The 57,671-nt window shown below is 36.9% G+C and carries 49 protein-coding genes, 1 pseudogene and 1 other annotated feature (2 of these 51 running past the window's edge); of the genes and pseudogenes, 19 read left to right on the plus strand and 31 right to left on the minus strand.

Annotation, left to right across the window (positions count from 1 at the left end; all coding sequences use genetic code 11):
- From rnc to DK880_RS02850, 14 genes are all read right to left on the minus strand, one after another.
- Nucleotides 1–608, minus strand: the 5' portion of a protein-coding gene (rnc, locus tag DK880_RS02785; RefSeq protein ID WP_239302502.1) for a ribonuclease III. It extends 94 nt beyond the left edge of the window; the window shows 608 of its 702 coding nt (coding positions 1–608); its start codon is at nucleotides 606–608; its stop codon lies off the left edge, out of view.
- A 20-nt stretch (nucleotides 609–628) separates the two neighbouring features.
- Nucleotides 629–1,879, minus strand: coding sequence for a beta-ketoacyl-ACP synthase II (gene fabF, locus DK880_RS02790; RefSeq protein ID WP_109997298.1), 1,251 nt, complete (start codon nucleotides 1,877–1,879; stop codon nucleotides 629–631).
- An 18-nt stretch (nucleotides 1,880–1,897) separates the two neighbouring features.
- Nucleotides 1,898–2,161 carry an acyl carrier protein gene (locus DK880_RS02795; RefSeq protein ID WP_109997299.1) on the minus strand — a complete coding sequence of 88 codons (264 nt, stop codon included), beginning with the start codon at nucleotides 2,159–2,161 and terminating at the stop codon, nucleotides 1,898–1,900.
- 37 nt (nucleotides 2,162–2,198) lie between these two features.
- Nucleotides 2,199–2,576, minus strand: coding sequence for a 30S ribosomal protein S16 (gene rpsP / locus DK880_RS02800; RefSeq protein WP_276527171.1), 378 nt, complete (start codon nucleotides 2,574–2,576; stop codon nucleotides 2,199–2,201).
- A 136-nt stretch (nucleotides 2,577–2,712) separates the two neighbouring features.
- Nucleotides 2,713–2,967 (minus strand): 50S ribosomal protein L27, encoded by a 255-nt coding sequence (gene rpmA / locus DK880_RS02805; RefSeq protein WP_109997300.1) that lies wholly within the window; start codon nucleotides 2,965–2,967, stop codon nucleotides 2,713–2,715.
- 9 nt (nucleotides 2,968–2,976) lie between these two features.
- A complete protein-coding gene (rplU, locus tag DK880_RS02810; RefSeq protein ID WP_109997301.1) occupies nucleotides 2,977–3,291 on the minus strand; it encodes a 50S ribosomal protein L21 in 315 nt (104 codons plus the stop codon).
- Between the two features lie 126 nt (nucleotides 3,292–3,417).
- Complete coding sequence (accC, locus tag DK880_RS02815; protein ID WP_109997302.1) at nucleotides 3,418–4,773, minus strand: acetyl-CoA carboxylase biotin carboxylase subunit; 1,356 nt, start codon at nucleotides 4,771–4,773, stop codon at nucleotides 3,418–3,420.
- Between the two features lie 42 nt (nucleotides 4,774–4,815).
- Entirely contained in the window at nucleotides 4,816–5,304 is a 489-nt protein-coding gene (gene accB / locus DK880_RS02820; protein WP_109997303.1) for an acetyl-CoA carboxylase biotin carboxyl carrier protein, read from the minus strand.
- 2 nt (nucleotides 5,305–5,306) lie between these two features.
- Complete coding sequence (gene efp / locus DK880_RS02825; protein ID WP_109997304.1) at nucleotides 5,307–5,882, minus strand: elongation factor P; 576 nt, start codon at nucleotides 5,880–5,882, stop codon at nucleotides 5,307–5,309.
- Nucleotides 5,883–5,893: 11 nt separating this feature from the next.
- The gene (locus DK880_RS02830) at nucleotides 5,894–6,898 is read right to left on the minus strand and encodes a beta-ketoacyl-ACP synthase III (protein ID WP_109997305.1); all 1,005 of its coding nucleotides are present in this window, start codon (nucleotides 6,896–6,898) and stop codon (nucleotides 5,894–5,896) included.
- A 12-nt stretch (nucleotides 6,899–6,910) separates the two neighbouring features.
- Nucleotides 6,911–7,117, minus strand: coding sequence for a 50S ribosomal protein L32 (gene rpmF, locus DK880_RS02835; protein ID WP_109997306.1), 207 nt, complete (start codon nucleotides 7,115–7,117; stop codon nucleotides 6,911–6,913).
- A gap of 27 nt (nucleotides 7,118–7,144) precedes the next feature.
- Nucleotides 7,145–8,698: an Rne/Rng family ribonuclease gene (locus tag DK880_RS02840; RefSeq protein WP_109997307.1), complete on the minus strand. Its 1,554-nt coding sequence runs from the start codon at nucleotides 8,696–8,698 to the stop codon at nucleotides 7,145–7,147.
- Nucleotides 8,699–9,306: 608 nt separating this feature from the next.
- On the minus strand, nucleotides 9,307–9,453 hold the full coding sequence (locus DK880_RS05450) for a hypothetical protein (protein WP_204082245.1): 147 nt from the start codon (nucleotides 9,451–9,453) through the stop codon (nucleotides 9,307–9,309).
- A 140-nt stretch (nucleotides 9,454–9,593) separates the two neighbouring features.
- Nucleotides 9,594–11,867: a BamA/TamA family outer membrane protein gene (locus tag DK880_RS02850; protein ID WP_162534139.1), complete on the minus strand. Its 2,274-nt coding sequence runs from the start codon at nucleotides 11,865–11,867 to the stop codon at nucleotides 9,594–9,596.
- Between the two features lie 325 nt (nucleotides 11,868–12,192).
- Here DK880_RS02850 and recA point away from each other — a divergent pair, with 325 nt between their 5' ends.
- The 10 genes from recA to DK880_RS02885 all read left to right on the plus strand — a co-directional run bounded on the left by recA (nucleotide 12,193) and on the right by DK880_RS02885 (nucleotide 23,074).
- Nucleotides 12,193–13,197, plus strand: coding sequence for a recombinase RecA (gene recA / locus DK880_RS02855; RefSeq protein WP_109997310.1), 1,005 nt, complete (start codon nucleotides 12,193–12,195; stop codon nucleotides 13,195–13,197).
- 344 nt (nucleotides 13,198–13,541) lie between these two features.
- Nucleotides 13,542–14,093, plus strand: a complete 552-nt coding sequence (locus DK880_RS02860) for an HD domain-containing protein (protein WP_109997311.1) — start codon at nucleotides 13,542–13,544, stop codon at nucleotides 14,091–14,093.
- Between the two features lie 981 nt (nucleotides 14,094–15,074).
- The gene (locus DK880_RS05205) at nucleotides 15,075–15,248 is read left to right on the plus strand and encodes a hypothetical protein (protein WP_162534140.1); all 174 of its coding nucleotides are present in this window, start codon (nucleotides 15,075–15,077) and stop codon (nucleotides 15,246–15,248) included.
- 142 nt (nucleotides 15,249–15,390) lie between these two features.
- The gene (locus DK880_RS02865; protein ID WP_109997312.1) at nucleotides 15,391–16,362 is read left to right on the plus strand and encodes an Rpn family recombination-promoting nuclease/putative transposase; all 972 of its coding nucleotides are present in this window, start codon (nucleotides 15,391–15,393) and stop codon (nucleotides 16,360–16,362) included.
- 890 nt (nucleotides 16,363–17,252) lie between these two features.
- A complete protein-coding gene (locus DK880_RS05210; protein ID WP_162534140.1) occupies nucleotides 17,253–17,426 on the plus strand; it encodes a hypothetical protein in 174 nt (57 codons plus the stop codon).
- A 142-nt stretch (nucleotides 17,427–17,568) separates the two neighbouring features.
- A complete protein-coding gene (locus tag DK880_RS02870) occupies nucleotides 17,569–18,576 on the plus strand; it encodes an Rpn family recombination-promoting nuclease/putative transposase (protein ID WP_109997313.1) in 1,008 nt (335 codons plus the stop codon).
- A gap of 910 nt (nucleotides 18,577–19,486) precedes the next feature.
- The gene (locus DK880_RS02875; protein ID WP_109997314.1) at nucleotides 19,487–19,681 is read left to right on the plus strand and encodes a hypothetical protein; all 195 of its coding nucleotides are present in this window, start codon (nucleotides 19,487–19,489) and stop codon (nucleotides 19,679–19,681) included.
- A 121-nt stretch (nucleotides 19,682–19,802) separates the two neighbouring features.
- Nucleotides 19,803–20,834 carry an Rpn family recombination-promoting nuclease/putative transposase gene (locus DK880_RS02880; protein WP_109997315.1) on the plus strand — a complete coding sequence of 344 codons (1,032 nt, stop codon included), beginning with the start codon at nucleotides 19,803–19,805 and terminating at the stop codon, nucleotides 20,832–20,834.
- Between the two features lie 985 nt (nucleotides 20,835–21,819).
- Nucleotides 21,820–21,993 carry a hypothetical protein gene (locus DK880_RS05215; RefSeq protein WP_162534140.1) on the plus strand — a complete coding sequence of 58 codons (174 nt, stop codon included), beginning with the start codon at nucleotides 21,820–21,822 and terminating at the stop codon, nucleotides 21,991–21,993.
- 142 nt (nucleotides 21,994–22,135) lie between these two features.
- On the plus strand, nucleotides 22,136–23,074 hold the full coding sequence (locus tag DK880_RS02885; protein ID WP_109997316.1) for an Rpn family recombination-promoting nuclease/putative transposase: 939 nt from the start codon (nucleotides 22,136–22,138) through the stop codon (nucleotides 23,072–23,074).
- Between the two features lie 301 nt (nucleotides 23,075–23,375).
- Here DK880_RS02885 and DK880_RS02890 read toward each other — a convergent pair.
- Nucleotides 23,376–24,181 (minus strand): annotated as a pseudogene (locus DK880_RS02890) (IS5 family transposase); the annotation flags it as partial.
- 265 nt (nucleotides 24,182–24,446) lie between these two features.
- Between DK880_RS02890 and DK880_RS02895 the strand changes: the two are divergent.
- Both DK880_RS02895 and DK880_RS02900 read left to right on the plus strand, forming a co-directional pair.
- Nucleotides 24,447–26,525: a hypothetical protein gene (locus DK880_RS02895; RefSeq protein WP_162534141.1), complete on the plus strand. Its 2,079-nt coding sequence runs from the start codon at nucleotides 24,447–24,449 to the stop codon at nucleotides 26,523–26,525.
- A gap of 113 nt (nucleotides 26,526–26,638) precedes the next feature.
- Complete coding sequence (locus tag DK880_RS02900) at nucleotides 26,639–27,568, plus strand: Rpn family recombination-promoting nuclease/putative transposase (RefSeq protein ID WP_109997318.1); 930 nt, start codon at nucleotides 26,639–26,641, stop codon at nucleotides 27,566–27,568.
- 269 nt (nucleotides 27,569–27,837) lie between these two features.
- On the opposite strand, the gene DK880_RS02905 is transcribed toward DK880_RS02900, so the two are convergent.
- Both DK880_RS02905 and uvrC read right to left on the minus strand, forming a co-directional pair.
- Nucleotides 27,838–28,584, minus strand: a complete 747-nt coding sequence (locus DK880_RS02905) for a polyprenol monophosphomannose synthase (RefSeq protein WP_109997319.1) — start codon at nucleotides 28,582–28,584, stop codon at nucleotides 27,838–27,840.
- Nucleotides 28,585–30,408, minus strand: a complete 1,824-nt coding sequence (gene uvrC / locus DK880_RS02910; protein WP_109997320.1) for an excinuclease ABC subunit UvrC — start codon at nucleotides 30,406–30,408, stop codon at nucleotides 28,585–28,587.
- Nucleotides 30,409–31,583: 1,175 nt separating this feature from the next.
- Here uvrC and DK880_RS02920 point away from each other — a divergent pair.
- Nucleotides 31,584–32,543, plus strand: a complete 960-nt coding sequence (locus tag DK880_RS02920; RefSeq protein ID WP_109997322.1) for a leucine-rich repeat domain-containing protein — start codon at nucleotides 31,584–31,586, stop codon at nucleotides 32,541–32,543.
- Complete coding sequence (locus DK880_RS05455; protein WP_109997323.1) at nucleotides 32,521–32,781, plus strand: hypothetical protein; 261 nt, start codon at nucleotides 32,521–32,523, stop codon at nucleotides 32,779–32,781. The genes DK880_RS02920 and DK880_RS05455 overlap by 23 nt, the downstream gene beginning before the upstream one ends.
- Nucleotides 32,782–32,812: 31 nt before the next feature.
- Here the strand turns inward: DK880_RS05455 and DK880_RS02930 are convergent, their stop codons facing one another.
- The 14 genes from DK880_RS02930 to DK880_RS02990 form a co-directional block, all read right to left on the minus strand.
- Nucleotides 32,813–33,271, minus strand: a complete 459-nt coding sequence (locus DK880_RS02930; protein ID WP_109997324.1) for an Lrp/AsnC family transcriptional regulator — start codon at nucleotides 33,269–33,271, stop codon at nucleotides 32,813–32,815.
- Between the two features lie 221 nt (nucleotides 33,272–33,492).
- Nucleotides 33,493–35,304, minus strand: a complete 1,812-nt coding sequence (gene htpG, locus DK880_RS02935) for a molecular chaperone HtpG (protein ID WP_109997325.1) — start codon at nucleotides 35,302–35,304, stop codon at nucleotides 33,493–33,495.
- Nucleotides 35,305–35,466: 162 nt separating this feature from the next.
- Nucleotides 35,467–36,333, minus strand: coding sequence for an FAD-dependent thymidylate synthase (thyX, locus tag DK880_RS02940; RefSeq protein WP_109997326.1), 867 nt, complete (start codon nucleotides 36,331–36,333; stop codon nucleotides 35,467–35,469).
- A 196-nt stretch (nucleotides 36,334–36,529) separates the two neighbouring features.
- The gene (locus tag DK880_RS02945; RefSeq protein ID WP_162534143.1) at nucleotides 36,530–37,240 is read right to left on the minus strand and encodes a DUF5683 domain-containing protein; all 711 of its coding nucleotides are present in this window, start codon (nucleotides 37,238–37,240) and stop codon (nucleotides 36,530–36,532) included.
- Nucleotides 37,241–37,245: 5 nt separating this feature from the next.
- Nucleotides 37,246–37,368 carry a hypothetical protein gene (locus tag DK880_RS05600; protein WP_262494590.1) on the minus strand — a complete coding sequence of 41 codons (123 nt, stop codon included), beginning with the start codon at nucleotides 37,366–37,368 and terminating at the stop codon, nucleotides 37,246–37,248.
- A 78-nt stretch (nucleotides 37,369–37,446) separates the two neighbouring features.
- Nucleotides 37,447–38,352, minus strand: a complete 906-nt coding sequence (locus tag DK880_RS02950; protein ID WP_109997328.1) for a ParB/RepB/Spo0J family partition protein — start codon at nucleotides 38,350–38,352, stop codon at nucleotides 37,447–37,449.
- Nucleotides 38,353–38,371: 19 nt separating this feature from the next.
- Nucleotides 38,372–39,148, minus strand: coding sequence for a ParA family protein (locus tag DK880_RS02955; RefSeq protein ID WP_109997708.1), 777 nt, complete (start codon nucleotides 39,146–39,148; stop codon nucleotides 38,372–38,374).
- A 292-nt stretch (nucleotides 39,149–39,440) separates the two neighbouring features.
- The gene (mnmG, locus tag DK880_RS02960) at nucleotides 39,441–41,309 is read right to left on the minus strand and encodes a tRNA uridine-5-carboxymethylaminomethyl(34) synthesis enzyme MnmG (protein ID WP_109997329.1); all 1,869 of its coding nucleotides are present in this window, start codon (nucleotides 41,307–41,309) and stop codon (nucleotides 39,441–39,443) included.
- Nucleotides 41,310–41,385: 76 nt separating this feature from the next.
- The gene (gene ndk, locus DK880_RS02965) at nucleotides 41,386–41,805 is read right to left on the minus strand and encodes a nucleoside-diphosphate kinase (RefSeq protein ID WP_109997330.1); all 420 of its coding nucleotides are present in this window, start codon (nucleotides 41,803–41,805) and stop codon (nucleotides 41,386–41,388) included.
- 142 nt (nucleotides 41,806–41,947) lie between these two features.
- Entirely contained in the window at nucleotides 41,948–43,477 is a 1,530-nt protein-coding gene (locus tag DK880_RS02970) for an ankyrin repeat domain-containing protein (protein ID WP_109997331.1), read from the minus strand.
- Nucleotides 43,478–44,291: 814 nt separating this feature from the next.
- Nucleotides 44,292–45,623 (minus strand): ankyrin repeat domain-containing protein, encoded by a 1,332-nt coding sequence (locus tag DK880_RS02975; protein ID WP_109997332.1) that lies wholly within the window; start codon nucleotides 45,621–45,623, stop codon nucleotides 44,292–44,294.
- Nucleotides 45,624–46,437: 814 nt separating this feature from the next.
- Complete coding sequence (locus DK880_RS02980; RefSeq protein WP_109997333.1) at nucleotides 46,438–47,862, minus strand: ankyrin repeat domain-containing protein; 1,425 nt, start codon at nucleotides 47,860–47,862, stop codon at nucleotides 46,438–46,440.
- An 813-nt stretch (nucleotides 47,863–48,675) separates the two neighbouring features.
- A complete protein-coding gene (locus DK880_RS02985; RefSeq protein WP_109997334.1) occupies nucleotides 48,676–49,809 on the minus strand; it encodes an ankyrin repeat domain-containing protein in 1,134 nt (377 codons plus the stop codon).
- A gap of 813 nt (nucleotides 49,810–50,622) precedes the next feature.
- Complete coding sequence (locus tag DK880_RS02990) at nucleotides 50,623–51,894, minus strand: ankyrin repeat domain-containing protein (protein WP_109997335.1); 1,272 nt, start codon at nucleotides 51,892–51,894, stop codon at nucleotides 50,623–50,625.
- 498 nt (nucleotides 51,895–52,392) lie between these two features.
- Nucleotides 52,393–52,750: a sequence feature (23S ribosomal RNA rRNA prediction is too short), on the minus strand.
- 960 nt (nucleotides 52,751–53,710) lie between these two features.
- Between DK880_RS02990 and DK880_RS03000 the strand changes: the two genes are divergently transcribed.
- From DK880_RS03000 to pdhA, 5 genes are all read left to right on the plus strand, one after another.
- The gene (locus DK880_RS03000) at nucleotides 53,711–54,943 is read left to right on the plus strand and encodes a leucine-rich repeat domain-containing protein (RefSeq protein ID WP_109997336.1); all 1,233 of its coding nucleotides are present in this window, start codon (nucleotides 53,711–53,713) and stop codon (nucleotides 54,941–54,943) included.
- A 242-nt stretch (nucleotides 54,944–55,185) separates the two neighbouring features.
- Nucleotides 55,186–55,332 carry a hypothetical protein gene (locus DK880_RS05225; RefSeq protein ID WP_162534144.1) on the plus strand — a complete coding sequence of 49 codons (147 nt, stop codon included), beginning with the start codon at nucleotides 55,186–55,188 and terminating at the stop codon, nucleotides 55,330–55,332.
- Nucleotides 55,333–55,629: 297 nt separating this feature from the next.
- Complete coding sequence (locus tag DK880_RS03010) at nucleotides 55,630–55,941, plus strand: leucine-rich repeat domain-containing protein (RefSeq protein ID WP_109997338.1); 312 nt, start codon at nucleotides 55,630–55,632, stop codon at nucleotides 55,939–55,941.
- Nucleotide 55,942: 1 nt separating this feature from the next.
- Nucleotides 55,943–56,320, plus strand: a complete 378-nt coding sequence (locus tag DK880_RS03015) for a leucine-rich repeat domain-containing protein (protein WP_162534145.1) — start codon at nucleotides 55,943–55,945, stop codon at nucleotides 56,318–56,320.
- Between the two features lie 373 nt (nucleotides 56,321–56,693).
- On the plus strand, nucleotides 56,694–57,671 hold the 5' portion of the coding sequence (gene pdhA / locus DK880_RS03020; RefSeq protein ID WP_109997340.1) for a pyruvate dehydrogenase (acetyl-transferring) E1 component subunit alpha. 72 nt of this gene lie beyond the right edge of the window; the window shows 978 of its 1,050 coding nt (coding positions 1–978); it begins with the start codon at nucleotides 56,694–56,696; its stop codon lies off the right edge, out of view.

Here is a 57,671-nt window from a genome sequence, read left to right on the forward strand (position 1 = left end):
CCCTCTCCAAATACCTTTTCATCTATAAGTACTTGGGCTGTAAACAGATGGGCAGCCTCTAGGGTTGTTTTAAAACGTACAGTAAAACGTTGCTTATGAGCCCACTCCACAATTTGACTTTTAAAATTGGTATCCCTTGCGATTAAATCCTCTAAACTTATATAGTTTCCTATAAGGCGTTCCAGCACAAATTGTTCGCAATAAGCATACCCATGGTCTAAGTAAACAGCCCCAATCAATGCTTCCAATGCATTCCCATAAATATATTTACTATTACCTTTGTGTACGAGGATTTCATCATACTGTAATAGCTTATCTAGGTGCATTTTACGGGCCAGTGTATTTAAAGCATCCCTATTCACCAGTCTTGAACGAATATCCGTTAAAAAACCTTCTCCCTTCAAGGGAAATTTCTTAAAAAGATAAGTTGCTACAATAGAAGACAGCAAGGCATCTCCTAAAAATTCAAGTCGTTCGTTGGACGTATGTCCTTCCTTGAGCGAACTATGCTGCAGGGCTATCCTATACAAAGCAAGATTTAAAGGTACACCACCTGTAATAGCTCTTACCGTAGCAATGAACTGCCTAGTGGCAGAATCATGCCACATAAGAAAGTACTTAAGCAGCTTTAGGCGTCTTCCCATTTTTTAAATATCATGGACACATTATGTCCACCAAAGCCAAAGGCATTATTTTGGGCAAATACAATAGACTTAGGGATGGCTTTATGCAAAGTAAGATTGATATGTGGATCTATGGTCTCATCTACCACCCTATGATTAATGGTTGGAGGAACCCACTGATGCTGTAAAGCCAACACAGTAGCCACAGACTCCACAGCCCCCGCTGCACCCAATAAATGCCCTGTCATAGATTTAGTCGAACTAATATGCAATTGGTAAGCATGGCTACCAAAAACCTGCTGGATAGCCTTTATCTCGTTGCTATCACCAAGCGGTGTACTCGTCCCATGCGCGTTGATGTAATCGATGCAATCTGGCGAAATCTGCGCGCTTGCTAAGGCACGTTGCAATGCCAATACTACCCCCTCTACATCTGGCGCTGTAATATGGTAAGCGTCCGCTGACATACCTATCCCTACTATTTCAGCATAAATTTTCGCATCCCTTTTCTTAGCGTGCGCATACGATTCCAGTACTAAGGCGGCAGCCCCTTCTCCCATAACAAAACCATCTCTCGTTTTATCAAAGGGACGTGAGGCAGTAAGGTAATCTGTATTACGCCTAGAAAGCGCCTTCAAAGCATTAAACCCACCAATACCTATGGGAATAATGGGGGCTTCGGAACCACCCGTTAACACTACCTCTGCCTCTCCTAATTTAATAAGCTGAAATCCAGATATTAAGGCATTCATAGAAGAAGCACATGCCGCTACGGTAGCAAAATTTGGTCCCTTAAATCCATATTTAATAGATAAATGACCAGCAGGAATATCTGGGATAATTTTAGGAATAAAAAAGGGATTTACCTTATGGGATCCCCCCCTATCAACAGCTGCTAAAACCGTTTCTTCTGTTGTCCCTAACCCACCTACCCCAGATCCCCATACTACCCCTACTGCTGTTTTATCTATGCAAGGGTCCATTAACGCTGCATCTGCCACGGCCTCTGCTCCCGCTATCATCGCATATTGGGTAAAGCGATCCATGCGCTTTACTTCCTTGGCAGGAAGATAGGTATAGGGATCATATGCCTTTAGCTCACAGGCAAATTGTGTATCAAATGGAGTCGCATCAAATCGAGTGATCAAACCAGCACCACTTCGACCAGCCCATAACGCATTCCCATATTCCTGGACAGTGCTACCAATGGGTGTTAGCGCTCCTAATCCTGTAATAACTACTCTTGGACAGGTCATATGCAAACCATAAGAAGATTAGGAGGCGCCAGATTTACGATCATTCAACGACCGCTCCAAAAATTCTACAACACTGCCTACTGTCTGTAACGCAGTGGATTGCTCATCCTTAATGTATAGATCAAACTCTTTTTCAAACTCCATAACTAGTTCTACTTGATCTAAAGAGTCAGCCCCTAAGTCATTGGCAAAATGGGCAGTAGGTACCACCTCTTCTGCTGAAACATTGAGCTTATCCACAATAATAGCCACAACTTTTGCTTTAATATCTTCACTATTCATTGCATTAACCAAATTATTCTATATTTTATATACGCTCCTACCGCCGCACCTGCGCCTGCCAAGCAGTAAAACGCTCCTCTGCCTGCTCTTGCGTGATGGCTCCCTTCCCGACACCTACTTGCAGATGCTTCTTCAGCAGAATACCCTGCCTAGAGAAAAGATTTCTAACCGTATCGGTAGGCTGCGCACCTTGTAAAAGCCACTTTAATGCACGCACCTCATTTAAATGCACCGTTGAAGGCGCTGTATGGGGGTTATAATGCCCCAACTTTTCTATAAAACGACCATCCCTTGGCGCTCTTGCATCGGCTACCACAATATGATACTCCGCCCAATGCCTTCTCCCACATTTAGCTAATCTTATTTTTACTGCCATAATACTGCTTTTTAGCGAATCACGTTCGCCTCTTCCCATCCGTTTATCAGATTATATATTTTCTATGCTTGTTTGCTTCCCTATCCCATAACCACACAAGGACACCCTACTTCAGCAGCCATGAACAGTAGGAAGCAATATTGCTGCCTACCTCATAAAACCACATAAGGGCACCCTACCCAACAGCAATGGATACTAGGAAGCGATTGTCTTTTCTTTTTTTGAAAACAACCGATCCTTGCATTAAAGCAAATAAAGTATGATCCTTCCCCATGCCTACATTTTTACCGGCATAATAGCGTGTCCCTCTTTGCCTGACAAGGATATTTCCAGCTCCTACCGCTTCCCCTCCATATTTCTTGATTCCAAGCCGCTGGCTAGCGGAATCTCTTCCATTACGGGAACTCCCCGCACCTTTCTTATGTGCCATTTTATAAAATTATTTCAAAATAGACTCAATGATAATTTGAGTATAATCCTGACGATGCCCTCGCTTAACTTTATAGCCCTTGCGCCTCTTTTTCTTAAAAACGATAATCTTATCGCCTCTGTCATGACCCAAAACCTTAGCCTTAACGGTTACCCCTTCCACAATAGGATTCCCCATCCTTACATTGCCCTGCGCATCGTCTAACAATAAGACTTTACCCAGTGTACAAGAAGTTCCCACCTCATCCGCCAGTTTTGGAATATATAACTGCTGATTTTCAAAGGCTTTAAATTGCTTACCACCTACTTCTATAATCGCATACATTATTGTGTATTTCTTAAAACTTAAAACAACAAACCCTTTTGTATTTGTAGGATGCAAAGGGCATACTAGGATAGACTCTAAATCTAATTCTTTTTACAAAAATAAAAAAACTTATCCTATCTTACCTTACTCTGATTTTTTTAACAGTGAGAAATCAAAATCGTTTAAATAAGAGGTGGTAATGGCGCCTTGTTGAAAAGAGGGTTGCTCTAATAATGCCAGATAAAAAGGCACATTGGTGCAAATGCCTTCTATCACCAGCTCCTCTAAGACGCGTTTCATACGTGCCACAGCAGCCATTCTATTATCTGCTCGTACAATAATTTTGGCAAGAAGGGAATCATAATGAGGCGGTACCACATACCCCGCATAAATATGGCTTGAAATAATTACCCCTTGCCCACCAGGAAAATGCACATGGGTAATCTTACCTGGGGAAGGCCGAAAATCATTAAAAGGATCTTCTGCATTAATGCGGACTTCTATAGCGTGTCCTTTGGGGGAAGCTGCCTGTTCCTGCAAAGGCTGACCAGCAGCCAGCTCTATTTGCATCCGCAATAGGTTACAGTTGGTAACGGCCTCTGTTACTGGGTACTCTACTTGAATACGGGTATTCATTTCCATAAAATAAAAATTTCGATCCTTATCCACCAGAAATTCTATTGTGCCTACCCCTTCATAGCCTATAGAAGCAACGCCTTTTAGAGCCGCATCAGTCATTGCTGTACGCAATGCCGCTGTCATAAAGGGAGAAGGTGCTTCTTCTACTAATTTCTGATGTCTACGCTGCGTCGAACAATCCCGTTCAAATAGCTGCATGACTTTTCCATACCGATCAACAGCTACTTGGATTTCGATATGACGCGGTTCTTCTAGGTATTTTTCTAAATAGAGACCTTCTTGACCACAAAAAGTTATCGCTTCTTTTCTGGCTTCTTCCCATTTCTGCTGAAACATTTCTGGTGTGACAACCAATTTAATGCCTTTGCCTCCTCCTCCTGCCGTTGCCTTGAGTAGCACAGGAAACCCTATTGCATGAGCTAACGCTATCCCCTCCTCAACTGATTGCAATAGAGCATCAGAACCAGGAAGCGTTGGAATACCAGCCTGACGCATGGTTGCTCTTGCAGCTACTTTATCCCCCATTTTACGGATTGCCTGAGCAGAAGGACCTATAAATTTAATACCATACTCTTCGCAAATAGCTGCAAAATGTGCATTTTCAGATAAAAACCCATAACCTGGATGGATAGCTGCTGAATTGGTTACTTCAGCAGCTGCTATAATGGATGGAATAGCTAGGTAGGATAGATTACTGGAAGGGGGACCAATACAAACCGCTTCATCTGCAAAGCGAACAGGAAGACTATCCCTATCAGCTGTAGAATAAACCGCAACAGTCTTAATCCCCATCTCCTTACATACCCGAATGATACTTAATGCAATTTCTCCCCGGTTGGCAATTAATATCTTTTGAAACATAACAGAATAGGAGTAAAATACAATCTATATAAGTACAGCTGATTAAGAAGGGTCTATCAAAAATAATGGTTGATCATATTCTACAGGAGAAGCATCCTCCACTAAAATTTTGACAATTTTACCTGTAACATCTGCCTCTATTTCATTATAAAGTTTCATAGCTTCTATAATGCATACCTTCTTACCTTTTGTAAGCGCATCACCCTCCTGTACGAAAGGCGCAACCTCTGGCGTAGAAGAACGATAAAAGGTACCAACTAGGGGCGCACATATCTTTATATAACGGCTGGATTCCTCCCCTGTAACGGAGGGCTCAACTGTAACGGGGGATTCAACTGTAACGGAGGGCTCAACTTGGTGTGAAGGGGAAAAGGATACAGCTGGAGGAGGGGAATGATCTGCTGTTCCTTCTGGTGTTACAGCGGCATAACGCTTGATATGTAACCTTACGCCCTCCATTTCAATCTGGACTTCTTCTAGTCCAGATTTTGCAATACAATTAATAAGATCCTGAATTTCCGTTGTCTTCATACTTAATGTCCCTGTTCATTGATACGTTCCATATAGAGCCCTGTACGGGTATCTATTTTCAATAAATCTCCCTCATTAATAAATAAAGGAACTTTAATTTCTATAGCTGTTTCTAGCGTAGCAGGTTTGAATACTTTAGTAGCCGTATCCCCTTTAATCCCTGATTCTGTATAGGTAACCCTTAATAAAACAGAGGAGGGTAACTCACAACGCAATACCTTATTTTCATCTTCATAATAGAGCATCTCTACTTGCTGCCCTTCTTTTAAGAATTGCGGTGCATTGATTAATATAGGTTCAATGGTTAGCTGTTCAAATGTTGCCGTATGCATAAAAGTATAACCCGCGTAATCTTTATATAAAAATTGATAGGGACGCCTCTCGATACGTACCACCTGTATTTTTGCACCTGCATTAAAAGTATGATCCACTAATCTATCTTTTGTTAAACTCCTTAACTTGGTTCTCACAAAGGCAGCTCCCTTCCCTGGTTTTACATGAAGGAACTCTACTACACTATAAATATCATTCTGCAATAGGATACAAAGCCCATTCTTAATATCACTTGTATTGGCCATAATCGGTAAATTTATTGCGAAGCAGCATCATAACCCCAAATCATATACATAGCACCCCACGTAAAGCCTCCCCCAAAGGTGGTTAAAACTAACTTATCCCCTTTCTTTAAGTTTTGTTCATAATCCCACAAACAAAGTGGGATAGTAGCTGCGGTAGTATTGCCAAATTTATGTACATTTAGCATAACTTTTTCCATGGGGATCATTGTCCGCTCCGCTACCAGCTGCAAAATACGTTTATTAGCCTGGTGCGGAACCAGGTAGGCAATGGCTTCCGCCGTAAGCTCATTCCGTTTCATAATCTCTAAAACGGATTGAGCCATAAAGGTAACCGCTACTTTAAAGACGCTTTGACCTTGTTGGTAGATGTAATGTGCTTGGGCTCGTACGGTTTCATAGGAGGCAGGGCACCTGCTACCGCCTGCCTGCACATAAAGCAAATCTTGACCAGCTCCATCTGCTTTGCATAGCGTATCTACAATACCATGACCCTCCGCTTCATCCCGTGCAGTAACCAATACAGCACCTGCTCCATCCCCAAAAAGAATACACGTTGCTCGATCGCTATAATTTGTAATAGCAGACATTTTATCCGCACCTACCACAATTGCTTTTTTAACTCTTCCCGTAACGATATACTGCGCTGCCGCATCCAATGCATAGAGAAACCCAGAACAGGCAGCCTGCAAATCATAACTAAAAGCATTCGTTGCTCCGACAGCATGCGCAATAATATTAGCGGTAGCAGGTGTTACTACATCTGGCGTAATCGTAGCACATACCAATAAATCTATATCTGTTGGATCAGTAGCTGTTTTTTGCAACAAGCCCTCCACAGCTTTTATAGCCATTGAAGAAGTAGCGGCGTTTGCCTCTTTGAGGATACGCCGCTCTTGAATACCAGTCCGCGTAGTAATCCACTGGTCACTGGTAGCCACTAGCTGCTCGAGCTCTTTATTGGTCAATACATAGTCTGGTACATGGCCATACACCCCTACAATAACAGCACGCTTCATAATGGCTACCTATCAAACAGATTCAGATGAAACTTCTTTTTCTTTATTTATTACGATACGACCCTTATAGTAGAGCTTACTCTCATACCAAAATGCGCAATGAGACCTGTGTACCACACCAGTAGTAGGACAAGCTATTAATGCAGGCATAGCCCGCTTAACATGCGTCCTCCGCTTGTCCCTGCGCGCAGCAGATGTCCTCTTTTTTGGATGTGCCATATTTTACCTAATTACTTACTTAACCTATTAAATAAATTCTATTTCTTCTTGATTTTCATTTAAAAAAACATATTCTGTCACCGCCATGGACGAATCCTCTACTAAGGTAATCCATTTCCCATACTTTAGGAACCATCCAAGTCGCTTAGAGAAAATATTTTTTGTAAAAAAAGCATACAAATAGGGATGAAGTACAATTTTTATATGCTTTTCATTTTGGTTTTCAAGCACAAGATGTAAATCTTCCTCGATTTTTTCTGCTACCAATAGCGAGGCACCGATCTTGCCTGTTCCCTTACAGGAAGGACAGAGCTCCTTTGTGACCACATTCATCTCTGGGCGCACCCTTTGCCGCGTAATTTGCATAACGCTAAATTTGGATAAAGGTAAAACAGAAGCTTTGGCCCGATCCTCTTTCAATAGTTCTTTCACCTTTTGGTAAAGTAATTTGCGGTCTTCTGGGTCTTTAATATCGATAAAATCGATTACAATAATCCCACCCATGTCACGCAAACGCAACTGTCGAACAATTTCTTGTGCAGCTGATAGATTAACATTTAAAGCCATTTTAGCCTGTCCTTCTTCTTCTACAGATCTGTTACCGCTGTTGACATCAATGACATGCATTGCTTCGGTATGCTCAATGACCAAATAGCCACCACCCTCTACACTAACGGTTTTTCCAAAAAGCGTTTTTAATTGCCGCTCCACACCCGCTTGCTCAAAAAGTTTGATTTTACCTTGATGGTACTTAATGATCTTTTCTTTATCTGGAGCAATCGTGCGTACATACTGTTTTATATCCGTGTATAACGCTTTGTCATCTACTACGATAGCATCAAAAGATTCGTTGAGCATATCACGCAAAAGCGTGCACGCCCTATTAACCTCTCCTATAATTTTTTTTCCAGGAAGCGCTGTGGCAAGCTGCGCCATCCCTTGCTCCCATTTATGGATCAGATCCCTTAAATCTCTATCTAAGGTAGCTACATCAATACCCTCAGCCACTGTGCGTACAATAACACCCAAATTTTTGGGCTTAATAGAGGCAATTAACCGATGCAACCGATCCCGCTCCTCTGCATTAATAATTTTCTTAGAAATGCCAATGCTATCCACAAAAGGAGTTACAATCATATAGCGACCCGGTAACGTTAGCTCAGATGATATGCGTGGCCCTTTGTTGGAAATAGGCTCTTTTACTATTTGAACCAATATCTCCTGGTCTTTCGTAAGAAGATCCCCAATCTTACCCAATTTGTCTATGGATGGCTCCACTATAAAATCATTCAGATTCCCTATACTACCCTTCTGGTTTCTAACCATCCCAATAGCCTTCTGCAAAGAATTGAATTGGGAACCAAGATCTAAATAATGTAAAAAAGCATCCTTCTTATACCCTACTTCTACAAAACTAGCATTCAAACTGGGCACTACTTTTTTAACAACACCAAGGTAAATATCACCGACCGTGAACTTATTATCCTCCCTTTCTACATGATATTCAAAAAGCTTCCCCTCCTTCAGCAAGGCTATTCTACAATTATTATTCGCACTATTAATTAGTAATTCATTACCCACCTGCTCATTTGTTTATGTTCTCATAGAAGAAACAGAGGAAACAGCTAGTAGCCTATTGAAGCATATATATGAATAAGGTAGGCTAAGTAGATGTTATACAGCCTTTTTAAAACCAATAGATTGCCTCCCCTAACACAGCAGACCCACTTGTTTTCATTTTATTCCTAAACCTCTAGACCCTAAAAGTCTCTTCCTTCTTCCTCTTGCCTATAATTGGTGTGATGAAGCACCTACCTGTTTTTCTTTTTATGTCTGTTTAACCTAAGGCGCTTTTTACGCTTATGTGTAGCTACCTTTTGTCTTTTCCTTTTTCTACCACAAGGCATTTTACTCAGATTTCGTAAATTTAAAAAAATAAATACAATACTACCCTTATGTATAGGGCACTCCCTCTACTTGTATAGTAGGATAAACAAGCAGACCTCGTGAAAGATATCCTATTGTCTAGCGCTTAGGAGATTTACTCTTGGCACAGCTATATAGCAACGTATTGCATACATCCTACACAGATTAAAGTCTATAAATAAGCCTCCGGCATCCCCTCTAATTTAGTGTTTTTATCTGAATTAACCATATCTCACTCCCTATTAGACAGTGAAGCGGATCGATTACTTATCTAGCTCCTTCTTTTTTAGTTGATTACTAGATTGAAGATGGATTTTTCCTATTAATTCATAAACTTCCCGAAAAGGACGTTCAGATAAAGCTTTAATAATCCTATTCACTTCATCAAATTCTAATCTAAGTTCTATCATATATGCTATAGTTTGTTTAACTAAGGTAGTTGTCCTTAAAGGCAAGGGGTGTAGCACGCTGTGTATAAACCCGCTACAGGTTAGCTATCTAACCCATCAAAGGTAAACATTGTCTCCCACACCTATATATTTTTTAATTTTTAAAAAGGATAATCAATACTTAAATTAAAATTAAACGGTGGACCATTTGCATTCTTATTACCAGAAGGGTTACAAAAGGGGATGGCTATATCTCCACAGAGTACAAACGTATCATAGAAGTTCAAGCGCAATCCCACACCACCTCCTACTGCTAACTCCTTATAAAATTTATTCCAATTAAATTTCATTATTGGTAAGGCATGGCTGGCTAACTTCCAGGTATTGCCTATATCTAAAAAAAGAGCTCCCTCCAGATAGCCTATCCATTTTTGGCGCAACTCTATATTGCCTAGTAAAAGCAAATCGCCTTTTTGTGGATGGTTTTTTTTATTTACTTCATACCTCCCTGGCCCAATCATCTGCGTATCCCAAGCGCGCACGCTCCCATGCCCCCCTACAGTGTACTGCTTTTCTGCATAGACTTCCTTGGCCTCCTTAGCAGTAGCCCCACAAGCCATAATAGCACCCCATTTAGTTTGACAAACAAAAGTGGTATCCTGCGTCAGCTGCCAAGCATGCCGGTATGTTACATCAAACTTAACGTATTGACAATACTGAAATTTATTGGATAAAAAATTTTTTATAATAGGAAAAATATGTTCATATAACCCTCCCCCCTCTATGCCGAGAGAAAGCATCCATTTCTTATAATTGCTTAGCAGAGGCACATAAACAGAAGGTAGAGGTTCTATTTTACACACCGCTTCCATAGTTGTTAAAAAAGCAGGTGGCGTTTGCCACGGATCTCCTCTATTAACCTCCGTATGCTCACTCTTTTTATTTTTAAAATCAGCTATAATACCACAAGGTACCATTTGAAAGTTAATATGCTTAGAACGGCTACACCAACCATAAGCAAACGTTGCCTCTATCTTATGTCTATTACAAACGGGCCTTCTAAAAAAGCTATAGCCTATGTCAAGGGTAGTTTTCGGTGAGAAATCTTCTAATAAACGAATGATATGCTCCGGGAGATAGCACACAAAACGCGATGTCATAAATTTATAACGCAATTGGTAAAACATATACCTATAGAAAGGGTATGCTTGTGTGCTTTCTTGTGTGTTTTCCTGTCGTTCTCCTAAACCCATACTAGCTTCTACGCATGCCATCCCTAGTCCTCCCCATAAAGGCCTTATGGTAGGTGCTATTTTAATAGTAGGACGCAAGCGTTTTACGTTTAAATTAATACATTCCCCCCCCAACTCCAGTTGGCATTTTACTTTTTCATAAGGCCTCACCTGTATATGCACCACCAACTGGTCTGCCTCTAACTTAGGCAGTATGGTAATAGATTCAAATAAGGCAAGATCATGTAACCGTTCATAGGTCTCTATTATTTTTCTTTTACTATACCAATCTCCTGGTCTAATAGCAATTTTACGCATTAACGCTGGCAAAGCATACGTATGTGAGCGCATCCTACATTCCACATTTTGAAACCATACGGTACGCATAGCTGTTTTATTTTCTCTATCGTACTGATTCTCAAAATCTACTACAACAGTTGCTACTTTTGTTTTTTTTAGGTGAGGGATGTCCCCTTTTTCCCCCTCTATTAGAATGGTAAGGGAAATCGTAGCATCTTCATGAAATACTTTTGCTTCAAAGGAAACATGCTTTTCATTGCAAGCAAAATAACCTTCATTGGATAGTAAGGTTATGATACGCTCCTGCTCTTTCACTAAATTTTGATATTGATAGGAATGGCCTTTTTGCAAGAAGCTTGTTTGAATGCGTTGGGAAAGTAGGGTTTGAATCTCTTTATGCGGCGTTTGCACTTCTATAGAAGTGATTCTATACAATTTATTTTGTTTAATGTAGTAAGTAACAACTACCTTCCCTTTTTGGGTAACCGTTTGGCTTGAAACCTCAGCATCTAAATAACCTATGGAATAAAAATAATTTAAAAAAATTTTTTCATTTTCCTTTACATACACAGGATCATACTCCACGGGTTTTTCTCCCTTACGCATGAACCAATTCCCTTGCGCATACACCATTTCCTTAGCATGGATTAACTTATCCCGTTTAGTCCGTAGTTTTTCTCTTTCTTTTTCTTCTACCGTATGGGACAACTTAGCGGCATATAGATTCCTAATAGCATGGATATCTTTTTTAATTTTATCAGGAGCAAACTGCTTTGCTCCCAACTGATAAAGCCATTTTCGAATAGGCATACCTAAAAAAGTAGTATGCAACGGGCGAACGGCATGCTTTTTTAATTCTTTTTTATGGAAACTATTCACGCCTACAATCAATTCTTTTTTCAATTGTAATTCTAAACCAGCATGTAATGGAAAAAAGCTACTATACCAGCTTAGACACAACAGAAATACAAATACAAACGCAAGTTTTTCTCTTATCCAGCAAAAGGGATATTGTATAGGGCAATCATCAAGCATAGTAAGTGGAATGATACACGCTCCAGTTTATCGTTTTTCTAAAGCAAACATAAATACATATACTTTATTTGTTATATTGCTTTTAAAATTGCAATATTACACCAAGTGGGATAGAATAGCTTTCACTTATTTCACTTTCCTGGGGGATATTTTTCCCCACGCATTAAGTTACTATTAATTTGTCAGCTAAACCATGAGTGACCATATAGAAAAATTAAAAGCATTACAAGCGACTATTGATAAACTTGAAAAAACATATGGCCGTGGGGTAGTTATGAAACTAAGCGACAACCAGGTGATGTCCATCCCTGTTATTTCTACAGGCTCTTTAGGTCTAGACCTAGCATTAGGTGTAGGGGGAATACCGCGCGGAAGGATCATTGAGATCTATGGCCCTGAATCTTCTGGTAAGACAACCTTATCCATGCACTGCATTGCGGAAGCGCAAAAAAAAGGAGGATTTGCTGCTTTTATTGACGCAGAGCATGCTTTCGACAAAAGTTATGCGGAACGTTTGGGTATAGATACAGAGAATCTATTGATCGCACAACCCGATGATGGGGAGCAGGCATTAGAAATAGCGGAGCACCTCATTCGTTCCAGCAGCATAGATATCCTAGTTATTGATTCTGTGGCTGCCTTAGTACCACGTAGTGAATTAGAAGGGGATATGGGGGATAGCAAAATGGGATTACAAGCCCGCCTTATGTCTCAAGCGCTGCGTAAGCTTACTGGAACCATTAATAAAACAGGTTGTGCGTGCATTTTTATTAATCAATTAAGAGAAAAAATTGGCGTACTATTTGGCAATCCAGAAATTACTACGGGGGGTAATGCACTAAAGTTTTACGCTTCTGTTCGATTAGATATACGTAGTATAACTTCTTTGAAAGAGAGTGACGGAAGTATAGCCGGTAAACGTACGAGGGTAAAAATTGTAAAAAATAAAGTAGCGCCTCCCTTTAGAGTAGTTGAATTTGATATTATCTATGGGGAAGGTATTTCTAAAATTGGAGAACTTCTTGATATTGGAGTAGAACTAGGCCTTATTAAAAAGGCAGGTTCCTGGTTCTCCTATGAGGAGAACAAGCTAGCACAAGGGAGAGAGAGTAGTAAAGAAGTACTACAAGGAAACCCAGAACTTATTGCTAAAATAGAAAGAAGCATCCGAGCAAAAATTGCTGCCCCTGCTGAATAAAAGAAAAGCAGCCTATCGTAATAGAACGGAGCATACTCCCTTGATTTCTAAGGATATAACTTTATAAAATCAATTAATTATCCTATATAAAAGCATAAATCCTTTTATGCTTTTATAGGATAAATAGATCGTGCTAAAGCAACATTTTATCCTAGCAGTTACCATAGGTAGGCTGAAAATAGCAGTCAGCTAATGCATGCTAGGCATAGAAACGTACGCATAGGCAGCACATGCTACACAAGTGAAACTTACTCTTATTTGCTATTTAGCTATAAATTCCCTAAATTAAGTGTTCAACATAATAGGGGGGTCCTATTTGCGCTTAATTTTTAAGTAAGGTTAACATGCGATTAGATGCCATTCAAACCAGACTAGCCGACCTTTGGCTAAAGCATACCGATGCCCATAGCTACCACACTATTACCCGTAAAATTGGTATAACTCCCTACCAGCTCCAAAAAAAATTAGATCTCATTGCAGAAGAAGTGAATAGTGCCTTACAAAAACATAACATTTCTTTCATAATAAAAAAACGAGTTAAATCCATTTACTCTATTTGGCGTAAAATTCAAAAATTGAAGGTAAACTTTAACCAAGTACATGATCTATTTGCTATTAGAGTTATCATACAAGACATAGGTCCTGCTTCTTTACAAGAAGAAAAAATCATTTGCTGGAAAATTTTATCTGTCCTGACTACCTTATATAAGCCTGTGCATACCATCATGAGAGATTGGGTGAGCACGCCCAAAGAGAATGGCTACGAATCGCTGCATCTCATCTTTGAATCCCATGAGCATGGGAAACTGGAAGTCCAAATACGTACCCAACGCATGGACGATATAGCAGAGTATGGCAAAGCCGCACACTGGAAATACAAATGGAATAAAGGCTAAATCCCTCTATAACTACTTGCGTATACTACGCAATAAAATAGGAAGTTGTCTACTTAATGCCATACAATACCTATTAAGGATCTATTGCAATTGTTACGTAACCTACCATAACAAGTCAACAACTCCTGTAGTTTATCTGTATTGCTGCAGCTGCTACAGCATAGCTATTTAAACAGCATGTAAGAAACAAAAGGGATAGTTTGAGACCGTTGTGGCAGATCGATAGTATAATTTTTTCTATCTTTCTATGCTTATTTGGTTTAATTTTTGATGTTATAGGGCACTGCCTGATTGCAGGGCTACTTTAGCCAACAAAACCTATACATGATTCCTATCATGGCTAGAGGCTTTTGTGGTACCGACTGCTAGAACCAACCCTTCTTTGTATGCTTGCATTTAGGTTGAATCGCTGTGCTATCTGCTAAATTTAACTGCCCTTTTGGTTGGATTTCCACAGAAATAGCATGAAATAACCTAAATCAAGATAAATAATTAATTTAAGTTAACGTTTAAAGTGCATTCTAGGCAAAATCTGTAAAGTCTATTGAAATATATTTTATCACATAATCAGTATAAATTCCTGTTATATATCTAAGAATCTTTCTTCCAAAACGATTATACCCATACAATGGTCAGTTAAAATAGAATCTAAATTACCATTTGAATCTGAGAAAAAAGTAAACCTATTGCGCAATAAATACTTCAGGGACAACTAAGTAAGGGTTAAGATTTACATATGTTTCTTATGTTTCCTATTGTTGCTGTTCCATTATAGCGTATAACAGCACTATCTGTGTGCTATCTAAATAATGATTGTGTATTATCTAGCAAAGTTATATAAACAATTTTAATACATAAATGTAAAGTATTTGGTTTTATAGCTTTGTATGCTTATACTTAGCCATGGTTGTATACAGCTGCTATATGTTATAACAGGTTGTAGTTGTATCGTTACGAACAATCCATTAATCTCTCATCATAATGACACTATGCAATAATCTGCCCCTTGTAAGCGTAGCTGATTTTCTGCTATTGACCTTAGTAGTAGGACTCTATTACAGTAGAAAAGTAAATACTTTACGAGAAGAATATGCAGTAGGAAATAAGCACTTTGCTACGGAGAAACGGGGGGAAACATTACTAGCAACTGCTTGAAACGGTAGTGGGCTAGCTTAGTGTTATTAATTTATGGATCATTAACCCACTCGCATTTCGGATGGGTCCATTTATGGAGAATCTTTCTGTATTAGAAACTATAAGGGTATATGACCTACTTACGTTTAAACCATAAGACAGTATGACCAGCCATCTAAAGCATGATGCTTTAATCAAAAAGATCTTAACGGATCAACTAGCTGCACAGGAATTCCTAGAACACTATTTACCAGCTGACTTTAAAGCGCTTGTTGATTTAAGTCAGATCACCATAGAAAAAGAATCTTTTGTTGAAGATGACCTTAAAAGAAAACTAACCGATCTCCTCTATTCCGTTAAAACTAAAAATCAAGAAAAAGCTTTTGTCTATGTATTAATTGAGGCACAAGTTACCTCAGATCATTGGATGGCATTGCGCTTATGGAAGTACATGCTTTTGTTATGTGAACGCAATAGGAAAAATAAAGATAAGTTGCCCTTAATATGTCCCATTGTAATTTACCACGGCTCTAAACCATACCATGCACCCAGGAATATATGGCAATTGTTTAGCAACCCTGAACAAGCCCAAAAATTAATGGGGGAAGAGTATCAACTGATTGATTTACAAAGCATGTCAGATGATGCTATCTTACAAAAGAAACATTTGGCTATGTTTGAATACCTGCTCAAACACATCCATAAACGCGATATTCTCAAATTATGGGAAAACCTATTTACACACTGCCAACACGCCCTCTTAGTAGATAAAGAAAAAGGTTATATTTGTATAAAGGCTTTGGTATGGTATAGCGACGCTAAGTTACCGGAAGAAAAACAGGCGGAATTAGAACGGGTCATCTCGAGCCATTTATCTAAAGAAGAAACAGCTACGATTATGAGAACCATTGCACAAAAATACATTGAGGAAGGTAGACAGCAGGGGGTAATGCAAGGCATGGAGAAAGGCATGGAGAAAGGCATGGAAAAAGGTAAAATGGAAAGGAACCTTGAAATAGCTAAAGCCATGCTAGCGAATGGTGTTGAGGTCTCTTTTATTGCCCAAATTACTGGACTTGATACGGCTTGTATTGCTTCCCTTCAATTATTAGACCGTAACTTGTCTACGGTCTAAAGAGATGCTACCTTGCATACTGCATTACAATGAGATCCTATTAATTTGCTATATTGAACCACCCTATTGGTCCTATACAATCCGATGGTAAATGATCGGTTAATTACTTGCAAGGTATCTTAGGAGATAGTGGCAGATCGATAGTATAATTTTTTCTATCTTTCTATGCTTATTTGGTTTAATTTTTGATGTTATAGGGCACTGCCTGATTGCAGGGCTACTTTAGCCAACAAAACCTATACATGATTCCTATCATGGCTAGAGGCTTTTGTGGTACCGACTGCTAGAACCAACCCTTCTTTGTATGCTTGCATTTAGGTTGAATCGCTGTGCTATCTGCTAAATTTAACTGCCCTTTTGGTTGGATTTCCACAGAAATAGCATGAAATAACCTAAATCAAGATAAATAATTAATTTAAGTTAACGTTTAAAGTGCATTCTAGGCAAAATCTATAAAGTCTATTGAAATATATTTTATCACATAATCAGTATAAATTCCTGTTATATATCTAAGAATCTTTCTTCCAAAACGATTATACCCATACAATGGTCAGTTAAAATAGAATCTAAATTACCATTTGAATCTGAGAAAAAAGTAAACCTATTGCGCAATAAATACTTCAGGGACAACTAAGTAAGGGTTAAGATTTATATATGTTTCTTATTGTTGCTGTTCCATTATAGCGTATAACAGCACTATCTGTGTGCTATCTAAATAATGATTGTGTATTATCTAGCAAAGTTATATAAACAATTTTAATACATAAATGTAAAGTATTTGGTTTTATAGCTTTGTATGCTTATACTTAGCCATGGTTGTATACAGCTGCTATATGTTATAACAGGTTGTAGTTGTATCGTTACGAACAATCCATTAATCTCTCATCATAATGACACTATGCAATAATCTGCCCCTTGTAAGCGTAGCTGATTTTCTGCTATTGACCTTAGTAGTAGGACTCTATTACAGTAGAAAAGTAAATACTTTACGAGAAGAATATGCAGTAGGAAATAAGCACTTTGCTACGGAGAAACGGGGGGAAACATTACTAGCAACTGCTTGAAACGGTAGTGGGCTAGCTTAGTGTTATTAATTTATGGATCATTAACCCACTCGCATTTCGGATGGGTCCATTTATGGAGAATCTTTCTGTATTAGAAACTATAAGGGTATATGACCTACTTACGTTTAAACCATAAGACAGTATGACCAGCCATCTAAAGCATGATGCTTTAATCAAAAAGATCTTAACGGATCAACTAGCTGCACAGGAATTCCTAGAACACTATTTACCAGCTGACTTTAAAGCGCTTGTTGATTTAAGTCAGATCACCATAGAAAAAGAATCTTTTGTTGAAGATGACCTTAAAAGAAAACTAACCGATCTCCTCTATTCCGTTAAAACTAAAAATCAAGAAAAAGCTTTTGTCTATGTATTAATTGAGGCACAAGTTACCTCAGATCATTGGATGGCATTGCGCTTATGGAAGTACATGCTTTTGTTATGTGAACGCAATAGGAAAAATAAAGATAAGTTGCCCTTAATATGTCCCATTGTAATTTACCACGGCTCTAAACCATACCATGCACCCAGGAATGTATGGCAATTGTTTAGCAACCCTGAACAAGCCCAAAAATTAATGGGGGAAGAGTATCAACTGATTGATTTACAGAGCATGTCAGATGATGCCATCTTACAAAAGAAACATTTGGCTATGTTTGAATACCTGCTCAAACACATCCATAAACGCGATATTCTCAAATTATGGGAAAACCTATTTACACACTGCCAACACGCCCTCTTAGTAGATAAAGAAAAAGGTTATATTTGTATAAAGGCTTTGGTATGGTATAGCGATGCTAAGTTACCGGAAGAAAAACAGGCGGAATTAGAACGGGTCATCTCGAGCCATTTATCTAAAGAAGAAACAGCTACGATTATGAGAACCATTGCACAAAAATACATTGAGGAAGGTAGACAGCAGGGGGTAATGCAAGGCATGGAGAAAGGCATGGAGAAAGGCATGGAAAAAGGCATGGAGAAAGGCATGGAGAAAGGCATGGAAAAAGGTAAAATGGAAAGGAACCTTGAAATAGCTAAAGCCATGCTAGCGAATGGTGTTGAGGTCTCTTTTATTGCCCAAATTACTGGACTTGATACGGCTTGTATTGCTTCCCTTCAATTATTAGACCGTAACTTGTCTACGGTCTAAAGAGATGCTACCTTGCATACTGCATTACAATGAGATCCTATTAATTTGCTATATTGAACCACCCTATTGGCCCTATACAATCCGATGGTAAATGATCGGTTAATTACTTGCAAGGTATCTTAGGAGATAGTGGTAGATCGATAGTATAATTTTTTCTATCTTTCTATGCTTATTTGGTTTAATTTTTGATGTTATAGGGTTAGAGATTTTATTATTTATTAATTTTTAGAATTTTTAATCCATTTTGGATAAACCATCTCCCTAAGTACCTCTTACTATACTATTTGGAGACCTGTATAAATTGTAGACTAGCGCTTCCATAAGATTAGGTTGAATCGCTGTGCTATCTGCTAAATTTAACTGCCCTTTTGGTTGGATTTCCACAGAAATAGCATGAAATAACCTAAATCAAGATAAATAATTAATTTAAGTTAACGTTTAAAGTGCATTCTAGGCAAAATCTGTAAAGTCTATTGAAATATATTTTATCACATAATCAGTATAAATTCCTGTTATATATCTAAGAATCTTTCTTCCAAAACGATTATACCCATACAATGGTCAGTTAAAATAGAATCTAAATTACCATTTGAATCTGAGAAAAAAGTAAACCTATTGCGCAATAAATACTTCAGGGACAACTAAGTAAGGGTTAAGATTTACATATGTTTCTTATGTTTCCTATTGTTGCTGTTCCATTATAGCGTATAACAGCACTATCTGTGTGCTATCTAAATAATGATTGTGTATTATCTAGCAAAGTTATATAAACAATTTTAATACATAAATGTAAAGTATTTGGTTTTATAGCTTTGTATGCTTATACTTAGCCATGGTTGTATACAGCTGCTATATGTTATAACAGGTTGTAGTTGTATCGTTACGAACAATCCATTAATCTCTCATCATAATGACACTATGCAATAATCTGCCCCTTGTAAGCGTAGCTGATTTTCTGCTATTGACCTTAGTAGTAGGACTCTATTACAGTAGAAAAGTAAATACTTTACGAGAAGAATATGCAGTAGGAAATAAGCACTTTGCTACGGAGAAACGGGGGGAAACATTACTAGCAACTGCTTGGAACGGTAGTGGGCTAGCTTAGTGTTATTAATTTATGGATCATTAACCCACTCGCATTTCGGATGGGTCCATTTATGGAGAATCTTTCTGTATTAGAAACTATAAGGGTATATGACCTACTTACGTTTAAACCATAAGACAGTATGACCAGCCATCTAAAGCATGATGCTTTAATCAAAAAGATCTTAACGGATCAACTAGCTGCACAGGAATTCCTAGAACACTATTTACCAGCTGACTTTAAAGCGCTTGTTGATTTAAGTCAGATCACCATAGAAAAAGAATCTTTTGTTGAAGATGACCTTAAAAGAAAACTAACCGATCTCCTCTATTCCGTTAAAACTAAAAATCAAGAAAAAGCTTTTGTCTATGTATTAATTGAGGCACAAGTTACCTCAGATCATTGGATGGCATTGCGCTTATGGAAGTACATGCTTTTGTTATGTGAACGCAATAGGAAAAATAAAGATAAGTTGCCCTTAATATGTCCCATTGTAATTTACCACGGCTCTAAACCATACCATGCACCCAGGAATATATGGCAATTGTTTAGCAACCCTGAACAAGCCCAAAAATTAATGGGGGAAGAGTATCAACTGATTGATTTACAAAGCATGTCAGATGATGCCATCTTACAAAAGAAACATTTGGCTATGTTTGAATACCTGCTCAAACACATCCATAAACGCGATATTCTCAAATTATGGGAAAACCTATTTACACACTGCCAACACGCCCTCTTAGTAGATAAAGAAAAAGGTTATATTTGTATAAAGGCTTTGGTATGGTATAGCGACGCTAAGTTACCGGAAGAAAAACAGGCGGAATTAGAACGGGTCATCTCGAGCCATTTATCTAAAGAAGAAACAGCTACGATTATGAGAACCATTGCACAAAAATACATTGAGGAAGGCAGACAGCAGGGGGTAATGCAAGGCATGGAGAAAGGCATGGAGAAAGGCATGGAGAAAGGCATGGAGAAAGGCATGGAAAAAGGCATGGAAAAAGGCATGGAGAAAGGCATGGAAAAAGGTAAAATGGAAAGGAACCTTGAAATAGCTAAAGCCATGCTAGCGAATGGTGTTGAGGTCTCTTTTATTGCCCAAATTACTGGACTTGATACGGCTTGTATTGCTTCCCTTCAATTATTAGACCGTAACTTGTCTACGGTCTAAAGAGATGCTACCTTGCATACTGCATTACAATGAGATCCTATTAATTTGCTATATTGAACCACCCTATTGGCCCTATACAATCCGATGGTAAATGATCGGTTAATTACTTGCAAGGTATCTTAGGAGATAGTGGTAGATCGATAGTATAATTTTTTCTATCTTTCTATGCTTATTTGGTTTAATTTTTGATGTTATAGGGTTAGAGATTTTATTATTTATTAATTTTTAGAATTTTTAATCCATTTTGGATAGACCATCTCCCTAAGTACCTCTTACTATACTATTTGGAGACCTGTATAAATTGTAGACTAGCGCTTCCATAAGATGTTGCGTATGGGTTGTAGCAAGGCCTACTAGAGGCTTTTGTGGTACCGACTGCTAGAACCAACCCTTCTTTGTATGCTTGCATTTAGGTTGAATCGCTGTGCTATCTGCTAAATTTAACTGCCCTTTTGGTTGGATTTCCACAGAAATAGCATGAAATAACCTAAATCAAGATAAATAATTAATTTAAGTTAACGTTTAAAGTGCATTCTAGGCAAAATCTATAAAGTCTATTGAAATATATTTTATCACATAATCAGTATAAATTCCTGTTATATATCTAAGAATCTTTCTTCCAAAACGATTATACCCATACAATGGTCAGTTAAAATAGAATCTAAATTACCATTTGAATCTGAGAAAAAAGTAAACCTATTGCGCAATAAATACTTCAGGGACAACTAAGTAAGGGTTAAGATTTATATATGTTTCTTATTGTTGCTGTTCCATTATAGCGTATAACAGCACTATCTGTGTGCTATCTAAATAATGATTGTGTATTATCTAGCAAAGTTATATAAACAATTTTAATACATAAATGTAAAGTATTTGGTTTTATAGCTTTGTATGCTTATACTTAGCCATGGTTGTATACAGCTGCTATATGTTATAACAGGTTGTAGTTGTATCGTTACGAACAATCCATTAATCTCTCATCATAATGACACTATGCAATAATCTGCCCCTTGTAAGCGTAGCTGATTTTCTGCTATTGACCTTAGTAGTAGGACTCTATTACAGTAGAAAAGTAAATACTTTACGAGAAGAATATGCAGTAGGAAATAAGCACTTTGCTACGGAGAAACGGGGGGAAACATTACTAGCAACTGCTTGAAACGGTAGTGGGCTAGCTTAGTGTTATTAATTTATGGATCATTAACCCACTCGCATTTCGGATGGGTCCATTTATGGAGAATCTTTCTGTATTAGAAACTATAAGGGTATATGACCTACTTACGTTTAAACCATAAGACAGTATGACCAGCCATCTAAAGCATGATGCTTTAATCAAAAAGATCTTAACGGATCAACTAGCTGCACAGGAATTCCTAGAACACTATTTACCAGCTGACTTTAAAGCGCTTGTTGATTTAAGTCAGATCACCATAGAAAAAGAATCTTTTGTTGAAGATGACCTTAAAAGAAAACTAACCGATCTCCTCTATTCCGTTAAAACTAAAAATCAAGAAAAAGCTTTTGTCTATGTATTAATTGAGGCACAAGTTACCTCAGATCATTGGATGGCATTGCGCTTATGGAAGTACATGCTTTTGTTATGTGAACGCAATAGGAAAAATAAAGATAAGTTGCCCTTAATATGTCCCATTGTAATTTACCACGGCTCTAAACCATACCATGCACCCAGGAATGTATGGCAATTGTTTAGCAACCCTGAACAAGCCCAAAAATTAATGGGGGAAGAGTATCAACTGATTGATTTACAGAGCATGTCAGATGATGCCATCTTACAAAAGAAACATTTGGCTATGTTTGAATACCTGCTCAAACACATCCATAAACGCGATATTCTCAAATTATGGGAAAACCTATTTACACACTGCCAACACGCCCTCTTAGTAGATAAAGAAAAAGGTTATATTTGTATAAAGGCTTTGGTATGGTATAGCGACGCTAAGTTACCGGAAGAAAAACAGGCGGAATTAGAACGGGTCATCTCGAGCCATTTATCTAAAGAAGAAACAGCTACGATTATGAGAACCATTGCACAAAAATACATTGAGGAAGGCAGACAGCAGGGTATAGAAAAAGGCATGGAAAAAGGTAAAATGGAAAGGAACCTTGAAATAGCTAAAGCCATGCTAGCGAATGGTGTTGAGGTCTCTTTTATTGCCCAAATTACTGGACTTGATACAGCTTGTATTGCTTCACTTCAATTATTAGACCGTAACTTGTAACTACGGTCTAAAAAGATGCTACCTTGCATACTGCATTACAATGAGATCCTATTAATTTGCTATATTGAACCACCCTATTGGCCCTATACAATCCGATGGTAAATGATTGGTTAACTACTTGCAAAGTATCTTAGGAGATAAACGCAACGTCATTCTATATTCTATCGGACATAATCTACAACTTATCATAAAAAAATATTCCTAATGCATCACGAGACCGTTGTGGTAGATCGATAGTATAATTGTTTCTATGGTTTCTATCTTTCTATACTTATTTGGTTTAATTTTTGATATTATAGGGCTAGGTGTTTTTTGGATACCTGTATAAGTTGTAGGCTAGTGCTTCCATAAGATGTTGCGTATGGGTTGTAGTAAGGCCTATATAACAGGTTCCTGAACCACGGAACCAACTTTTAATACTTCCAAACACGCATCCATCCTACCTTATAACCTGTCTTGGCTACCAATTTATTAAACCGTTTAGCTGTAAGGAGATAGGGGATTATTTCTAGAAGCTTTCTTCTGAATAGCTGATTTTAATTTTTTTTCTTCAGTAAAGTTTCATTAGGTAATCCACTATAGGCCTTATTTGCATATACCCTGCTGCCTGATTGAAGTGCTACTTTATCCAACAAAACCGGTAAATGACTAGATGCTTTTGTAGTACTGACTGATAGAACTAAACCTTCTTTACTTTCAACAAAGAGGTGTCGCTTATAGCCATAGTAAAGATTGATTATGGCCTTTTTTTGTCCAACTCGCTTCTGGATCTGCTCTCCTTTGATAACTTTCTACCACATTTATAGTGCTATCTTCATTCAGGTCATAGCTTTTTTTACCTTTAGGACATCTAGGGATAGGCGTGATAGAGGGATCAATAGCTGCTGATCCGTTTTGAACCAATACATCATGATTAGATAACTGATCATTAATGATTTTTAATAACTTTTCTAGCGAATTATTCTCTGTAAGGGTAGTCCTGAATCTGCTTAATACACTATGATCCGGAACAGAAATATCCATTGAAATACCACAAAATCTACTAAAAGTGATCCGATCATTTACTTCTTCTTCTACTTGATAATCAATCAGTCTATACCAAGATTTTTAGTCAAAATCTTTAAAGTCTATTGCAACGGCCTCATTCTATTTAAATCGCATGCTTCAAGAAATCCTATTTATTTTATTGAAAAAGAGATAAAAATTAATTATAATTTAAAAGTGGTGTATTTATTCAACAATAACAAAACTTTTAGTTATGCAGATTAATAAAGGCAACGATAGATCATTTTACCTTAAGCTTCTATATGCTTTCCTAAAAATAGGCTGTATAGCAATGGCCATGACAAATTGTACGAAGCAGCTATTAGCTATGGAAGGAGGAAGTCAAACTAGCAATCAGGAATGTGCAATAACGCAAAAGTATGAAGAAAAAAAAACACATTATGATTGTGGATGTAACCTTCCATTTCCTGTGTTATATATTAATAATAATATAATACTTCTTCCATGTTCTAAATTTTCTGAAATATTACCATTAATGACGAAAGAAGAAAAAGAGATTTTATATTCTGCTTTAGAAGATTTCACAACAGGGAACTTAAATATAACACGCAAGAGGTTTACATTTAACGCACCTGATTACGAGAAAGTAAAGGAAGCGGTAAAAATATGCTCAAGGATACCTTCAATGAAAAAAGAAGACAATGTCCAGACATTTATAGAACAAATACGTTCAATGATGGCAGGAGAAAACGGTAAAAAGTTTGAAAAATGTGTTGAAATTATTAAGGCTATGGCGAACAAGGAAAAGACTTGTAACCCACGCGAATATAATTTTGATTGGCAAGGGAAAAAAAATCGAAAAAAATTTCCCCGTTTTTTAGGAAAAGTAGGTAGAAAAGTATCCGATTGTGAGAAAGAAAAACCAAAAGTACAGAGTATGCTGAACATATGTTTAATGATACGTTCAATAATAGAAGGAAAGATCAGTGAAGAAGAAGTGACGAAAAAAATATGTTTAATGAAAGGAGATGTAGCTACAATAGTAGAAATGTTTTCAATAGAAGACAAAATCGATAAATTGTTAAAAAAAACGGTTCGATCCATTGTTGGTCATGCTATTGAGGACCAGGAAATGACTTATGGGGAATTCGCGTGGGGTTTTGATACGAAAAGAATACAATTTTTGATACAAGCTCGCCGTAGCATAATACAAAAAGAGGGGTTCTCTTTTGGTTCTGCAGGCTTAGCGTATAGTCAAAAAAGTGAGCCACCATGTGATTGTAAGCGTATTCTTGATAATGATACGAAGAAAAAAAAATTACATCAAGTTATGTCGTGCATATGGCGAAGAGAAAGCATATTCAGTAGAATGTTGATGAATCTATTTATGGATGATAACCAAAACAAAATAGATAATAATGATAGCAAGTATAGATGTAAAAAATACATGCACAAGGTCCCTAAGCCTATTTTTATTACTTTAGCTAAAGCTCTTAAAAATCAGTCAGTTGAAGAAGTAACAGAGAAATATGAAAAACTCTTGATAGATAGTATGAATCAGGGTGTCCAAATGGAAGATATTGAAGAGGAAGATATTAAAAAGGCTTTAGGAGTAGCAGAGCCTAATACTAGCAGAGATGATGTAAATGCGTTATCCACAAGAATAGAGGAAACAGGCCAAAAAAAATCTAATGGGCTTCCTAAGCCTATTAATAAGGCTAAAAAGCAGATTGCCACTAAATCAAAACCATTGGCCATCAATAGATGGGAGGAAGAAAACAGTGAAAAAGCAATAGATCCTCCTGCTATAGACCAGTTACAACTAAGTAATAGCGGGGTGGAATTTGAAAGAGAAGCAATACCAATAAACTTAAGCTCACTTCATACAAAGTATAAGCTCCATGCTAGGGTAAAAAAATGGTCTCTTCCGGTTAATACGATTTGGGATCATTTTCAGCAGGCACCAAAAAATTCTTACGATTGGCAATTTAAAGCAGTAAATAAGAATCCAACTAATTTAATTAAAGAAATTGTCAAGCATGATTTAACGCCTATTTACTATTTGTTAGAACGCGAAGATGCGGATAAATATTTTTATACTCGTAGAGATAATAATATTAGAACAGCGGCTGTTTTAGTTAAAAATCAGAACATGGAAAAATATGGGATGGTGGATATAGCTATAGGAAATAATAATGTTATTTACCATCAATCAATACGTTTCCTGAAAAAAGCGGAAGAAACATTTTCTGCAATAAGTAAAAATGATGAAGGGAATGAGGTAGACCAAGCAGATGATAATGCTGCCTATCAAATTGTACCAGGGAGATGTATACAGAAAGATCCTATTACGAAAGCATACATTGTTCATATTACAAATAAGGACAATCAAGAGCTTACTAAAGAGATCCATGTTCTTCGTTCCAGAATACCTAAATCGGAGTAATAGGTCATGTTATTGCCTTTGTTCTTTAAGATGGTGCATGCTTTATATGGAAGATTTCCATTGATTATAAACAAGGTATTTATTGCAAAAAAAGAATAAAGTAATAAGACAGTATGACCAGCCATCTAAAGCATGATGCTTTAATCAAAAAGATCTTAACGGATCAACTAGCTGCACAGGAATTCCTAGAACACTATTTACCAGCTGACTTTAAAGCGCTTGTTGATTTAAGTCAGATCACCATAGAAAAAGAATCTTTTGTTGAAGATGACCTTAAAAGAAAACTAACCGATCTCCTCTATTCCGTTAAAACTAAAAATCAAGAAAAAGCTTTTGTCTATGTATTAATTGAGGCACAAGTTACCTCAGATCATTGGATGGCATTGCGCTTATGGAAATACATGCTTTTGTTATGCGAACGCAATAGGAAAAATAAAGATAAGTTGCCCTTAATATGTCCCATTGTAATTTACCACGGCTCTAAACCATACCATGCACCCAGGAATATATGGCAATTGTTTAGCAACCCTGAACAAGCCCAAAAATTAATGGGGGAAGAGTATCAACTGATTGATTTACAAAGCATGTCAGATGATGCCATTTTACAAAAGAAACATTTGGCTATGTTTGAATACCTGCTCAAACACATCCATAAACGCGATATACTCAAATTATGGGAAAACCTATTTACACACTGCCAACACGCTCTATTAGTAGATAAAGAAAAAGGTTATATTTGTATAAAGGCTTTGGTATGGTATAGCGATGCTAAGTTACCGGAAGAAAAACAGGCGGCATTAGAACGGGTCATCTCGAGCCATTTATCTAAAGAAGAAACAGCTACGATTATGAGAACCATTGCACAAAAATACATTGAAGAAGGCAGACAGCAGGGGATAATGCAGGGTATAGAAAAAGGCATGGAAAAAGGTAAAATGGAAAGGAACCTTGAAATAGCTAAAGCCATGCTAGCGAATGGTGTTGAGGTCTCTTTTATTGCCCAAATTACTGGACTTGATACAGCTTTTATTGCTTCACTTTAATTATTAGACCGTAACTTGTAACTACGGTCTAAAAAGATGCTACCTGCAGGCCTACTAGAGGCTTTTGTGGTACCGACTGCTAGAACCAACCCTTCTTTGTATGCTTGTATTTACGTTGACTATCTGTACTATCTACTAAACTTAACTGGCCACTTGGTTGGATTTCCATAGAAATATCATGAAAAAACCTAAAAATAATAACCTAAATCAATATAAATAATTAATTTAACTTAACGTTTGAAGTGCATTCTAGGCAAAATCTGTAAAGTCTATTGAAACGGCTTCATCTTACCAACCCAGCTATTCCATTTCATCTGAAGAAGATGTAAGAAACTTTGCCAAGCAATTGTTCTATTCATTTTAGATTGGCCTTTAACCCGATTTGTAAACGTAATGGGCCATTCCACTATGTTAGCTTGCTTCTGATGGGCTAAGAATTTCATTTCTACCTGAAAGCTGTACCCCACAGAAACAATAGGCACTAATAAAATAGCTGCTAAAAGCTCGCGCCTATAACAGACAAATCCAGCTGTAGTATCTTTAACAGCTATCCCTGTAATGACTCTGGCTATCCAGTTTGCCACATAAGATAAACAAATTCTAGAATGGGGCCAGTTTACAATTCGGCCACCTGCAATATAGCGTGAGCCGATAACCATATCTATTGGCTCATGCGCACATAAATTTAAAAGTTTACACAAATCAGCTGGCGCATGGGACCAATCCGCATCCATACTGCAGATATAGGCATAACCCGCAGCTAATGCAAAAGAAAACCCAGCTAAATAGGCTTGTCCCAATCCTTCTTTTTTGGAACGATTTAAAAGGTGCAAAGCATTTGCATGATACTGTTGTAACTTTACCACTACCTCGGCTGTTCCATCAGGAGAATTATCGTCTACTACTAAAACATGTATGCCGCTATTTAGATCAAAAATAGCGGTAAGTAGCTCTTCTATATTTTCCCTTTCATTATAAGTGGGCAAGACTACTATTGCATGAAAATAAACCGGCACCTATATAGTATTTATGTCATTTTCAAATGATCTATTATGTAAATAGGTATACAGCTGCTGGGCCTTTGTTGGACCCATTACGGAAACCAACGCTTCTAAGGAAGCTGATTGAACCACAGCGGGTGTATGGAATTGCTTCCATAATTTAGTTAATGTCTTAGGGCCAATACCTGGAATAGCTTCCCATTCATCATATGTCAATGCTTGTGTACGTTTCTTTCTGTGAAAAGCAAGAGCAAAACGATGGGCTTCATTTCTCAACTGCTGCAACAGCTTCAGTGAAAGCGCTTGCTTAGGTAAACAGATGGGTAAAGCATCATTAGGGAAATAAAGTAGCTCTAATCGTTTGGCTATGCTGATAACAGCTATTTGCCCATACACGCCTATTTGCTGCAAAGCAGCCACTGTAGCATTGAGCTGCGCTTTTCCCCCATCTATTACAATAAGCTGAGGAAATGCTGCTTGCGTAGCCACTAAATAACTATAACGCCTCGTTATCACCTCATGCATAGATGCACAATCATCAGCCCCTACTACTGTTTTAATGTTATAATGGCGGTAATCCTTTTTAGATGGTTTCCCATTCTTAAAACAAACCATAGCAGCTACTGGATGTTGTCCATATATATTGGAATTATCAAAACATTCTATACAATAAGGTAATTCTTTTAGCTTCAAATCATGTTGCAATTGCAAAAGCATAACAGGAGGGTTGTCTTGATGATGGGTTTTTTTATATAAAAAATCTTTTTTACACAATAATGCATTTTGCAATGCCAACGCTACCAGCTTTCGTTTATCGCCTATTTTAGGCATGGTTATAACAAAAGAACTTAGCACAGCTTTGCAAGGAATATTGACCAATACTTCAGCTGCATTACTGTTGGTGCAAGAACGCAATTCATATACTATTAAAGTTATCAAATCCTCTACTTTTTCTTCTAGCTTTCTAGTAAACACACGCTGCTGTGCAAAAGAAACAGCACCCATCTGAATATGCAAATAGGCAACAAAAAGATAATCTTGATCCGCTACAATGGCAACTACGTCTAAATCCCCTACTAAAGGATTGGCTACTAAAGATTTTGCTTGATATTGCGCTAGTAGAGATAACTTTTCTTTACAATGTTGTGCCGTTTTATAATCCAGTAATTGGACAGCTGCTCCCATTTTTTCTTTAAAAACTTTCTTTATAGGTGCAAAATTATTTTTAAGCAAGGCCTCTATTTGGCTTATTTCTTTTTGATAGCTTAGCTCATCTTGAAAAGCTTGACAAGGTCCCTTACAGAGTCCCAAATGATAATCCAAACAAACTTTAAATTTTTTCTGGATTATGTTTTTTTCTGAAAGATTATAACTACAGGTACGAAAAGTAAAAAGTTTTCTTATAACCTCTAACGTTCGCTTAATAGATTGCGTGCTTGTAAAAGGTCCATAATATTTCCCTAAGGAGGGCAAGACCTTACGGGTAAGTATCAACTTGGGAAAACGCTCATACGTAATACATAAATAAGGATAGGTTTTACCATCTTTTAACAAAATATTGTACTTAGGCTGTAGCTTTTTAATTAAATTATTCTCCAAAAGTAACGCATCATACTCAGAATCTACCACCGTATAAGCAATAGAAGCAACCTGCTTAACCATACATTGCGTTTTTAGGCTATGCAGCTTATTGGCAAGAAAGTAATCACTTACCCTCTTTCGAATATCCTTTGCTTTCCCTACATAAAGCAATGCCTCCTTATGGCTATAAAAAGTATAGATCCCTGGCAGAGCAGGAAGACGATCTATAGTATTGGGCGTACAACGTGCTATTTCCATACCACGAAACTACAAAAAGAAGACAAATTTCTAGGTTCTCTTAGATCTAAGCTATAAGTTAGGTATAGCATACACTAAGAAAAAAACTACCTGAAAACCAATTAAAATACTACCCAAATAAAAACATCGGCAAGACAGCCGACAAGCGCTTTAAAGTATAACAACGGTTAATTTGTATGCATTGTCTTTGCAGCCCGCTATTTTGTATCTTTCTTTCAAAGTAACTTAACCCTCTGCGCCAACCCATAAAATTGATATCCTACTAAATTCCTGGCTACATGTATGAGGTCTAATAAAGCATTATAGTTAATGTTAAAAGACTTGTTATATGTTACCTATGTATATATTATTGGTATAATCCAAATAAACACCATGTTAAAATTTAACTGTTTTCTTATTAGTAAGTTGTGCTAGTGAAAAGACAATACCAACCATTGTATCTCGTAGCCAGCAGTATTATATTCCTTCTTTTTCGGAGGAAGCTATTGAACAACTGCTTCGTAAGCAGTACACTGCATTAGCCACACATAGGTATAGTGAAATAGCCTTTTTAGCAGAAGGGAATCCAAGTAAAGCCTTTCAATTAGCTGAGCAAACAGCACATTTCTCCAATTTTAGTAATTGGATACGCAGTTACTACAGCGGTAATTTTACAAAACTTAGCAATCTGAATTTTTTCATAAACTACCCATAAAGGAGCAAAAAGATTTTTTAATGTATGCATTACAGCTACTAAGAATCACTTTATTGGTGAGTAACCCCACTTTATCTTATACAACTTTAGTTTATGAGGCCACATTTAGTAAAAATGTTGGTATGCATGTAACGATTGTCCAGCTACGTTTGGTTATCAATTTATTAAACCAAGCTTATGCGCACTTAGAGCGATACACAACTGTTCAAAGCTGTTTAGATAAGTTTCCGCTAGAAAAGCTAAAACTCCTACTTTATCCTTTTATTATATGCTTCCTTTAGCAAAAAAGAATAAGTCACATGGCTGATCCTTTGCTTTTTTGTATTGATTTTGTATTGATTATTGGATAATTAAAATATTAAACTAGTTTAATATGCGTTGCAAGGGTAGAATTAACATGGAGATAAGATAAAAACAGTTTAAACAATAAAGGTAGCGAAGTAGCTATAAATCAACAGTAAAATAAAAAATATAAACCGTTATGCAAAAAAATGCTAATAAAATAGTAGTAAGATTATTACTATTAACCAGTTCAGTGGTTTCCTGCCAAATGAATAGGCAAAATATGGATAAACAAACTGAGGATTTACCTCCAATATTCTACCGAGACATATTTGAAAAAATAGCTGAATACACAGATGAAGCTACTGATCGTGCGCTATGGAATACTTCTAAGTGCATGAGGAGCGTTATGAGAGACAAGTTAACGAAGCTTTATACAGAAAAATTTAATAAGCTCAGGAGCCTCAGTACGCAAGATATTACATTGCTTATTGGTAATGACCCAATAAAAAGGACCATTGTGTGTAAAGTATTAGCAGATAATCAGACAATAAAAAATATTTTCTTACATTGGCTTAAAATTAAAACTGTACAAGCATTTGTACAAGCAATGGCTAAAGCATTAAAAGCAAATAGAACAATTACAAGAATTTCCCTAACGTGCAATAATATTAAAGATGAAGGAGCAATAGCAATAGCTGAAGCAGTAAAAGTTAATCAGACAATTACAGAAATTAATCTAACAGGCAATAATATTACAGATAAAGGAGCAATAGCAATAGCTGAAGCAGTAAAAGTTAATCAGACAATTCAAAGCATTTACCTAACGTGCAATAATATTAAAGATGAAGGAGCAATAGCAATAGCTGAAGCAGTAAAAGTTAATCAGACAATTACAGAAATTGTCCTAACAAGCAATAATATTACAGATGAAGGAGCAATAGCAATAGCTGAAGCAATAAAAGTTAATCAGACAATTCAAAGAATTTACCTAACAAACAATAATATTAAAGATGAAGGAGCAATAGCAATAGCTGAAGCAGTAAAAGTTAATCAGACAATTCAAAGCATTAACCTAAAAGAAAATAATATTACAGAGAAGGGTGAATCAGCAATAGCTGAAGTCAATCAGACAATTGAAAGAATTAACCCAAGATGATTTATCAATTGGTAAACTAGAAGATGGAAGGTACATCGATACTTATCAAGGTAAGCATCCGGTCATTATGTTAAGTTTTAAGGATGTTAATGCAGATAGCTTTCAAGGGGTTTACAATAAAATAAGTAAACACATAATGTTCCTATTTAGCTTATTTGAATATTTATTAAAGCGTTCAAAGCTCAATACGGTACGGTTAAGAACTTTTCAAACTATTATTGATCAGGCTGCTGACTAGGAGGACTTAAAGAATTCACTACAGCTATGTATTACCCCAAGCGTAATGGTTTGTTCTTCAGTAGTTGTGTAACTGTTAGTGTTTGAATGCGCTCTACTCCATCAAGCATATATAATTTTTCTACTACTTCACTTTGATAACTGGCCATATCTTTGGTTTGTACCATCAAGATAAAATCAAAATTGCCTATTACTTGATAGCACATTAGAACAGAGGCTATTTTATCAATAGCGGCCTGAAACAGTTTAACAACTGTACCCGTCATTTTTTGAAAGGTTATACCCACTATAAGGGCTATATCAAAACCTACTTGGGTATAATCTATTTGTGCATAATAGTTGGTAATAACTTTATACTGTTCTAGCTTTTTCACACGCTCCAATGTAGCAGCAGGAGATAGATTGATTTGCTGTGCAAGTGCAGCGTTCGTTATTTTTGCGTTAACTTGTAAGATCGTTAAAATGCTTTTATCAATTTTATCTAATTCCATATACAATATAAAATACTTACTTGTAATTCTGATTATCGGCTATATGCCTATGATATCTTCTTGGGAAGATTGTTATAGCTAGTAGGCCTACTAGCATGACACCAAAATGTAGGCCAAGGTAAATGGATGGCAACCCATCCTGTAGCATAGGTAATAAGAATACGTAATTTAGAATTCAATCGTAGTCAGGAGACCTTCATAGCAAGGGTATACCTATTTTCCTATTGAGCCAGTAACCTATCTATAGCATGTTTTATAAATTCTGTTAGCAAGGAACCTTCTAGGAGACCTTGCGATAGCAACGCCAATTGATAGGCAGCAGTTGCCAGCTCTTTTCGTTTAGCAGAATCTGTTGTATGGAGTATCTTTTTAGCCAACGGATGATTCCCATTAATGGCCAATTGCATGCTGTGCAAAGCCTCTTTTCTGGTCTCTTCCTTTTTCGAAAACTGCTCCATGCGTTTCATAAGCTCAGAAGTAACAAAAGTTACAGGCAATTCCTCCGGTAACATAGCTAAAACAGACCAAGTAGTCTGCTCCTTACCAATGGAATCTTCATAAATAGACTGTAAATCTTTTCTTTCTGATTCTTCTAATAGGTATGCTACCGTTTCTTCTTTTTCAATAAGCTCATGAATAGAAGCGGTATCCACCCGCTTAAATTTGATTTTATCAAACCTATACTCACCGAAATTAATGAAATTGGTATCAATTTCACTATTGAGTAACAATACGTCATACCCTTTCTGCGCTACTGATTGCAGGTAAACCGCTTGCTTCTGGGGATTTGTTGTATACAGAAAAATCACATCGTTGTGCTTATCAGTCTGATCACAAGACACTTTTTCTTTATACTCTGCTATAGTATAATAGGTCCCTGCTACATTCTGTAACAAGACTATCTCCCTAACTGCTTTATCAAATTTCTCATCTGTTAACATACCATACTTGACAAATAGAGAAATATCTTTCCATTTGGCCTCGTACGCTTTACGATCCTGTTGGCAAAGTGCTCCTAATTTTTCAGCTACTTTCTTAGCAATATAGCTGCTAATTTTTTTTACATTCCTATCTGCTTGCAAAGCACTCCTAGATACATTTAACGGTATATCAGGCGAATCAATAACACCATGTAACAGATGTAAAAAACCTGGGATTACTTCTTTTACATCACTTGTAATAAAAACTTGTCTGGCATACAGTTGAATGGTTTCCTTTTGCTCAAAATAGCTAGCAGCTTTAGGAAAATAAAGTATACCAGTAAGCGTGAAAGGATAGTCCATATTAAGGTGAATCCAAAACAGTGGATCCGCTGCAAAAGGATACAGCGTCTTATAAAAGGAAAGGTAATCCTCTTCTTTTAGCTCAGATGGATTTTTAATCCATAAAGGAGGGGTGGGATTTATGCTATTGCCATCTAGTAAAATAGGTATCGGTAAGAAACGGCAATGTTTCTCCAGAATGGCTTGTATGCGCTCTTTTTTTAAAAACTCTTCGGCCTCTTGCGAAAGATGTAAAATTACTTCTGTTCCTATGGTGGCTTTTTCACAAGATGAAAGCTCAAAATCAGTAGTTCCATCACAAATCCAATGCGCAGCTTCTGCTGCTTGTTGATAGGACTTTGTAATAATTTCTACCCGCTTAGCAACCATAAACGCTGAATAAAATCCTAACCCAAAACAACCAATCAATGCATGCTGCTCCATTTGTTCCTTATACTTCTCTACAAATGCAGTAACACCAGAAAAAGCTATCTGATTGATGTACTGTTTAACCTCATCCGCTGTCATGCCAATGCCATTATCTTTAATGATAATTTTCTTTGCTTCTGCTTCAACTATTACCTCTACCGATAAATGATCTATAGGACCTTCATAGAATCCCATAGAAGCTAACTTTTTCAATTTTTGTACAGCATCAATTCCATTAGCTACTAACTCTCTCAAAAAAATATCTTGATCTGAATAAAGAAATTTCTTGATAATAGGGAAAATATGCTCTGTATGTACCGATATGGTTCCTTTTTCATTCATTGCTTATTACAGTTTAAATTCAATAATCATAAATAATAGCTACAACTATGGCAAACTTGTTTAAATTCTTCTTTTCTAACACCGTATGCAGGCTTGTTTGGCTTTGTATTTTTGTAAAGACTTCCTTCAATACAAAGCAGGCAACATAGCATCCTTACAAAATTAACCGGTTGGTTTCCCTAACACAAGCATTAATTCATTCCATTCTCTTTGGCTGAGTCCACTTTCTTCTTTACTGATTTTCTTTCCCTCTGTTAACTTACGTACTACTGCTAGGCCTTTCTTAGATAGGCATATAGATTCTAATTGATATTCAACAAAAGATTTATAAGTTAATGGGACCCATTTTTGTACTAGTTCAAGCATTTTTTCAGCATAAACTCTTATTTCATATTGTGCATGCCTATCCGCTCTTAATTTTAAAAAATGCAAAAGATTATGTAAATCTATTTTCCAGTACAACTGTGTATAATAATTAATGGTTAGGTTGGTGCGTGCAGTTTCCCTTGCAAGCTCTTGTTCAATAAATTTTTTATAATGCGCATATACCAATTGAGCGTCATTCTTTAAAGTATTGGCTATCTCTTTTGCAGTTACCTTATCAAAAACCGTACCACTTCCCTGGTTGTTGCTACTAGATTGTTTGGCAATATGTTCAGGTTGAGGTATATAAAATTCATTATCCAGTATCGAATACCTAGCTGAATATTCATTTACATTTGCCGTTCTATGTCTTATCCACTGCCTTGCAACAAAAATGGGAAGTTTCACATGAAACTTAATTTCACACATCTCAAAGGGAGTGGTATGTGCATGACGCATTAAATAATTGATAAGCGCTTCATCTTGACTGATTTGTTTGGTTCCTTTACCGTATGAGACGCGAGCCGCTTGTACTATACTGCTATCTGAACCCATATAATCCACTACTCTAATAAATCCGTGATCCAATACCTTATATTCCTCATATAGCAGATCGTCTATTTCCTTTACTGTAGTACGTCTTGTACTATACCGCTCATCAGTCATAAAAATTACGTGAAAATTTCAGGTTTAAGGCCATCCCTATTAAATTTTTCGTACACCATTGCCTATGCTCCATACAAATGAAACCTATTATTTATTTCAAAACATTTATTTTACTCCATCCAGCAAACAGGAGCCCTTTTCAAGACACATGCTTCCTCTTTCTGCTGTACCCTACTACCCTATCCAGACTCATCTTTTATAATACACCTTTTTTAAGGTGTATTGGAAAAGAAAAAGTAACAAGTGGAATAGTAGCAGCGGATGAATAAGCAGATGCTGTTGCTAGGACAGCAGGCGCAACAGTTGCGGCAGTAGATGGCTCTATTTTTATATCATCCTGAAAATTAACTGTTCTTCCATGTGCCCCTACATAAGCATCCAGTATATTCAATATATACCAAACGGCTGTAATTAAAATAAATAAATTACGCGCACGCTTACACTCGGCTATACGCCTTTCCGTAAAACCTTTACTAGGAAGGCTGCTGCTTGCAGTAGATGATTTTGATATTCCATTTCCATCTTGCTTATCTATTTCAAGCTTATTTCTTTCATGCTTATGCATCTCATTATGTTCTGCACGTATTTTTATACCACCCAATAAAAAACCCAAATAAAAAAAAGGAATTTTCCAGTAATGCTTATTATAAATTTGACCTAGTCCAGGTACTACCATAGAAGAAAGCCAGGAACGTTGTACCGTTGCATGGGTAGACATGGCTTCATGCAACAGCTGCGCTTTATTTTTCTTAGGTGGTATGAAATTATGGGTCCTCAATAGGTAAGGCCATGCAACAGCCTGGTGTAACTGATTGCTCCTATTTACAAACGTAGACCTACTGAGTGAAAGGGGCTGTGCAAAAGCTACCCTAACGCTCACTAGAGTTAAAAACCAAATGTAACGCAACTTCATCATACAATAGTAGGCAACAATGGTTCCTTATCCCCTTGCAGAAACAGCATTAGCCTACCATCTGTAACCACATCAAACAGGGAAGCATCCTGACGTAACTGACTGCTTCTATTTATGAACATAAGCTTATGGGATAAAGAAATTAAAAAAAGAAATACCATACAAACACACCCTTACAGTAAAGCAGCAAGCATTTCACGCTACATAGTAGGTGCAATAGCCGCAATAATTCTATCTAATTCTGCTTCCGAGTTAAATACGATTTTAATTTCACCCCAACTTTGCGCACCAGCTTTAATTTTTACTTTTGTATGCAATCGGTGCGTCAATTGCTGTGTAGTTATCAAAATTTTTGACTTAAAATCAGGATTAAATTCCACTTTAGGCATTAGGTTCTTCAGCTGCTTATCTACAGCAGCATTTTGTACTATTTTCTCCACTTCACGGACAGAAAGAACAGCTTCTACTATTCTTTTAAGTAAGCTTACTTGTGCTGCTTCATTAGGCAAATTAATAAGCGCTCTAGCATGTCCCATAGCAATCTTTTGATCTCGAAGCGCAGCTTGAATAGCAGGAGGCAATTTAAGCAAACGTAAGTAATTATTTACAGTAGTTCTATCTTTGCCCACTCGTTCAGCCAATGCATCTTGGGTTAACTTGCATTCTGCCAGCAGGCGTTGGTAGCTTAAGGCAATCTCAATGGCATTTAAGGAAGCACGTTGGATATTTTCAATAAGCGCCAATTCCAACATATGCTGGTCATCTGTGGTACGTATATAAGCTGGTACTTCCGTTAGACCAGCTAATTGAGCAGCGCGCAACCTGCGTTCCCCAGCAATCAATTGATAGGTATCCGCATGCTCCTTACGTACGGTAAGCGGCTGTATAATGCCATGTAATTGTATAGAGGCAGCCAACTCTTGCAGCAATCGTTCATTAAAGTCCTTCCGAGGCTGACAAGGATTGACTGTAATGGCTGCTATTTTAATAATCCGAAAAAGATTTTCAGTAGAAGCCGCAATGGTTTGTGTAATAGAATCTTCTAACAAGGCTCCTAACCCTCGGCCTAACACATTTCTAGGGGGTCCTTTTGTTGTACTTTGCATAAAGGCAATAATTAAAAGTTCACATACTTGCTTGTACCACTCGACCTATAATTTCTTCAGCAAGGCTAAGATAGCTCACCGCACCCTTACTATCCGCATCATAAGTTATAGCAGGCATACCGAAACTCGGCGCCTCACTTAACTTAATGTTTCTTGGTATGATCGTCTCAAAAACCATGCGTTGAAAGTGTTTTTTAACTTCCGCTACAATTTGATTAGCCAAACGCAATCGTGCATCATACATCGTCATTAAGATACCTTCTATTTCAAGGTTGGGATTCAAACGAGATTGTATAATTTTAGTGGTATTCAATAGTTTACCTAATCCTTCTAAAGCAAAATATTCACATTGAACCGGTATAATCAAAGAATCTGCAGCAGTTAAGGCATTAATGGTTATTAAACCCAAAGAAGGCGCACAATCAATTATAATATAATCATATTGATCGACAATAGATTTCAATGCTTCTTTCATACGACCTTCCCTACTTTTAAAATTCACCATCTCCACTTCTGCGCCTGCTAGATTTATATGAGAGGGTAAAAGATATAAATAAGGAATAGCGGTAGGTTTGATCAATAGGGAAGGATCCACTGCCTCTACAATACATTCATATATGCTATGATCAACTTCTTCGAGCTTAATACCAACCCCAGATGTTCCATTTGCCTGTGGATCAACATCAATAAGAAGCGTCTTTTTTTCTAAAACGGCCAAACTAGCTGCCAAATTTATAGCAGTAGTAGTTTTACCTACCCCCCCTTTTTGATTTACAATCGCAACAACTTTTCCCATATATCCTGCGCTTCTCTGCGCATAACTTATACAACAACACGCCCACAAGAAATCTCCTCCCTCTTCACTTTGTTGGGTATACCATTAACTCTTATGTAATCGCTTTATACCCTTCTTTGTATAATCTATACCTTTACAAGTAAAAATAAAAAAACTACCTAAAATATAAACGATATATGCTCTTTTAAACAGCACTTAAATAAAATACCATCGGTAATGATACAACTACTTAATTTAGAAAATTATATAGCATTATCAAAAAAATAGCACATCCATACAAGAAAAATGGTTGCTATCCCTTACGTAAATAAAGCATAAGAATAGAGATATCAGCTGGGTTTACGCCGCTGATCCTAGAAGCTTGACCCAACGTAGCAGGTTTCTGTTTTTGCAATTTTTCCAATGCCTCTGAGGAGAGTGATTTTTTCAATAGACTATAATCAAAATCAGCAGGAATCACACAATGCTCTAAACGATCCATTTTTTCCACCAGTTCTTTTTCTTTAAGAAAATAGCTTTCATATTTCACCTGAATACCAACTTGGTTTAATGTTTCTGTTGTATAGGCAGTTAATCTATCATTGATTGATTGGTCCAAACGCAACAGATCGTCCAAGGTAATATTTGGTCTTTTAAGCAATGTATAAGCAGATTGTGTTTCTTGGATCAAATTTGCGCCTATTGATGCCAACATCGGATTAATCGCTACAGGTTTTAACTTCCATGTTTTTAAACAATCTAAAACAGCCGCAATCGCTTCTCTTTTTTGGCATACTTTATGGAATCTCTCTTCCTCTGCCAACCCAATCGAATGTCCATAATCTGTTAAGCGAAGGTCCGCATTATCTTGTCTTAACAAAAGGCGGAATTCAGCCCTTGAAGTAAACATACGGTAAGGCTCCTCTGTTCCTTTACTAACCAGGTCATCTATGAGGACACCGATATAGGCTTCTGATCTTTTCAAGACTACTGGACTTAGCTCATTGATTTTTCTATGTGCATTGATACCAGCCATTAAGCCTTGACAAGCCGCTTCTTCATAACCAGTAGTCCCATTAATTTGACCAGCAAAATAAAGATTTTGTATCCGTTGAGACTCCAATGTATAGTACAACTGCGTAGGAGGAAAATAATCATATTCAATGGCATAACCGGGGGAAAGCATCTTTACCTGTTCAAGTCCTGGAATAGCTCTTAACATTTTTAATTGAATAGGCTGCGGAAGTGCAGAAGATAACCCATTCAAATAAACTTGAATGGTATGCCAACCTTCTGGTTCTACAAAAATTTGATGCCTTTCTTTATCTGCAAACCTAAAGATTTTATCCTCTATCGAAGGACAATAACGAGGGCCTAGCGTCTGTATTTGTCCATTATATAGGGGAGAGTGTATCAAATTATCTTTTATGATGGTATGCACTACCTTATTGGTATAAGTAATAAAGCAACTTTTCTGCTTAGTAAGCGGGGCACTATGTAAAAAGGAAAAAGTAGCAGGCGCTACATCACCAGGCTGCTCTTCCATCTTATGGTAATCCAAGGTACGGCTATCTACCCGAGGAGATGTACCTGTTTTCATTCTCCCTGTTTCTAGCCCTACTGCTTTCAACTGTTCCGTAATACCTATTGCAGCACGCTCTGTGGCACGTCCTGCAGATATTTTCTGCTCACCAGTATGCATAAGGCCATGCAGGAAAGTTCCATTGGTTAAAATAACAGCCTTACTGGTTACCTCAATACCTAAAACCGTCTTAACACCGCTTACCCTACCATCCCTTATAAGCAAAGAGGACACCATATCTTGCCAAAAATCAATATTGGGCAATGATTCTAGGAGACGACGCCAACATATTGAGAAAAACTGTCGATCATTTTGTGTACGGGGACTCCACATAGCCGGCCCTTTGGAGGTGTTCAACATTCGAAACTGGATGGCTGACTGATCTGCTACCAGACCAGAGCCCCCCCCTAATGCATCTATTTCTCGAATAATTTGACCTTTTGCGATGCCACCCATGGCCGGATTACAGGACATCTGCCCAATGGTATGCAAGTTCATGGTAATGAGCAGCACCTTAGAACCCATTTTAGAAGCCGCTGCAGCAGCTTCACAACCTGCATGCCCAGCGCCTACTACAATAATATCATAAACCAACAGCATACCCTCACTGAATATGTTCCACGTGAAACGTTACAACAGAAAAAAAGAAGAGAACGGCGTACCGACGAGACTTCCCTCATAGCAGCGCACGACCAGGAAAGAAGAAAGTCCTCTCCCAAAGCGCTGTCTGGTCTGAATCTGATCCGTGAATAGCATTATAATCAATAGAAGTAGCAAACAATTTTCTAATGCTACCCTCCTTAGCATCTGCTGGGTTGGTAGCGCCCATAAGCGCACGAAAATCTGCTACGGCTTGCTCTTTTTCTAATACCAGGGCAACCACAGGAGCAGAAGCAATAAATTGGCATAGATCCTTATAAAAGGGTCGATCGGCATGCACTGCATAAAAAGCTTCCGCTACGCTCTGGGGTAGCTGAAGCATGGTCATGGCTTTGATAACAAAATCTGCCTGCTCTATCATAGTAAGTATGGCACCAGTATGGTTGGCGCGAACTGCATCTGGTTTGATCATCGAGAAAGTTAAACGTCCTTGCATAGGCCTTTGTATACATTTTTTGATTTGAATAATTTTTATACTATGAGCTGGCTAGTAAATATAATGCTTTTAAAGCTTTTATACAAGATAATGGTTAGGGTCCATGAGGGAAACAATATAGTATAGTATAGTATAGTATATCCTACTGCCTAGCCTGTAAGAACTTAATACACTCCTGACGGCCAAATCGTCTTGCCAAATGTAAAGGAGTATCCTTTTTATAATTTTGTAGGTTTACATTAGCTCCTTTTTTAATTAAAGCCTCAATACAAGATAGATGGCCTGCGCCTGCTGCTAAATGTAAAGGAGCATACCCGTAATTATCTTGTAGGTTTACATTAGCTCCTTTTTTAATTAAAGCCTCAATACAAGATAGATGGCCTGCGCCTGCTGCTAAATGTAAAGGAGCACTCCCTTTATCATCATTTTGTAGGTCTACATTTGCTCCTTTTTTAATTAAAGCCTCAATACAAGTTGCATGGCCACAAGATGCTGCCCAATGTAAAGCGGTATCCTTGTCATTATCTTGTAGGTCTACATTTGCTCCTTTTTTAATTAAAGCCTCAATACAAGATAGATGGCCTGCGCCTGCTGCCCAATGTAAAGGAGCAGTCCCTTTATCATCATCTTGTAGGTCTACATTTGCTCCTTTTTTAATTAAAGCCTCAATACAAGTTGCATGGCCACAATATGCTGCCCAATGTAAAGGAGCTCTCCCGTCATTATCTTTTAGGTCTACATTTGCTCCTCCTTCAATCAAAGCCTCAATACAACTTGCATGGCCACAAGATGCTGCCCAATGTAAAGGAGCTCTCCCGTTATTATCTTTTAGGTCTACATTTGCTCCTTTTTTAATTAAAGCCTCAATACAAGTTGCATGGCCCTTATCTGCTGCGAAATGTAAAGGAGCATACCCGTTATTATCTTGTAGGTCTACATTTGCTCCTTTTTTAATTAAAGCCTCAATACAAGATAGATGGCCTGCGCCTGCTGCCCAATGTAAAGGAGCAGCCCCTTTATCATCATCTTGTAGGTCTACATTTGCTCCTTTTTTAATTAAAGCCTCAATACAAGTTGCATGGCCACAAGATGCTGCCCAATGTAAAGGAGCATACCCGTCATTATCTTTTAGGTCTACATTTGCTCCTCCTTCAATCAAAGCCTCAATACAACTTGCATGGCCCTTATCTGCTGCCCAATGTAAAGGAGCACTCCCGTTATTATCTTGTAGGTCTACATTTGCTCCTTTTTTAATTAAAGCCTCAATACAAGATAGATGGCCTGCGCCTGCTGCCCAATGTAAAGGAGCAGTCCCTTTATCATCATCTTGTAGGTCTACATTTGCTCCTTTTTTAATTAAAGCCTCAATACAAGTTGCATGGCCACAATATGCTGCCCAATGTAAAGGAGCATACCCGTCATTATCTTTTAGGTTTACATCAGGGTTTCCTGCAAGTAAAGCCTCAATACAAACTACACAACCTTTAGCTGCCGCCTCATATAGGGTCCTACATAGAAGTTGCTGTTGGCAGTTGTTAGTTGCTGCTGTCACAGTTCCTCCCCCTACTGTTGCTGCTGTTTTTATTGGTTTTGTATTACAATCCGCTGCTAACATGGTTGTAACAAAAAGCAACAAAGGCGCAATGCCCTGCTTTCTATTTTTATTTAACATATACTTAATCTGAATTGTATACAAATAAAAAATTATAGTGTATTATAATAAATATAATAAATTAGTGTATCAAATAAATTTTAACTTTTAAACGATTATTATATAGTCATATATAAAAAAATAAAAGATTTAAATACTTTAGGGAAAGTAACAAAAAAATGCATTGTCATCCACTTAGGGTTAAAACAGCTACGGATCATGCTTCGGCCCCCTTCTTTAATTAATTTTTAATACAAGCTAGATTGTCCTAGGAATGCTGCCGTATGTAAAGGATTAGTTTGTTGTACTCGCTTGTTATAAGCACAGATAGGAATAAAGATATCCCTCAAATAATACCCTAGGCACCTTGCATATAAAGGCACTAAGGGAACACAATATTGGGTTATTATTTTGAAACAGTAAAATAAATAAAGTAAATTACTGCATTACTAGTACTATAATGAGAATCCTAAATAGGTTATACTTTGCATTATATTTCTTAATTTTTTATGTGTGTATGTTTTCCTATTCTTTATCGTTGTTTTACTACATTATAAGTTTTTAAACACACACCAAAATATATAAAAATCATACGCTATCACATACCCTTATCCATGCCCTATTTAGGCAACTACTAAAAGTTACTTTCGCCTGTTTGCAAGGCTTTAATCTGGCTATTCCTACTGTCTTACCAACCATTTTTTAGACATATAGGATCCCAACAAGCATTCGAAGGATAAGTTGATCTATCAGGCTAAACCCAAAGCGCGCATTACGCACTTTGGGGAAAATAAAAAAACGTTTTCCTATTGCAGCTACTGTACAATAACAACTCCTACTTCCTTCCATTAGCCTGTAAGAACTTAATACACTCCTGACGGCCAAATCGTCTTGCCAAATGTAAAGGAGTATCCTTTTTATAATTTTGTAGGTTTACATTAGCTCCTTTTTTAATTAAAGCCTCAATACAAGATAGATGGCCTAGGCCTGCTGCGAAATGTAAAGGAGCAGTCCCGTAATTATCTTGTAGGTTTACATTAGCTCCTCCTTCAATCAAAGCCTCAATACAAGATAGATGGCCTTTGCCTGCTGCTAAATGTAAAGGAGCATACCCGTAATTATCTTGTAGGTTTACATTAGCTCCTTTTTTAATTAAAGCCTCAATACAAGATAGATGGCCTGCGCCTGCTGCTAAATGTAAAGGAGCATACCCGTAATTATCTTGTAGGTTTACATTAGCTCCTTTTTTAATTAAAGCCTCAATACAAGATAGATGGCCTGCGCCTGCTGCTAAATGTAAAGGAGCACTCCCTTTATCATCATTTTGTAGGTCTACATTTGCTCCTTTTTTAATTAAAGCCTCAATACAAGTTGCATGGCCCTTTATTGCTGCCCAATGTAAAGCGGTATCCTTGTCATTATCTTGTAGGTCTACATTTGCTCCTTTTTCAATTAAAGCCTCAATACAAGTTGCATGGCCCTTTATTGCTGCCCAATGTAAAGGAACATTCCCTTTATCATCTTTTAGGTCTACATTTGCTCCTTTTTCAATCAAAGCCTCAATACAACTTGCATGGCCCTTATCTGCTGCCCAATGTAAAGGAGCTCTCCCGTCATTATCTTTTAGGTCTACATTTGCTCCTTTTTTAATTAAAGCCTCAATACAAGATAGATGGCCTGCGCCTGCTGCCCAATGTAAAGGAGCTCTCCCTTTATCATCATCTTGTAGGTCTACATTTGCTCCTTTTTTAATTAAAGCCTCAATACAACTTGTATGGCCCTTTATTGCTGCCCAATGTAAAGCGGTATCCTTGTCATTATCTTGTAGGTCTACATTTGCTCCTTTTTCAATTAAAGCCTCAATACAAGTTGCATGGCCATTCCTTGCTGCTAAATGTAAAGGAGCATTCCCGTCATTATCTTTTAGGTTTACATCAGGGTTTCCTGCAAGTAAAGCCTCAATACAAACTACACAACCTTTAGCTGCCGCCTCATATAGGGTCCTACATAGAAGTTGCTGTTGGCAGTTGTTAGTTGCTGCTGTCACAGTTCCTCCCCCTACTGTTGCTGCTGTTTTTATTGGTTTTGTATTACAATCCGCTGCTAACATGGTTGTAACAAAAAGCAACAAAGGCGCAATGCCCTGCTTTCTATTTTTATTTAACATATACTTAATCTGAATTGTATACAAATAAAAAATTATAGTGTATTATAATAAATATAATAAATTAGTGTATCAAATAAATTTTAACTTTTAAACGATTATTATATAGTCATATATAAAAAAATAAAAGATTTAAATACTTTAGGGAAAGTAACAAAAAAATGCATTGCCACCACTTAGGGTTAAAACAGCTACGGATCATGCTTCGGCCCCCTTCTTTAATTAATTTTTAATACAAGCTAGATTGCCCTAGGAATGCTGCCGTATGTAAAGGATTAGTTTGTTGTACTCGCTTGTTATAAGCACAGATAGGAATAAAGATATCCCTCAAATAATACCCTAGGCACCTTGCATATAAAGGCACTAAGGGAACACAATATTGGGTTATTATTTTGAAACAGTAAAATAAATAAAGTAAATTACTGCATTACTAGTACTATAATGAGAATCCTAAATAGGTTATACTTTGCATTATATTTCTTAATTTTTTATATGTGTATGTTTTCCTATTCTTTATCGTTGTTTTACTACATTATAAGTGTTTTAAACACACACCAAAATATATAAAAATCATACGCTATCACATACCCTTATCCATGCCCTATTTAGGCAACTACTAAAAGTTACTTTCGCCTGTTTGCAAGGCTTTAATCTGGCTATTCCTACTGTCTTACCAACCATTTTTTAGACATATAGGATCCCAACAAGCATTCGAAGGATAAGTTGATCTATCAGGCTAAACCCAAAGCGCGCATTACGCACTTTGGGGAAAATAAAAAAACGTTTTCCTATTGCAGCTACTGTACAATAACAACTCCTACTTCCTTCCATTAGCCTGTAAGAACTTAATACACTCCTGACGGCCAAATCGTCTTGCCAAATGTAAAGGAGTATCCTTTTTATAATTTTGTAGGTTTACATTAGCTCCTTTTTTAATTAAAGCCTCAATACAAGATAGATGGCCTAGGCCTGCTGCGAAATGTAAAGGAGCATCCCCGTTATTATTTTGTAGGTTTACATTAGCTCCTCCTTCAATCAAAGCCTCAATACAAGTTGCATGGCCCTTATCTGCTGCCCAATGTAAAGGAGCATACCCGTAATTATCTTGTAGGTTTACATTAGCTCCTTTTTTAATTAAAGCCTCAATACAAGTTGCATGGCCACAATATGCTGCCCAATGTAAAGGAGCTCTCCCGTCATTATCTTTTAGGTCTACATCCGCTCCTCCTTCAATCAAAGCCTCAATACAAGTTGCATGGCCATTCCTTGCTGCCCAATGTAAAGCGGCCTTGTCATTATCTTGTAGGTCTACATTTGCTCCTTTTTCAATTAAAGCCTCAATACAAGTTGCATGGCCATTCCTTGCTGCGAAATGTAAAGGAGCATACCCGTTATTATCTTGTAGGTCTACATTTGCTCCTTTTTTAATTAAAGCCTCAATACAAGATAGATGGCCTGCGCCTGCTGCCCAATGTAAAGGAGCAGTCCCTTTATCATCATCTTGTAGGTCTACATTTGCTCCTTTTTTAATTAAAGCCTCAATACAAGTTGCATGGCCACAAGATGCTGCCCAATGTAAAGGAGCTCTCCCGTTATTATCTTTTAGGTCTACATTTGCTCCTCCTTCAATCAAAGCCTCAATACAACTTGCATGGCCACAGAATGCTGCTAAACGTAAAGGAGCATACCCGTCATTATCTTTTAGGTCTACATTTGCTCCTCCTTCAATCAAAGCCTCAATACAAGTTGCATGGCCACAAGATGCTGCCCAATGTAAAGGAGCATACCCGTCATTATCTTTTAGGTCTACATTTGCTCCTCCTTCAATCAAAGCCTCAATACAACTTGCATGGCCACAATATGCTGCTAAATGTAAAGGAGCACTCCCGTCATTATCTTTTAGGTCTACATTTGCTCCTCCTTCAATCAAAGCCTCAATACAACTTGCATGGCCACAATCTGCTGCTAAATGTAAAGGAGCATTCCCGTCATTATCTTTTAGGTTTACATCAGGGTTTCCTGCAAGTAAAGCCTCAATACAAACTACACAACCTTTAGCTGCCGCCTCATATAGGGTCCTACATAGAAGTTGCTGTTGGCAGTTGTTAGTTGCTGCTGTCACAGTTCCTCCCCCTACTGTTGCTGCTGTTTTTATTGGTTTTGTATTACAATCCGCTGCTAACATGGTTGTAACAAAAAGCAACAAAGGCGCAATGCCCTGCTTTCTATTTTTATTTAACATATACTTAATCTGAATTGTATACAAATAAAAAATTATAGTGTATTATAATAAATATAATAAATTAGTGTATCAAATAAATTTTAACTTTTAAACGATTATTATATAGTCATATATAAAAAAATAAAAGATTTAAATACTTTAGGGAAAGTAACAAAAAAATGCATTGCCACCACTTAGGGTTAAAACAGCTACGGATCATGCTTCGGCCCCCTTCTTTAATTAATTTTTAATACAAGCTAGATTGCCCTAGGAATGCTGCCGTATGTAAAGGATTAGTTTGTTGTACTCGCTTGTTATAAGCACAGATAGGAATAAAGATATCCCTCAAATAATACCCTAGGCACCTTGCATATAAAGGCACTAAGGGAACACAATATTGGGTTATTATTTTGAAACAGTAAAATAAATAAAGTAAATTACTGCATTACTAGTACTATAATGAGAATCCTAAATAGGTTATACTTTGCATTATATTTCTTAATTTTTTATGTGTGTATGTTTTCCTATTCTTTATCGTTGTTTTACTACATTATAAGTTTTTAAACACACACCAAAATATATAAAAATCATACGCTATCACATACCCTTATCCATGCCCTATTTAGGCAACTACTAAAAGTTACTTTCGCCTGTTTGCAAGGCTTTAATCTGGCTATTCCTACTGTCTTACCAACCATTTTTTAGACATATAGGATCCCAACAAGCATTCGAAGGATAAGTTGATCTATCAGGCTAAACCCAAAGCGCGCATTACGCACTTTGGGGAAAATAAAAAAACGTTTTCCTATTGCAGCTACTGTACAATAACAACTCCTACTTCCTTCCATTAGCCTGTAAGAACTTAATACACTCCTGACGGCCAAATCGTCTTGCCAAATGTAAAGGAGTATCCTTTTTATAATTTTGTAGGTTTACATTAGCTCCTTTTTTAATTAAAGCCTCAATACAAGATAGATGGCCTGCGCCTGCTGCTAAATGTAAAGGAGCATACCCGTCATTATCTTGTAGGTTTACATTAGCTCCTTTTTTAATTAAAGCCTCAATACAAGATAGATGGCCTGCGCCTGCTGCTAAATGTAAAGGAGCACTCCCTTTATCATCATTTTGTAGGTCTACATTTGCTCCTTTTTTAATTAAAGCCTCAATACAAGTTGCATGGCCCTTTATTGCTGCCCAATGTAAAGCGGTATCCTTGTCATTATCTTGTAGGTCTACATTTGCTCCTTTTTCAATTAAAGCCTCAATACAAGTTGCATGGCCCTTCCTTGCTGCCCAATGTAAAGGAGCATACCCGTTATTATCTTGTAGGTCTACATCAGGGTTTCCTGCAAGTAAAGCCTCAATACAAGATAGATGGCCTGCGCCTGCTGCTAAATGTAAAGGAGCAGTCCCGTAATTATCTTGTAGGTCTACATTTGCTCCTTTTTTAATTAAAGCCTCAATACAAGATAGATGGCCTTTGCCTGCTGCCCAATGTAAAGGAGCAGTCCCTTTATCATCATCTTGTAGGTCTACATTTGCTCCTTTTTTAATTAAAGCCTCAATACAAGTTGCATGGCCACAAGATGCTGCCCAATGTAAAGGAGCATACCCGTCATTATCTTTTAGGTCTACATTTGCTCCTCCTTCAATCAAAGCCTCAATACAACTTGCATGGCCACAAGATGCTGCCCAATGTAAAGGAGCATACCCGTCATTATTTTTTAGGTTTACATCAGGGTTTCCTGCAAGTAAAGCCTCAATACAAACTACACAACCTTTAGCTGCCGCCTCATATAGGGTCCTACATAGAAGTTGCTGTTGGCAGTTGTTAGTTGCTGCTGTCACAGTTCCTCCCCCTACTGTTGCTGCTGTTTTTATTGGTTTTGTATTACAATCCGCTGCTAACATGGTTGTAACAAAAAGCAACAAAGGCGCAATGCCCTGCTTTCTATTTTTATTTAACATATACTTAATCTGAATTGTATACAAATAAAAAATTATAGTGTATTATAATAAATATAATAAATTAGTGTATCAAATAAATTTTAACTTTTAAACGATTATTATATAGTCATATATAAAAAAATAAAAGATTTAAATACTTTAGGGAAAGTAACAAAAAAATGCATTGCCACCACTTAGGGTTAAAACAGCTACGGATCATGCTTCGGCCCCCTTCTTTAATTAATTTTTAATACAAGCTAGATTGCCCTAGGAATGCTGCCGTATGTAAAGGATTAGTTTGTTGTACTCGCTTGTTATAAGCACAGATAGGAATAAAGATATCCCTCAAATAATACCCTAGGCACCTTGCATATAAAGGCACTAAGGGAACACAATATTGGGTTATTATTTTGAAACAGTAAAATAAATAAAGTAAATTACTGCATTACTAGTACTATAATGAGAATCCTAAATAGGTTATACTTTGCATTATATTTCTTAATTTTTTATGTGTGTATGTTTTCCTATTCTTTATCGTTGTTTTACTACATTATAAGTTTTTAAACACACACCAAAATATATAAAAATCATACGCTATCACATACCCTTATCCATGCCCTATTTAGGCAACTACTAAAAGTTACTTTCGCCTGTTTGCAAGGCTTTAATCTGGCTATTCCTACTGTCTTACCAACCATTTTTTAGACATATAGGATCCCAACAAGCATTCGAAGGATAAGTTGATCTATCAGGCTAAACCCAAAGCGCGCATTACGCACTTTGGGGAAAATAAAAAAACGTTTTCCTATTGCAGCTACTGTACAATAACAACTCCTACTTCCTTCCATTAGCCTGTAAGAACTTAATACACTCCTGACAGCCAAATTGTTTTGCCAGATCTAAAGGAGTTTCTCCATTATTATCTTCTTGGTTTACAGTAGCCCCTTTGTCAACTAAAGCCTCAATACAAGATAGATGGCCTTCGGCTGCTGCTAAATGTAAAGGAGCATACCCGTCATTATCTTTTAGGTCTACATTTGCTCCTCCTTCAATCAAAGCCTCAATACAAGTTGCATGGCCACAGAATGCTGCCCAATGTAAAGCAGACCTTCTCTTATCATCTCTTAAGTTTACATCCGCTCCTCCTTCAATCAAAGCCTCAATACAAGTTGCATGGCCATTCCTTGCTGCCCAATGTAAAAGAGCATACCCATCATTATCTTCTTGGTTTACAGTAGCCCCTTTGTCAACTAAAGCCTCAATACAAGTTGCATGGCCATTCCTTGCTGCCCAATGTAAAGGAGCATACCCGTCACTATCTTCTTGGTTTACATTAGCCCCTTTATCAACTAAAGCCTTAACACAAGATAGATGGCCATTCCTTGCTGCCCAATGTAAGGGAGCATACCCGTCACTATCTTCTTGGTTTACATTAGCCCCTTTATCAACTAAAGCCTCAATACAAGTTGCATGGCCACAGGATGCTGCCAAATGTAAAGGAATATTCCCATTATCATCTTCTTGGTTTACATTAGCCCCTTTGTCAACTAAAGCCTTAACACAAGATAGATGGCCATTCCTTGCTGCCCAATGTAAAGGAGCATACCCGTCATCATCTTTTAGGTTTACATCAGGGTTTCCTGCAAGTAAAGCCTCAATACAAGTTGCATGGCCACAAGATGCTGCCCAATGTAAAGGAGCATACCCGTCATCATCTTTTAGGTTTACATCAGGGTTTCCTGCAAGTAAAGCCTCAATACAAACTACACAACCTTTAGCTGCCGCCTCATATAGGGTCCTACATAGAAGTTGCTGTTGGCAGTTGTTAGTTGCTGCTGTCACAGTTCCTCCCCCTACTGTTGCTGCTGTTTTTATTGGTTGTTGTGTTGCCACTGGTACAATTTTCCTTGTTTTTACTACTATTCCTGTTGTTGCTTCACTTCCTGGTTTTGATGCTGGTTTTGATGCTGGTTTTGTTGCTGGTTGTGGTCCTATTTCTTTTTGTCCTTTTTTACTCCTAGGTTTTGTATTACAATCCGCTGCTAACATGGTTGTAGCAAAAAGCAACAAAGGCGCAATGCCCTGCTTTCTATTTTTATTTAACATATACTTAATCTGAATTGTATACAAATAAAAAATTATAGTGTATTAAATAAATTAGTGTATCAAATAAATTTTAACTTTTAAACGATTATTATATAGTTTTATATATATATATAGTATATATAAAAAAATAAAATATTTAAATACTTTAGGGAAAATAACAAAAAAATGCATTGCCATCCACTTAGGGTTAAAACAGCTACGGATCATGCCTCGGCCCCCTTCTTTAATTAATTTTTTAATACAAGCTAGATTGCCCTAGGATGCTGCCGTATGTAAAGGATTAGTTTGTTGTACTCGCTTAATATTAGTTGTCCTTGAAGCATTGCCTATTTATTTGTTTATCAGAATAATAGTGATTAAATTCTTATTAGTTAATAACCATTTTTTGAGTTGTTTTGTATAAAAATCTTGCAAAATAGGGATGCAATCAAAGAAAATATATAGTAATTGTGATAGGTTATTTGAGCAACGCTTATCTAGTTTTCTTAACCCTAAACACAGCTTTATTCCAGTTAGCTGATTCGATTCCTTGGCAATACATGGAATCAGATTTAGACTGCTATTTTAGCTATGGTCCTGGCCAGCCTCCTTTACCTATTCGTTAATTGTAGGTCTACGCATTATCAAAGGCCGTTGCCTCTATCTACAGGCTTTAACCTCCTAATTCGTCAGAAGGCAAGCCTTTCACTCTTTCGTCCCCCTTTCTCTATTGCTAACTAGTATCGGAATATTAACCGATTAACCGATTATCCATCGCCTACGCCGTTCGGCTTCAATTTAGGGCCCAACTAACCCACGGATGACAAACATCGCCGTGGAAACCTTAGTCTTTCGGTGTAATGGTTTCTCACCATTATTCTGGCTACTTATGCCTACATTTTCTTTTCTAATAAATCCACTAAGAATCACTTATTTAGCTTCAGCTTCATTAGAATGCTCTCCTACCCCTTACTACCTAATAGCAAGGCCACAGCTTCGGTAACATACTTTATGCCTGTTCATTATTGACGCCCTGTTGTTCGATCAGTGAGCTGTTACGCACTCTTCACATGAAAAGCTGTTTTTCTTAACAGTTGTGATCCAAGTGTTATCCATGATGCTATATTAAAAACATATACTAAACAATCAGCAATATAAATGGAATGTTCTATTTTTTTTCCTTTACTTTGGCATAAATAAGACGATATATTATTTCATTTTGAGTTAATTATATTTAATTACAAAGTTTTTCCTACTAGATCTTTTTGGGTTTCAGACAGGGTATTACCACGATTAGCTATTAAAACAATTTTGTTCTCATTGCTAAAGTAGACCAACGGTTGGTTTGGGTAGCTATGGGAAAATTGGATCTACCAATGAGCATTTATGCAGGAATTATAAAACCAATAAGCTCTATTGTAAGTTTGGTGAAAAGCGGTAATAGAATAGAAGTATATTTTAGGGGAATCATATTCAATGCCTTGGTTTAGATTGGATAGGGTATGCATATTAGAAATTTTGATTTTTTTTAGATATTTTATAGATTATAATTTATTTTATTTCCTATTCAAATTCAAATGACTTATATAAACTAATTATACCCTTTATACTTAATTAGTATGGGTTTATAGTATAGTTGAAGATTATAAGCGATATGCTATGAGGATAAGTTATGTAGTATACTTATATAATGATACTTTATAAAGAGTTGCACAAAAGAAAAAAGCGCTACTAAGTTATTAGGCAATAGATCTATTGAAGCTTAGGATGTGATTTAGTTTACCGCTTTAGGCAAACTACTGAGGCTATTTGTGAACTACCAATTAAATTTTTTATCATGCAATTATTGCATTTTTATTTAACGCTATTGTTAACCATTTTTTCATTTATCGCTTGCCAAGTGAATAAGCAAGACATGCTGCCTAATGAGCAGCAAAAAGCGTGTTCCAGTAAGAATCAAATAGGTAGTGAAAAAAATTTACTAGACCTTCCTAATGAGCTATTAACAAAGTATATTATATCTAGATTGCCTGATGAAGTAGTAAAAACATTAATACAGATTAATAATTGGCGTCTTATAGCATGTGCAGTAGAATCTTTAAAGCTCAAGTACAACAATACTATAAATTCTTATCTAATTACTAAAGAAAATTTTAACAGAGACAAAGATTTTATTATACGTATTGGTATAAAACATGTTCGTTTTGTTTATTCAGATTATGAATGGCAACTCTCTGTATTAAGTTCACCGGGACGGAGTGATACATTCAAGGATCTAGTTCTTGAAGATTTCTTGCTTTCGTTAATCTGTATTGAAACATTAGAAAGGATTACAATTGATCAAACTAAATTTAGTTTTACTGAACTCATCCTAAAACCTAACCATGGAATCAACGATAAAATATTGCATATGTTATTCAAGAAACTGGATGATACGGCTAAAAATAGCTTAAAGACGCTTAGAATATTTGGCCCCCAACTTAGTAGTCTTAATTCAATACCTGAGTTGCCAAGCCTAAAATTGTTTATTATGGAGAATAATAGATTAAATATTAAAGATTTTACTGGGTTTCCTGTTTTGTTAAAACTAAAAAGGCTATTCTTTTGCAATAACCAGCTTGCAACTGTTTCTGGGTTTCCTAATTTAACTATGTTAAGAGAACTTGACCTTAGCAACAACCGGCTTACCAATATTATTGGATTACCTAGTTTGCCAGAACTAGAAAGCCTGAATATTAAGAACAATCAACTTGAAACTGTAATTGGGTTACCTTCCTTGCTAAACCTAAGGATACTTCATCTTAGTAATAACAGCATTAAAGGAATTATTCAGTTATCTAACGTACCAGAGCTAAAAAAACTCTATCTTAAAAACAACCAACTTTCAGATGTTACTGAGTTGGATCTGTCTAGCTTACCGGAGGGGCTAAAAAGACTTTGTCTTGGAAATAACCAGCTTACTGAAGACGACTTGCAGCTGGTCCCACGCTCATCTAAGTTATCAAAGCTAAAAAATTTCATTTCTTGGAATAAACAATCTACAAGTTCTACTGATTCTACAAGTTCTTAAAAACGTACGATTCTGCCGATTTAGTTTCTCTCATACATTAAAAGAAAGGTGGATTGCTTTATGCTATGAGGATAAGTTATGTAGTATACTTATATAATGATACTTTATAAAGAGTTGCACAAAAGAAAAAAGCACACTAAGTTATTAGGCAATAGATCTATTGAAGCTTAGGATGTGATTTAGTTTACCGCTTTGGGCAAACTACTGAGGCTATTTGTGAACTACCAATTAAATTTTTTATCATGCAATTATTGCATTTTTATTTAACGCTATTGTTAACCATTTTTTCACTTATCGCTTGCCAAGTGAATAAGCAAGACATGCTGCCTAATGAGCAGCAAAAAGCGTGTTCCAGTAAGAATCAAATAGGTAGTGAAAAAATTTACTAGACCTTCCTAATGAGCTATTAACAAAATATATTATATCTAGATTGCCTGATGAAGTAGTAGAAACATTAATACAGATTAATAATTGGCGTTTTATAGCATGTGCAGTAGAATCTTTAAAGCTCAGGTACAACAATACTATAAATCCTTATCTAATTACCATTAGAAATTTTTCGGTAAAAAATTTTTTTGTTGACTTAAGTGGGGTAGAACACGTTTGTTTCGATTGCCTGGACTGCCTTAATAGCGAACGTGGAGCGTTTCTACTTGCATTAGCGAACATCAACATTAAAAAAAATTATGATTGATCAAAAGCCTTTTCGAAGGCCTTTTACTGATTTAATTATTGAAGGTAAGGTTAAGGTTAATAAAGATACGTTGCGTATATTGTTCCAGAAACTGGACGATGGGGTTATTTATAGCTTAAAATACCTTTGTATCAGCGGTAACCAACTTACAAGTATTGAAATTCCTAGCTTGCCAAAATTAGAAAATCTCAATCTTAGTTTTAATCAACTTAGAAGTGTTAATGGACTCCTTAGTTTATCAAGGCTAATAGAGCTAAATATTGGTGATAATCAACTTACAAGTATTGAAATTCCTAGCTTGTAGCTTGCCAAAATTAAAAAAGCTAAAGCTTGATTATAACCAACTTAAAAGTATTGAGCGGATCTTTGATTTACCAGAGCTAATAGAGCTAGATCTTAGTGGTAACCAACTTACGAGTATTGAAGGACTCCCTAACTTACCAAAACTAAAGAAGCTAAATCTTAATGATAACCAACTGATAAGTGTTGAAGAGCTTTCTCGTTTACAAAAGCTAGAACATCTTAATCTTGATAATAATCAGCTTATAAGTATTGAAGGGCTTTCTCGTTTACAAAAACTGGCAAAGATAACGCTTAGGAATAATCAACTTACAGATATTACTGAGCTCTTTTGTTTACCAAATCTAAGAATCTCTATTAAAGAAGCAACACTATTAACTTAAGAGACAATCCTATTAACTTAACAATGAGAAAAAATATATGTATTTTCACAACGATGACCTAGCTTTATTTATCAAGTAGAAAGTAGATAAATATTAACAATTTAGAAGATCCATTAAGTAGTAATTAAACTGATATATACGGATAAGTGTATGGTTAACAAGGAATTCCTTTTACGTATTAAAAGTAGCCTTCGAGGGCATAGAATAGCACACATACCACAGTAAAAAATTTTTTCTGAAAATAAATTTTTATTTTTATAACTAAAGCTAAAGTATAAAACACTAATTCTAAGCGTAGATTAAGTAGTTTAGGTAACTTTAAATACTTAAAAATTTTTAATAGATTAGTAGCCCTGCAACACTACATGTAATGATGGATCCCTTTAAAAAAAACCGTGTTACCAAGGCGCAAGAAGCTGTTTTGTTGCCGGATGCGTTAGATGTGAAACACCTTTCCCTCTATTTACAATGGTATGAGGCAATGGTATTGATACGCAAGTTTGAAGATAAAGCAGCACAGCTCTATGGACAACAAAAAATTAGCGGTTTTTGTCATCTTTATAATGGACAGGAAGCTTGTATAGTAGGAGCAGTTTCTGCCTTATGTAAAGGCGACAAGTATATTACCGCTTACCGGGATCATGCCCATCCACTTGCATTGGGAACAGATCCTAAATACATAATGGCAGAGCTCTATGGAAAGGCTACGGGTATCGCTAAGGGGCAAGGGGGATCTATGCACCTATTTGATAAAGCATGCCATTTTTTAGGTGGTCATGGTATTGTTGGGGGACAAGTTCCTTTGGGTATAGGGATCGCATTTGCAGAAAAATATAAAAAAACAGAAAATTTATGCATCACTTTTATGGGTGATGGTGCAGTACGCCAAGGTGTGGTGCATGAAGCTTTTAATTTAGCAATGCTTTACCATTTGCCTGTTATTTTTGTGATTGAAAACAATGGATATGCCATGGGTACTTCGGTAGAAAGAAGTAGCAATGTAATAGATCTGTATAAACTAGGACAATCTTATGACATGGATGCAACAAGCGTTAATGGATTGTGTATAAAAGAAGTATACCATGCTGTACAAAAAGCTGCGCGGAAGGCTAGAAAAGGAGTCCCAGGTTTACTGGAATTTGTAACCTATCGTTACAAAGGGCATTCTATGTCTGATCCAGCAACTTATCGCTCTAAAGATGAGGTGGCGACCTATAAGGCAGAGGATCCTATTCTAAAATTGAAACAATTTGTATTAGAAAATGGGATGATTACAGAAAGAGAGCTAAAAGCTATAGATCATAAAATTAAGGATAAAATTAATGAGGCAGTTGCTTTTGCAGAAAGTTCC

Origin of the sequence: Candidatus Cardinium hertigii (assembly GCF_003176915.1) — a bacterium.
GTDB lineage: Bacteria > Bacteroidota > Bacteroidia > Cytophagales > Amoebophilaceae > Cardinium > Cardinium hertigii_A.

What these genes read in the sequence shown, in the direction of transcription:
- fabF (WP_109997298.1), bottom strand. Translation starts at nt 1,879, where the DNA reads ATGACCTGTCCAAGAGTAGTTATTACAGGATTAGGAGCGCTAACACCC.
- DK880_RS02795 (WP_109997299.1), bottom strand. Translation starts at nt 2,161, where the DNA reads ATGAATAGTGAAGATATTAAAGCAAAAGTTGTGGCTATTATTGTGGAT.
- rpsP (WP_276527171.1), bottom strand. Translation starts at nt 2,576, where the DNA reads ATGGGAAGAGGCGAACGTGATTCGCTAAAAAGCAGTATTATGGCAGTA.
- rpmA (WP_109997300.1), bottom strand. Translation starts at nt 2,967, where the DNA reads ATGGCACATAAGAAAGGTGCGGGGAGTTCCCGTAATGGAAGAGATTCC.
- rplU (WP_109997301.1), bottom strand. Translation starts at nt 3,291, where the DNA reads ATGTATGCGATTATAGAAGTAGGTGGTAAGCAATTTAAAGCCTTTGAA.
- accC (WP_109997302.1), bottom strand. Translation starts at nt 4,773, where the DNA reads ATGTTTCAAAAGATATTAATTGCCAACCGGGGAGAAATTGCATTAAGT.
- accB (WP_109997303.1), bottom strand. Translation starts at nt 5,304, where the DNA reads ATGAAGACAACGGAAATTCAGGATCTTATTAATTGTATTGCAAAATCT.
- efp (WP_109997304.1), bottom strand. Translation starts at nt 5,882, where the DNA reads ATGGCCAATACAAGTGATATTAAGAATGGGCTTTGTATCCTATTGCAG.
- DK880_RS02830 (WP_109997305.1), bottom strand. Translation starts at nt 6,898, where the DNA reads ATGAAGCGTGCTGTTATTGTAGGGGTGTATGGCCATGTACCAGACTAT.
- rpmF (WP_109997306.1), bottom strand. Translation starts at nt 7,117, where the DNA reads ATGGCACATCCAAAAAAGAGGACATCTGCTGCGCGCAGGGACAAGCGG.
- DK880_RS05450 (WP_204082245.1), bottom strand. Translation starts at nt 9,453, where the DNA reads ATGATAGAACTTAGATTAGAATTTGATGAAGTGAATAGGATTATTAAA.
- recA (WP_109997310.1), top strand. Translation starts at nt 12,193, where the DNA reads ATGAGTGACCATATAGAAAAATTAAAAGCATTACAAGCGACTATTGAT.
- DK880_RS02860 (WP_109997311.1), top strand. Translation starts at nt 13,542, where the DNA reads ATGCGATTAGATGCCATTCAAACCAGACTAGCCGACCTTTGGCTAAAG.
- DK880_RS05205 (WP_162534140.1), top strand. Translation starts at nt 15,075, where the DNA reads ATGACACTATGCAATAATCTGCCCCTTGTAAGCGTAGCTGATTTTCTG.
- DK880_RS02865 (WP_109997312.1), top strand. Translation starts at nt 15,391, where the DNA reads ATGACCAGCCATCTAAAGCATGATGCTTTAATCAAAAAGATCTTAACG.
- DK880_RS05210 (WP_162534140.1), top strand. Translation starts at nt 17,253, where the DNA reads ATGACACTATGCAATAATCTGCCCCTTGTAAGCGTAGCTGATTTTCTG.
- DK880_RS02870 (WP_109997313.1), top strand. Translation starts at nt 17,569, where the DNA reads ATGACCAGCCATCTAAAGCATGATGCTTTAATCAAAAAGATCTTAACG.
- DK880_RS02875 (WP_109997314.1), top strand. Translation starts at nt 19,487, where the DNA reads ATGACACTATGCAATAATCTGCCCCTTGTAAGCGTAGCTGATTTTCTG.
- DK880_RS02880 (WP_109997315.1), top strand. Translation starts at nt 19,803, where the DNA reads ATGACCAGCCATCTAAAGCATGATGCTTTAATCAAAAAGATCTTAACG.
- DK880_RS05215 (WP_162534140.1), top strand. Translation starts at nt 21,820, where the DNA reads ATGACACTATGCAATAATCTGCCCCTTGTAAGCGTAGCTGATTTTCTG.
- DK880_RS02885 (WP_109997316.1), top strand. Translation starts at nt 22,136, where the DNA reads ATGACCAGCCATCTAAAGCATGATGCTTTAATCAAAAAGATCTTAACG.
- DK880_RS02895 (WP_162534141.1), top strand. Translation starts at nt 24,447, where the DNA reads ATGGAAGGAGGAAGTCAAACTAGCAATCAGGAATGTGCAATAACGCAA.
- DK880_RS02900 (WP_109997318.1), top strand. Translation starts at nt 26,639, where the DNA reads ATGACCAGCCATCTAAAGCATGATGCTTTAATCAAAAAGATCTTAACG.
- uvrC (WP_109997320.1), bottom strand. Translation starts at nt 30,408, where the DNA reads ATGGAAATAGCACGTTGTACGCCCAATACTATAGATCGTCTTCCTGCT.
- DK880_RS02920 (WP_109997322.1), top strand. Translation starts at nt 31,584, where the DNA reads ATGCAAAAAAATGCTAATAAAATAGTAGTAAGATTATTACTATTAACC.
- DK880_RS02930 (WP_109997324.1), bottom strand. Translation starts at nt 33,271, where the DNA reads ATGGAATTAGATAAAATTGATAAAAGCATTTTAACGATCTTACAAGTT.
- htpG (WP_109997325.1), bottom strand. Translation starts at nt 35,304, where the DNA reads ATGAATGAAAAAGGAACCATATCGGTACATACAGAGCATATTTTCCCT.
- thyX (WP_109997326.1), bottom strand. Translation starts at nt 36,333, where the DNA reads ATGACTGATGAGCGGTATAGTACAAGACGTACTACAGTAAAGGAAATA.
- DK880_RS05600 (WP_262494590.1), bottom strand. Translation starts at nt 37,368, where the DNA reads ATGTTCATAAATAGAAGCAGTCAGTTACGTCAGGATGCTTCCCTGTTT.
- DK880_RS02950 (WP_109997328.1), bottom strand. Translation starts at nt 38,352, where the DNA reads ATGCAAAGTACAACAAAAGGACCCCCTAGAAATGTGTTAGGCCGAGGG.
- DK880_RS02955 (WP_109997708.1), bottom strand. Translation starts at nt 39,148, where the DNA reads ATGGGAAAAGTTGTTGCGATTGTAAATCAAAAAGGGGGGGTAGGTAAA.
- mnmG (WP_109997329.1), bottom strand. Translation starts at nt 41,309, where the DNA reads ATGCTGTTGGTTTATGATATTATTGTAGTAGGCGCTGGGCATGCAGGT.
- ndk (WP_109997330.1), bottom strand. Translation starts at nt 41,805, where the DNA reads ATGCAAGGACGTTTAACTTTCTCGATGATCAAACCAGATGCAGTTCGC.
- DK880_RS02970 (WP_109997331.1), bottom strand. Translation starts at nt 43,477, where the DNA reads ATGTTAAATAAAAATAGAAAGCAGGGCATTGCGCCTTTGTTGCTTTTT.
- DK880_RS02975 (WP_109997332.1), bottom strand. Translation starts at nt 45,623, where the DNA reads ATGTTAAATAAAAATAGAAAGCAGGGCATTGCGCCTTTGTTGCTTTTT.
- DK880_RS02980 (WP_109997333.1), bottom strand. Translation starts at nt 47,862, where the DNA reads ATGTTAAATAAAAATAGAAAGCAGGGCATTGCGCCTTTGTTGCTTTTT.
- DK880_RS02985 (WP_109997334.1), bottom strand. Translation starts at nt 49,809, where the DNA reads ATGTTAAATAAAAATAGAAAGCAGGGCATTGCGCCTTTGTTGCTTTTT.
- DK880_RS02990 (WP_109997335.1), bottom strand. Translation starts at nt 51,894, where the DNA reads ATGTTAAATAAAAATAGAAAGCAGGGCATTGCGCCTTTGTTGCTTTTT.
- DK880_RS03000 (WP_109997336.1), top strand. Translation starts at nt 53,711, where the DNA reads ATGCAATTATTGCATTTTTATTTAACGCTATTGTTAACCATTTTTTCA.
- DK880_RS05225 (WP_162534144.1), top strand. Translation starts at nt 55,186, where the DNA reads ATGCAATTATTGCATTTTTATTTAACGCTATTGTTAACCATTTTTTCA.
- DK880_RS03010 (WP_109997338.1), top strand. Translation starts at nt 55,630, where the DNA reads ATGATTGATCAAAAGCCTTTTCGAAGGCCTTTTACTGATTTAATTATT.